This window comes from Serratia sp. D1N4 (assembly GCF_054552755.1).
The window spans coordinates 3908242-3965912 of record NZ_CM137274.1 but is presented as its reverse complement, the minus strand read 5'-3'; the positions used below and the strand labels follow the sequence as shown (position 1 = coordinate 3965912).

Sequence of the window (57671 nt, the reverse complement as noted above, 5' to 3'; positions counted from 1 at the left end):
CAGAATCTTGAAGGCAAAGTCGATACCTCGCGCGGCGGATGGCGCTTCAACCCTGGGGTCGACGGTAAAACGCTGTCCGGCGGCGGTAACATGCTGCGCTCCTTCCAGCAGGCTCGCGACATCCGCGACACCTGGTTCAGCGGGCAGAATCAGAAACCCTCTTACCACCTGACGATCAAACCCGTCAGCATGGATTCCGACATTCTCAGCATGACGCTGGACATCGACGGGCAAATTTTCCATTACAGCCATGGCCCGCTGGTGCCGCTGGTGGTGAGTTGGCCCGGCACCGGCAACACCAATCAGGTCAGCCTGCAACTGGCGCTGGTCAACGGGCAAATGGCCACCCTGGTGACCACCGGGGATTGGGCGCTGAACCGGCTGATCGACAAGGCAGCGCTGAAATCCAGCGCGGCGTCGTTGACCCAGACGGCGACCTTTAACCTGGAAGGGCATCGGGTGGTGTTGGAGCTAACGCCCGACAGCATACGCAATCCCTTCCAGCCCACCGCCTTCAATTGTCCTTAGGAGGCGGATCATGACGCAACAGGCAACCTATGCACCACCACAGGACAACGGCATCGGTTGGTACGGCAAGATCCCCAGCTGTGGCGACTTTGTGCAACGTCGCCTGCCTGCCACGCTGATTAATCAGTGGGCGCACTGGTTCCAGTCAGGGCTGGCAGCCCGGCAGCTTTCTGCCCCGCGCGATGGCCGTTATTCGCTGCTCGGCGCGCCGATGTGGAATTTTGTGCTGCCCGCCACGCTGGGCACGCCGTTCGCGCAGTTGGGTTACTTGCTGCCGTCGCAGGATCGCGTCGGGCGTCATTACCCGCTGTTCGCCATGTGGCTGGTTTCTCCTGCGCACTGGCGGAACGAACATCTGCTGTTGGCGGCAGAGCGCTATTACAGCATCGGGCAGATCCTGCAACGCGGGGTTCATCAGTGCCACTCCGTTGAGCGTATCGACCGCGCTTTGCAGGCGTTACCGCCGCTGCCGACGGCTCTGGCACTGCAAGGTGACGCCGAAGTGACGCCGGGTTGGCCGCTGGCGATTTCGCACTTTGATCCGCGCCAATACGGCAGTTTCTGGTGGAGCGCACCGGGCGGCGGCAAGCCCTTTGATACCTATATCCACAGCGGCAATCTCACGGTGCAGCTTTTTCACCATCTGTTTGAGTACAGCGGCGACGTAAAGCATGCGCGCCAGGGGCTTTACGGCCCCATGTTTGACTAGGGAGAGAAGTCATGACGATTGAACATTTGCTGACCCCGGTAACGCCGGAAGTCAGTTGCGGTGAAAACCTAGAGTATGACGCCGATTTTATGCGCATGACGCAGACCGCCGCAGGCAAGCCGGAACAGCAGTTTGGCGACACCATTATCCCGGCGGAAGCGCCCGATTGGGGCGCGGTAGAGCGCTTGGCCACCGGCCTGTTGCGCCGCACCAAAGATCTGCGGGTGATGTTTTTCCTCACGCTGGCCTGGACGCAGCTGCGCGGGTTGCAGGGCTACGCGGACGGCTTACAGCTGATCTATCTGGCGATCGAGCGTTATTGGCATCAGCTCCATCCGCTGCTGGAGAGCGACGGCGTGCGCGATCCGATGTTTCGTATCAATGCGCTGGCCGAACTGGGGGATAACACCCAACTGACCCATGCGGTGCGGGCGACAACCCTGATTAAAAACGGCGGCAGCGAGCTTGCGGTGCGCGACGCCGTGGCGCTGCTGGACGGCAGCAAGCAGGAACTCCCTAACTTCCCCAATGGGCTGAGCTTCCTGCGCAGTGAACTGAGCAATCCACAGCAGGCCAACATCCAGACCGTGCAGGCCATCACCCGCACGTTGCCCAAATTGCGCCATGCCATTCAGCTCCATCTTGGTGAGAGCGCGTTACCGGAGATGACGCTGCTGCAAAAAACCTTTGATAGCGTCGCCCAGGCGATTCAGCAGCCTGAAAGCCACGGCAGCCGTGAGGCGGAGCCGGACCTGATCCTGACGGCGGAAGCGCTAAGCCTGCCCGGAGATCCGTTGCCGCTGCCGTTGGGTGAGTTCGGTTACGGGCAGGTGCAATCCCGCGCCGATGCTCTGCATCTGCTGGAGAAAGTGAAGGGCTACTTCGAACTCTATGAACCCAGCCATCCGGCACCGCTGATGATCGAGCGGCTACAGAAGCTAATCAATCTGAATTTTCTGCAAATCGTCAGCGATCTGGCCCCGGACGGTTTACGCCAGTTGGAGGTCATTCTCGGCACCAGGGAAAAACAGGACGGAGAGAACTAGTCAGGCAAAGTGGTTACCGCACAATGCGGCGTGGATGTTATCAAAAACCTCTAATAACAGTGATTTATGGAGAAAATAATGGCAAATGTCAAAACTCGCAGCGGGCAGAAATTTATCGCCCGCAATCGGGCACCCCGCGTACAGATCGAGTACGACGTCGAGATCTACGGTGCGGAACGCAAGATCCAGTTGCCTTTCGTGATGGGCGTGATGGCCGATCTGGTGGGAACGCCCCTTGAGCCGCAGCCCAATCTGGAAGAGCGCAAGTTTCTCGAGATCGACATCGACAACTTCGACGATCGCATGAAATCACTCAAGCCCAGAGTCGCCTTCCAGGTAGAGAACACTCTGAATGATGACGGCCACCTGAACGTCGAACTGGTATTTGAAAACATGAACGATTTCTCCCCGGCAGAGATCGCACGCAAGGTTGAACCGCTGAGCCACCTGCTGGAAGCCCGTACCCAACTGTCGAACCTGCTCTCCTACATGGACGGCAAAAACGGCGCCGAGGAGCTGATTACCAACGTACTGAGCAACCCGGCGTTATTGCAGTCACTGACCCGGGCACCCAAACCGGAAACCGATAGCCCTGCCAGCGTAGCCCCGGTGGCGGAGGAGTAAATCATGAGCCAACAACTTGAGCAATACACCGCGCCCGCGGCCAAAGCCTATACCAGCGATGAGTTCAACTCACTGCTGCAAAAAGAGTTTCGCCCCAGAACCGATCAGGCGAAAGAAGCGGTGGAAAATGCGGTAAAAACCCTGGCACAGCAGGCGTTGGAAAACACCGTCACCGTGTCTGCCGATGCCTATCGCACCATTCAGGCGCTGATCGCGGAGATCGACAATAAGCTGTCGCGGCAGATCAACAAAATCATCCACCACGAGAAATTCCAGAAGCTGGAAGGTGCCTGGCAGGGTTTGCACTATCTGGTCAATAACACCGAAACCGACGAGATGCTGAAAATCCGCTTTATGAGCATCTCCAAACGCGAACTGGGCCGGGCCCTGAAGCGCTATAAAGGCGTGGGTTGGGATCAGAGCCCGCTGTTCAAAAGTATCTACGAACAGGAATATGGCCAGTTCGGTGGCGAGCCGTTTGGTTGCCTGGTGGGGGATTACTATTTCGATCACAGCCCACCGGACGTGGAGCTGCTCGGTGAAATGGCCAAAATCAGTGCGGCTTCGCACTGCCCGTTTATCTCCGGGGCATCACCCAGCGTGATGCAGATGGAGTCCTGGCAGGAACTGGGTAACCCGCGCGATCTGACCAAGATCTTCCAGAATACCGAATACGCCCCGTGGCGCAGCCTGCGTGAATCGGAAGATGCACGCTATATCGGCCTGACCATGCCGCGTTTTCTCTCGCGCCTGCCTTACGGTATCAAAACCAACCCGGTCGATGAGTTTGATTTTGAAGAAGATACCGACAGCGCCAACCACGAAAACTATACCTGGACCAATGCGGCTTACGCGATGGCCACCAACATCAACCACTCGTTTAAGGAGTACGGCTGGTGTACCGCCATTCGCGGCGTTGAATCCGGTGGCGCAGTGGCCGATCTGCCGTGCCATACCTTCCCCAGCGACGATGGCGGCGTGGACATGAAGTGCCCGACCGAAATTGCCATCAGCGATCGGCGCGAAGCCGAACTGGCGAAAAACGGTTTTATGCCGCTGATCCACCGCAAAAACTCCGACTTCGCGGCGTTTATCGGTGCTCAATCGCTGCAAAAACCGGCGGAATATTACGATCCCGATGCCACGGCCAACGCCCAACTGGCGGCGCGCCTGCCTTATCTGTTCGCCTGCTGCCGCTTTGCGCATTACCTGAAGTGCATCGTGCGCGACAAGATCGGCTCGTTCCGTGAGCGCAGCGATATGGAGGTGTGGCTGAACAACTGGATCATGAATTACGTCGACGGCGATCCGGCCAACTCGTCGCAAGAGACCAAAGCCAGAAAACCGCTGGCGGCGGCAGAAGTACAGGTGCAGGAAATTGAAGATGCGCCGGGATATTACTCGGCGAAGTTTTTCCTGCGTCCCCATTATCAGTTGGAAGGATTAACCGTTTCGTTACGCTTGGTTTCGAAACTGCCTTCATTAAAACAAAGTTAATTAAACAAGAACGAGCCCTGATATTTCGATGGCGGGTCATTAATACCGAAATTTTAACTTCAGGGCATAAAGAACAGCATGGAGATCGCAATTTTCGTTTCCCGGAAGGTTGGGGTTTCTAATGCCGTGAACCACCGTTGCTTCATAAAACGGAATTTACTTAACTCTAGACCCAAGAGGCTTTAGCTATGGCAATTGATATGTTCATGAAAGTTGATGGCGCTAATGGTGAATCCAAAGACGCTAATCACAAAGGTTGGACCGACATTATTTCCTTTACCTGGGGAGCCTCCCAGCCGGGAAATATGGGCGTTGGCGGTGGCGGTGGTACCGGGAAAGTCTGCTTTAACGATCTGCATATTAAGGCATTGATCGATAAATCCACTCCGGCCCTGCTGAAGCATTGCGCCAGCGGTAAACACCTGGGCAAAGTCGAATTATCCGTCTGCAAAGCCGGTGGCGGGCAGATGGAATACGCCAGAATCACGCTGGATGATGTTTTGGTCACCAATATTCAATACACCGGTGCCGATGATGAAGACACCGTGGGTATCCTTTATTCCTTCCAGGCTGCCAAAGTTCAGCAGCAATACTGGGAGCAAACCGAGCAAGGAGGCAAAGGCGCAGAGAGCAGTGCTGGCTGGGATATTAAGCAGAACTGCGAAGCGTAATTGATACGGACGATTTCCTTGGTTTCCTGGGAAATCGTCCCTTCTATCCGCTGTATTTCAAGATGCAGGGGGGCGCTGCCTGCATCTTGAAATCCATTGGGTATAAAAAATAAAGCGGCGACTCTGGCAAGAAAATATAAAAGGGAAAGTGTCTATGCGGCTAACGATGATCAGGAACCGGGACAATGAGCGGTTACCCCAGAATTACTGTGACTTCACGGCACCGGGTGGAACCATTGGGCGCGATACCAACAATACGCTGATCCTGCCTGACCAAAACCGGGCGATTTCCCGTTTGCAGGCCGTTGTGCACATTTCTCCCAACGGGGAGGCCCACATTACGCAGCGGGGCAGCACCACTGCGCTGCTGCTGAACGGCGGCGAACTGCCTCATAACGTTCAGCAACTGCTGGCTGAAGGCGACATTCTCGACATCGCGGGCTACCAGTTCAGAGTGAGCCTGATGAACCACCCGGTTTCCCTGGCTCCGCTCTTACAGTCTCAAGGTGCGGCGTCATCGGTTAATGATATCGATGAAGCGGTGTGGGACAACCTGGAAGCCGAATTTCTGTTGCACCAGCCGCAGCATAAAAGGCCGTTACCCCACGATCCGAACCACCCCCTGTTTGCCAACGAACCGGACAACCGTTCTGGCAAAGATCCGTTGGCGATGGCGCAGGAAACCGATCTGGCCTCTTTACATGAAAAAACGATCGATCCAGACCGCCTGTTTGCGCAGGATGACCCTTTCTCCCTGCCGCCGATTATGAAGGACACCACGCCCAGCGTGCTGTCGGTGAATCGCAAATGGTCCGCAGAAGATCAAGCCGCACCTGAAACCGCGCAACCACCGGCAACGGATCATGCGCCACCGATCTTGCATCTGCCTGATGAACTGGCGGCAGAGTGGGCGCTGAATGCCGACATTGGCAGCGAAGACGACGTGCTGCTTGGCCTGTTTGCCGATAATGCGGTGCCACTCGCTTCAACCATGGACGACGGTGCCGCCTTTGATCCGACGCTGTCGATCTGGCCTGCGGCACCTGGCCCAGTTTCGCCGGTGGATGCGCCTGCGCCGCCGCAGGCAGAAACCAAGCCGGAAGCGCTCACCCAGCATGAAGATCTCGCCTGGGCGGAGCAGATCCGCGCTGCCGATCACTTTTCCTTGAATGACTTTTCCGACCAAGAGATTGCCATCTCCGCTAGCGAACCTGCGGAGTATGCCGAAGAACCGATCGGTGGCTCATCGGCCCCGCTGACGCGACTGGGCGTTGATCCGGTCCGGCATCAGCCGTTCAAACCGACCAAATCCGCCTCGCAGGAACAACTGCACGGTGAGCTGTTCAGCGCGTTCGTGGCCGGGCTGGGGCTGGATGATGCGGTGCTGCAACCGGACTTCTCACCAGAACAGCTCTACCTTGCCGGCAAGCTGCTCAGCCTGTTTTCACAGGGCACCGTGGCGCTGCTGTCGTCGCGCAGCATTCTCAAACGCGGTCTGAAAGCCGAAATGACCATGATCCTGGAAGAGGAGAACAACCCGTTCAAGATGCTGCCCTCGGGCAAAACCGTGCTGTTGCAGATGTTCAGCACCCCGATGCCGGGCTTTATTCCGCCGGAACACGCGGTGCGCGACGCGATGATCGATCTACAGGCCCATCAGTTGGGCATGATTGCCGGGGTGCGCGCGATCATTGCCGCCATGCTGCAAACCTTCCACCCCGATAACCTGGAGAAAATGGCGGCGGAGCAGGGCATGTTGCCAAGCAAAGGGGTGTTCTCGGGTAACCGTAAGGCGGCGCTGTGGGACGCGTTGAAAAACCATTATCAGCGGGTGGCCAATGAGGTGGAGGATGATTTCCACACCCTGTTCGGCGAGGCATTTCTCCACGCTTATGACCTTGAGATCCGCCAATACAAAGCGTCTCAAAATCAGAAGGCACCCTAATGAAAATTGAAGCCGTCTGGTGCTCGAACCAGGGTAAGCGCGCGCAGAACCAGGATAAAACCGGCGAATACCTGGGCGAACAGGCGGCCTGTTTTGTGCTGTGCGACGGCGTGGCCGGTGATGCGGGTGGGGGAGAAGCCGCCGCGCTGGCCTGCCAGTTTCTGCTGGATCACGCCGGGCAGGGCAAGCCTTGCCAACCCGATGAGGTGCCTGCGCTGATCGCCGAGCTCCAGCAGATGATCCATCAGGCGCAGCAGCAGGATCAGTTCTACAGCCGTATGCGCACCACGCTGGTGGCGCTGTTTATCGATCGTACCGCCCAGCAGGCCCATTGGGTGCATGCTGGCGACAGTCGGCTCTACCTGTTCCGCAACGGCTACCTGTGCCAGTCCACCACGGATCATAGCCTGGTGCAAAAAATGAAAGATGCCGGTTTTCAAACCGGCGGACTGCCCGACAACCTGCTGTACGCCGCGCTTGGCACAGGGAAGCATCAGGATGCCACTTACAGCCCGACGCTCTCTCTGGCCGATGGCGATGTGTTTTTGCTGTGCAGCGACGGCTTCTGGAAACGCTATAACCTGGCGCAGCTGGAATATACGCTGCGCATGGCCCATACCCCCACCGAGTGGCTGACGCTGATCGAACACTTGGCTCCGCCGCTCTCATCGCAGGATAACTACAGCGCGATCGCCGTCTGGATCGGTTCCCCGCAGGAATCCACGCTGTTGCAGATACTTCCCCTGGAAGAAAAGGTCGTCTTCCAGACACCGAATTGCCAAAGAAGCAGGAGATAAACCGTGAAATCATTGCTCTCTGTTCTGAAAGGTCAACCGTTAGCCACCGCCTTGGAGCAAAGCGAGTCGGCGGTCAAAGCGGTTCCCGCAGACGCGGACAAACGCGCCGAATGGGTCCAGCTGTTGTTGCTGTACGGCGATTGGCGCCGCGCCAGCACCCAGTTGCAAGCCTGGCAGGCGCTGACGCCGCAGGCTGCCCCTACCACGCAGCAACTGGCTGACTGCGTAGCGGCAGAAATGCAGCGCGAGCAGGTGTTCAGCGGAGAAATCGCCCCGGCGTTCTTTACGCCGCCGCAGGAATGGCAGTTGCTGTTGGCGGAAGCGCTGCGTGCCGCGCCACAGCAGGCCAGCCAGCTGCGCGATCGCGCTTTCGAATTGGCGGCGGCGAATGCCGGGCAGTTCTCGCTCAATAGCGAAGAGGAATCAGCCCCCGCCAACCACTTCGATTGGCTGGCAGACGCCGACAGCCGCCTGGGGCCGGTCTGCGAACTGTTTGTGGACAACCGTTACTACTGGGTGCCGTTTCATGAGCTTGAGTCGATCAGGTTCCAGCCACCGCAAAATGTGGTTCATCTGATCTGGGCGCATGCCATGGTGAAGTGGCGCTCCGGCAAGCAGCAGGTGTGCCAGATCCCGGCGCGTTATCCGCTGACCGAAGGCAGTGACGATGCCTACCGCCTTGGGCGCAAAACCGACTGGCTGACCCTGAGTGATAACGGCCACTATGCGGGTCAGGGGCAAAAATCCTGGATCACCGATGACGATGAGTGCGCGCTGCTGACGCTGCGGCAGGTTCAGTTCACCACGGATGAGCCGTAATGACCGATACCACCAACGAGCGCACAGCAGCCCCGGTGGGTTCGCCCGCCGTCGCGGCACGGATTGGCCGGAGAAACAGCGACGGGGTGTCCTCCCGCGATCGGATGCTGCCCGCGCTGTTTGATCGGCTGACGGATTTTGAACCGCAGAATAAGCGGGAAGCGGACAGAAACAAGACCATTTCGCACAGCACGCTGCGGAAAATGATCCTGCGTGACTTGCAGTGGCTGTTTAACTGCAACAACAACGAGCCGATGATCGATCTGCAAGCCTTTCCCGAGGTCCGGCGTTCTACCCTTAACTACGGCATTACGCCGTTGGCGGGGAAAAGGATGTCGGAAATCGAGTGGCCAGATATCCAGAAAAACCTCACTCAGGCCATCCTCAACTTTGAACCGCGCATTATTCCGGAGCAGTTGAAGCTGCTGTGTATTTCCGGCAGTGATGATTTGGATACGCACAACGTCCTGTCGATCGAGATCCGTGGGCTGCTGTGGTGTAGCCCCCATCCGCTGGAGTTCTGCTTTCGTTCTGACGTCGATTTGGAAAACGGTTATTTCAATCTCAAAGACATAGGGTGAGTACATGGACAGTAAACTGCTTGAGTACTATAACCGTGAGCTGCTCTATCTGCGCGAAATGGGCGCAGAGTTCGCCGAAAGCTACCCGAAAGTGGCGGGCCGCCTGGGGATGCAGGGGATTGATGTGGGCGACCCCTACGTTGAGCGCCTGATGGAAGGCTTTGCCTTTCTCACTTCGCGCATTCAACTGAAAATGGACGCCGAGTTCCCACGTTTCTCGCAGCGGATGCTGGAGGTGATTTACCCCAATTACCTTTCGCCAACCCCGTCGATGGCGGTGGCCGAACTGCACCCGGATGGCCGCAAGGGCAACATTAACGCCGGTTTTCTGGTGCCGCGTGGCACGGTGATGACCTGCGACACCTTCAGGAAGAACGGGGTGGTCTGCAAGTACCGCACCGCCCATGACGTGATGCTTTATCCGCTCAGCATCAGCCAGGTTTCGTTGGGGGCGTTGCCCGCCGATATCGTCAGCACCGCCAAGTTCAACCGCAATGCCAGCCGCCATGCGCTGCACATCCGCCTGCGGCTGGACGATAACGTCACCTTTGACAGCCTGAACCTGGATAAGCTGATGTTCTACCTCAGCGGCCAGGATCTGGAAGCCATGGAACTGCTGGAACTGCTGATGCAGCACACCACTGGGATTATCTGCCAGCCGGTGGGTGCTGTTCCCCAACAGCGCCACTATCTGCCGAAAGAGCGGCTGAATCATGAAGGGTTCGACGCCGATCAGGCACTGTTACCCGACGATCTGCGCAACTTCGACGGTTATCGCCTGCTGCAAGAGTATTTTGCCTTTCCCGCTCGTTTCCGTTTTTTCAGCATTTCTGGGTTGGCCGCGCTGTTTGGTGCGGGCAAAACGCAGAATGCCAGCGTGCGGGAGTTTGAGATCGTTCTGCTGTTGGATAAAGAAGTTCCGTCGTTGGCCAAGCGCGTTGACGCCAGCCATCTTTCGCTGCACTGCACGCCGGTGATCAACCTGTTCCCCAAGGTGGCGGAGCGCATCACGCTGAATGACAAAACCAACGAATACCATCTGGTGGTGGATAATATTCAGCCGCTGGATTTCGAAGTTTTCTCCGTACAGCGGCTGTGGGGCACTCCGGCCAACAGCCAGCATGAGCAGGAGTTCCGGCCATTTTATTGCACCCAGGGGCGCGACGGGCAGAACTACGGTGCCTATTTCTCCCTGCGCCGTTCGCCGCGCCCGCCTTCGGTACAAAGCCAGCGCCAGGGGACACGCAGCAGCTATCCCGGATCGGAGGTGTTTCTGTCGCTGGTCGATGCCTATCACACCCCTTGGCGCAACGATCTGGAGTACATCACGGCCGAAGTGCTGGTCACCAATCGCGATCTGCCGCTGTTGCTGCAACGGCAGGAAGCGCTCTCTTTTGTGGTTGCCGACTCGATCCCGCTGCGTCAGGTGACGTTGAAAACGCCGCTGTCACCGCCGCGAGAAGCCCTGGCGGAAGGCCGCATCTCCTGGGGGTTGATCAGCCAGTTGCAGTTGGATTATCTCAACCTGATGGAAGGGGATGATGAGCAAGGGGCACGGGCGCTCAGGGAGTTGCTGACGCTGTACGCCAAGCTGGATGAACCACAGATTACCAAGGAGATCAAAGGGGTACAGCACTGCCGCCTGTCGCCTGCTTATCACCGTGCGCCAGCGCCTGGGCCGATCGTGTTTTCACGCGGTGTGGCCATTGAACTGACCATCGATGAACAGGCGTTTTCCGGCAGCACGCCTTACCTGCTCGGCTGCGTGCTGGAACGCTTGTTCAGCCGCATGGTGACGATGAACACCTTTGTCACCACCTCACTGAGCACCCCGCAGCGCGGTAAGATCGCCCAGTGGACGCCGCGGATTGGCAGGAGAACCCTGATTTGAAAACTCGCAGCAATCAGCGCCTGCCGGAGGATTTCTGGACCTCTCTCACCGAGCACCCTTATGAGCACGATCTGTTTCAGATCCTGCGGCGTCTTGACGCGCAGGGCGGGCTGGACTGGCCTCTCGGGCGCGCACCGCATCCGCGCCAGGAGCCGATCCGCCTGGGGCAACAGCCTTCGCTGTCGTTCGCGCCCTCCACGCTGGCCAGCGCCGGGCCGGTCAGCAATTCGCCGTCGTACCAGCTGTTGATCTATAGCTTCGGGCTGTTTGGCCCCAACGGCCCGCTGCCGCTGCATTTTACCGAATATGTGCGCGAACGTTATCTGCACAATCAGGATCGGACGCTGCTCGACTTTATCAATCTGTTCCACCATCGCCTGATCCTGCTGTTTTATCGCGCCTGGGCCAACAGCCAGCCTACTGTTTCGCTCGATCGCGAAGACGACCAGTCCTTTACCCGCTACCTCTCCTCGTTGGTGGGGCTGGGCGTGGATACGCTACGCCCACGGGACAGCCTACCCACCCACGCCAAATATTATATGGCGGGGCATTTGGTGCGGCAGGGGCGCGATGCGGAAGGGCTGGCCAAGATCCTGCGTTACTACTTCCAGGTGCCGGTGCGCATCATCGAGAACATTCCCGTTTGGTTGGCCATCGCCCCGGAACAGCAGACGCAGCTGGTGGCGGGCCAGGCGCTGCAACTGGGGCGCGATGCGTTTCTTGGCCGCGCCGTGCGCGATGTTCAACACAAGTTCCGTATTGAGCTGGGGCCGATGTCGCTGGTGGAGTATCACAGCTTTATGCCCGGCGGCCCGCAGGCGATCGCGCTGCGCGACTGGGTGCGGCACTACGTCGGCATCGAATATATCTGGGATGTGCGCCTGATCCTGCGCAAGGAGGAAGTCAGCAGAGCAGCGCTGAGCGGCGGGCAGCGCCTTGGGTTGAGTAGCTGGTTATGTGATGCGGAAGGTGACAACGATGCGGGCGACCTGATTTTTTCACCCGAGCCGCTCGAAGGTCAGTATTGCCATTGATATTCATTAAAACAAATCACTAAGGTGTAAGCATGAGAGAGATCAGCCGCGCAGTTCTGTTTGGCAAATTAAACGGCCTGTTACTCAGCAGCCTGGAAAATGCCACCTCATTTTGCAAACTCAGGGGCAACCCCTATGTGGAACTGACCCACTGGATCCATCAGTTGTTACAGCATCCAGACGGCGACTGGCAGCAGATTATCCGCCACTTCGGCATCAATGCGGGCAAGCTGGGTGAGGATGTGGTTGCTGCCATTGACCGGCTACCGCGCGGTGCCAGTTCGGTGTCGGATCTGTCGGAACATATCGACAGCGCCGTTGAACGTTCGTGGATCTTCAGTTCGCTGAAGTTCGGTGCCCAGCAGATCCGCGGCGGCCATCTGCTGTTGGGGATGCTGAATACCACCAATCTGCATAATCAGCTGTTGGCGATTTCGCCCTGCTTCAAGCAGATTAACAGCGAAAATTTGCAGCAGCAGTTTGAGGCGATCCTGGTCTCTTCTTCTGAAACGGCGATGGCCGCCGCGCAGAGCAGCAGTGCTTCGGCATCACCCCGCAGCGGTGAAAGCATGCTCGAGCAATACGGCAGCAACCTGACGGAAAAAGCGCGCCGTGGTGAGCTGGATCCGGTGACCGGGCGTGACGAAGAGATCCGGCAGATCATCGATATCCTGATGCGCCGCCGGCAGAACAACCCGTTGCTGACCGGCGAGGCAGGCGTGGGGAAAACTGCGGTGGTGGAAGGGCTGGCGGCCTATATCGCCGCAGGCGATGTACCGCCCAAACTGCGTGACGTTACGCTTTATCAGTTGGATATGGGGATGTTGCAGGCAGGTGCAGGTGCCAAAGGCGAGTTTGAACAGCGCCTGCGTGCGGTGATTGACGAGGTGCAGTCTAGCCCGTCGCCGATCATCCTGTTCGTTGATGAAATTCACACCCTGATCGGCGCAGGCGGTGCGCAGGGCACCGGTGATGCGGCCAACCTGTTGAAACCCGCTCTGGCCCGTGGGCAGTTGCGCACTATCGGGGCGACCACCTGGTCGGAATATAAAAAGTACATCGAAAAAGATCCGGCTTTGACCCGCCGCTTTCAGGTGGTGCAAGTGCTTGAGCCTGATGAGAATAAGGCCGTGCTGATGCTGCGCCACTTGCGTCATACGCTGGAGAAACACCACCAGATCATCCTGCTGGATGAAGCGGTGGAAGCGGCGGTGCGCTTGTCCCACCGCTATATTCCTGACCGCCAGTTGCCAGATAAAGCCATCAGCCTGCTGGATACCGCCTGCGCCAGGGTGGCGGTCAGCCAGCATGCCGAACCGGGCCGGGTGGAAAGCTGCCGCCGCCATATCGAAGCGCTGGAAACCGAGCTGGAGGTCGCGGTGCGCGATGTGCGCATCGGAGCCGGTGACGCGCAGCGCCCAGAGCAGATCAAACAGCAGTTGGCGCAGACGCAGCAGCAGTTGGCCGTCCTGAACGCCCGCTGGAACGACGAGCGGGTGCTGGTGAACGAGATTATTGAACTGCGCGCCAAGATCTATCGCCCTGGCGAGGTGGCCGATCAAGAAGCCGAGGATGCGTTGCGTTCCGATCTCAATGAACTACAGCAACAGCTGACCGTTTTGCAGGGGGACGATCCGCTGCTGTTTTCCTCGGTGGATGCCAATACCATCGCCTCGGTGGTGGCCGACTGGACCGGCATTCCGCTGGGCCGCATGATGAAAAATGAAGTGGAAGCGGTGCTCAAGCTGGCGGACAGCTTAAACGAGCGAGTGATCGGTCAGAAGCACGGCCTGGAACTGATCGCCCGCCGCCTGATTACCTCGCGCGCCAGCCTGGATGATCCGAACAAGCCCATTGGGGTCTTTATGCTGTGTGGCCCTTCCGGCGTGGGCAAAACCGAAACCGCCCACGCGCTGGCAGAAAATTTCTACGGCGGCGAGCGCAACGTGATCACCATCAATATGAGTGAGTTTCAGGAACCCCATACCGTGTCTACCCTGAAAGGCGCGCCTCCGGGCTATGTGGGCTACGGCGAAGGGGGCGTGTTGACCGAGGCGGTGCGCCGCCGCCCGTACAGCGTGATCCTGCTCGACGAGATCGAGAAAGCGCACTCCGACGTGCATGAAATCTTCTATCAGGTGTTCGATAAAGGCTGGATGGAAGATGGTGAAGGGCAGCGTATCGATTTCCGTAACACCATCATCATTCTCACTTCCAACGTAGGCAGCGAGGTGGTGAACGCGCTGTGTGCCGATCCGGCCCTGTTGCCGGACTGCGAGCAACTGACCGCCGCGCTGCGCGATACCCTGCTGCGGGCGTTCCCCGCCGCGCTGCTCGGCCGGTTGAACGTGATCCCTTACTACCCGCTGAGCGATGCGGTGTTGGGGGATATTGTGAAGCTACAGTTGGAGCGGATCCGCAAGCGCCTGCTGGAAAGCCACCATATGACCTGCTCGTTTGATGATGAGGTGATCCAGCAGATCGTCAACCGCTGTACCGAAGTGGAATCCGGCGGGCGGATGGTGGATACCATTCTGACCAATACCCTGCTGCCACAGATCAGCCATCGTTTGCTGACCGCCAGTACCGAGTTGCAGCAGTTCCGCCACCTGCATATCAGCTATGCCGAGAAGGCCTTTGCCTATGACTTCCGTGCGTAGCCGAGCGGAGAACGGGCCGTGCTGACAGCCTATACAGGGGCAGCCAAGGAGGTGTTCGGGTGCGGCGCTCAGGCGCTGCCTCCGGGCTATCGTTTTGCGCAGTTGGAAATTCAGCAGGTGATCGGCGAAGGTGGCTTCAGCATTGTTTATCGGGCCTTTGATCATCGGCAACAGCGTGTTGTCGCCGTTAAGGAATATATCCCCACTGCGATCGCGATGCGCAACGATGATGGCTTGGTGATGCCGCGTAACCCTTTCCTGCTGCCGACGTTTAACGCCGGGCGGGATTACTTTCGCCAAGAGGCAAAAATACTCGGCAGCCTTGCTCACCCCTGTATACCGCCGCTGTTGGACTTCTGGCAGGAGAATGGCACCGCCTACATCAGCACGCCGCTGTACGGCGGCACCACCCTAAAAAAACGCTACGCGCAGAACCCTGCAATGGTGACCGAGGTTTGGCTCAGAACGTTACTCGCTTCACTGCTGCATACCGTGGCGGCGGTGCATCAGCAGGGCTGCCTGCATCGGGATATTTCATGGGACAACATTCAGGTTGAGGATCACCATCAGCCGATTTTGCTGGATTTCGGCTCCGCCTGCTTCCTGGCAGCGGATGGCGCGAAAAAGACCAACATCGTGTTAAAACCCGGCTTCTCCCCGGCGGAACTCTATTGCAACACCGGAGGATATGCCCACGGCCCCTGGTCTGATATCTATTCCATTGGCGCGCTGGTGTCTACGCTTATCACCGGCCGCCTGCCGCCGGTCAGCCTGACGCGCTGTATTGAAGACATCTATCAACCCTTGGCACAGCGTCAACTGCCCGGCTATTCCCAGCAGTTTTTACAGGCCATCGACGGTGCGCTGGCGGTTAATCCGGTCGATCGGCCACCAGATATCGCTGCCTTTGCCCGATTATTGGCTATTGATCTGCGCACAGAGGCTATTTAACCACCGCGTCGAAAGAACTGATGGACCCGTAATCATTTACAAAGCTGCCACTAACCTTGTTGCCAGCCTGGGCTGGCAGAGCTAATACCTGCGTGGAATAGGGGGCCATTAGGGTCCCTTCGAGCTTTTTACCATTGACCGACATGTTTACGAAAGAGACGTAATATGGCGTAGGGTTGTTGGCCTGCACGCGGCGGCCTTGAGTACTCCAGATGAACGCTTTGACAGCATTGCTGGCATCGCCTGGTAAACCTGCCGGGCGATAGAACAGTTTGATACGGTTACGGAAGGCTATCTGCGGGCGTTTAGCATCGGCTTCTACCTGGCCCTTGGGCGGAACCTCCAGCACGTTCAGCCAGAACAGCGACTCTTTGTTCATTGGCAGGTTGTTACCGATGTAGTTGATACGCAACATCTGGCTTTTACCCGGTTCGAGCTGGCTCATGGGCGGGCTTAAAAAGAAGGGCGCTTTGCTGACGGCCGGGCTGGCGTCAGCATCGCCGTCATCGATCCAGTTTTGTAGCAGTACGGACGATGAGCCAACGTTTTGGACGCGGAGATTGACGTCTTTGGCATCCGACAGATAAATCACACGGGTACCGTTAAGCAAGATATCGGCCGTGGCAGCGGTACTGAACAGGGCAACCATGGCAAAAGTACAAGCCTGACGAATATTGGGCGAAAAAAGTGGCATAGAACACTCCTGACTCAGATGCAGGGAGAGACAGACTGGCTACTGAATAGCATAGACGATGTTGAATGTGGCAAAGCTACGGTGAAGGGGTATTTGCCCCCGTAAAGGGGGCGATTGAAGAGGCTGAATAGGTGGGGGATTACTCGCCTTTCAGGGGAACCATTAACCCAGTTTTTGCTGCGCCCAGGCCAAACCACTTTGGTATTCGGCTGGCAGCAAGGGTGCCAAGGCTTGCAATGCCTGCTGTAGCGATGCGGCATGAGGGTCGTTAAGGTTCAGGTGCCCAACCTTGCGGCCTGCGCGTACCTCTTTCTCATACCAGTGCAGATGCACCAGCGGCAGAGCCAGCCATTGCAGATTCACCGCCGTGCCAATCAGGTTGACCATCACCGACGGCGTATTCACCACCGGCGTTGGCAGCGGCAGATCAAGAATGGAGCGTAAATGCAGTTCAAACTGGCTGATCGATGCGCCGTTTTGCGTCCAGTGCCCGCTGTTGTGTACCCGGGGTGCCAGTTCGTTAATCAGCAAGCGATCGCCGACAATAAAGCACTCCATCGCCATCACGCCAACGTAGTTCAGCTCATTCAAAATAGCCGACAGCATCTGCTCGGCCTGCTGCTGCAACGCCGGGTTTGGCTGCGGCAGCACCACGCTGGTGCGCAGAATACCCTCTTCATGCAGATTGTGGGTTAACGGGTAGAACACCGACTGGCCATCATGGCCGCGCGCGCCCACTAAAGACACTTCGCCAGAGAAATTGATCCCTTGCTCAACAATACATTCGCCGTAGGCATCGGCCGGTAATTCGCTTTCCTGGCCCGGGCGCAAACGCCACTGCCCACGGCCGTCGTAACCGCCGACGCGGCGTTTGACGATCGCCAATTCACCCAAATTCGTAAACACCTGTGGCCATTGCTCGTGGCTGGCCAGCAGTTGCCACGGGGCGGTGGCCAGATTAAGTTGATCGAGCAGCTGTTTTTGCGTCAGGCGATCGGCCAAGCGCGGGAAAATATCGCGGTTGACGAAGTTGCTGTGGGTGGCGAGTTCACGCGTTAGCGCAGTTTCCGGCCAGCGTTCGATCTCGGCGGTGATCACGCTGTTCTGATAGGGCACCGCTTCCGGTTCGGCGTCGATTCCCACCGGATAAACCGCAATCCCCAGAGGTTCGCCAGCCTGGCGCAGCATGCGCCCCAATTGGCCGTTACCCAGTACGCAAACCGGCTTCATGCTTCCTCCCGCGGGTCTGGGTTATTCAGCACATCGTCAGTTTGCGCCTGACGCCAGTCGGCCAAGCGCTGTGCCAGCGCCGTGTCGTGCAGCGCCAGGATTTGCGCCGCCAACAAGCCAGCATTGGCCGCACCGGCTTTACCAATCGCCAGCGTGCCGACGGGAATACCGCGCGGCATCTGCACAATCGAATACAGGCTATCGACACCGCTCAAGGCGGCGCTTTGCACCGGAACACCCAGCACCGGAACCAGCGTTTTCGCTGCCAGCATGCCCGGCAGGTGCGCTGCACCACCGGCACCGGCGATGATCACGTCAAAACCGATCGCGCTTGCCTGTTCGGCAAAGCTGAACAGTTTATCTGGCGTGCGATGGGCGGAGACGACTTCGACATGGAACGGGACTTCGAGAATAGTCAGGACTTCGGCCGCAAACTGCATGGTGGCCCAGTCACTTTTTGATCCCATTACAATTGCGATTTTAACCTCAGCATTGCTGGCTGAAGCAGCGTTGGATCCCATGTGGGTATGGCTCCTGTCGTTGTACAGATGTCGGCCCGGCAGGCCGGATGAGGGCGTAGAGCATATCATGAGTGTATGGCGAGGAAAACGGTTGCGTCGCCAGTTTTCACCGGCAAAAGTGCGAATATTGTAGCAGAAACTCAGAGAGGGAATGGGATCAGTTCAACGGCTTCTGGCGTGACTTTAATCATGGAACCTTCTACGTGCCAGGCTCCTAATACCGCACGCTGGGCTTTGCCGGTGCTAAGCATAAGCGGGTGGATCGCCGGGCGATGGGTGTGCCCGTGGATCAGCCAGTGCACGTTGCTGTGCAGCATCGCTTGCTCAACGGCCTGCGGGTTAACGTCCATGATCGCTTCAGATTTGTACTGATTGGTCTGTTGGCTGCGCGCACGCATTTTGGCGGCGATCTTCAGGCGCCAGCGCAACGGCAGAGCCAAGAACAGTTTCTGGATCCAGGTGTTATGCACTTTACGGCGGAATTCTTGATAGGCCTGATCGTCGGTACACAAAGTATCGCCGTGCATGATCAGGATTCTGCGGCCATACAGATCGATCACCTGCTGTTCCGGCAGCAGGGTCATGCCGCTGGCCTGGGCAAAACGCTCGCCGAGCAGAAAATCACGGTTGCCATGGATAAAGTAGCAGGGGATACCCGCCTGTTGCAGCGCTTTTAACGCCGCGGCGATTTCGGCGTGCAACGGCTCAGGATCGTCGTCACCAATCCAGGCTTCGAACAGATCGCCCAGAATGTATAACGCATCGGCGTGAACGGCTTCACGCTGTAAAAAACGCAGAAAACCGGCAGTGATTGCCGGTTCCTGTGCGCATAAATGCAAGTCTGCGATAAACAGCGTGCTCATGCGGCGGCGATTACTCGCTGATGGTGACGCTGGTGATCACTACATCTTCCACTGGCACGTCCTGGTGCATGCCGCTGCGGCCGGTTTTTACGCCTTTGATTTTGTCGACCACGTCTAGGCCTTCAGCGACTTCGGCAAACACGCAATAGCCCCAACCCTGGGCGTTTTCGCCACGGAAGTTCAGGAAGTCGTTATCAACCACGTTGATAAAGAACTGTGCGGTAGCAGAGTGCGGATCGTTGGTGCGCGCCATCGCCAAGGTGCCACGGGTGTTTTTCAGGCCGTTGTTGGCTTCGTTTTTGATGGTTGCTTTGGTGTCTTTCTGACGCATGCCAGCTTCAAAACCACCGCCCTGTACCATGAAACCATTAATCACACGGTGGAAGATGGTGTTGTCGTAGAAACCTTCACGGCAGTAGCTCAGGAAGTTTTCAACGGTGACCGGCGCTTGCTCAGCGAAAGTTTTGATAACGATGTCGCCGTGATTGGTGTGGAAAGTAACCATAGTTTAGTCCTAGCAATGAAGTGATGTGTCATATAGAGACGTGAGCGATCAGACCGGCTTTATAACATATCTCAATTAATCAGTCAGCAGCTTGCCGCTTGCCCCGTGGGCGGAACTCTGATTTTCTGCCGCTGAAATCAGCAATCCTTGGCCTTAACCTTGCATTAGCGCAGCCTTTCGGGTTTCAATACGTTGATTAACCCGATCAACATTGCACACCACGGAATGCCCTGATGCTAAAGATCTTCAATACCCTGAGTCGTCAAAAAGAGGAATTCAAGCCTATTCATGCCGGTAAAGTGGGCATGTACGTGTGCGGGGTAACCATTTATGACCTGTGTCACATCGGCCACGGGCGTACCTTTGTGGCTTTTGACGTGGTGGCGCGCTACCTGCGTTATCTCGGTTATTCGCTCAACTACGTGCGTAACGTCACCGACGTAGACGATAAAATTATCCGCCGCGCCGCAGAGAACGGCGAAACCTGCGATCAACTGACCACGCGGATGCTGGCAGAGATGCATGCGGATTTTGACGCATTGCTGATCGAGCGCCCAGACCTAGAGCCGCGTGCCACGCACCACATCCATGAAATTATCGAGATCACCCAGCGTTTGATCGCGCGCGATCACGCTTATGTTGCCAGCAACGGCGATGTGATGTTCTCTATCGACAGCGATCCAGACTACGGCTTGCTGTCGCGCCAGGATCTGGAGCAGTTGCAGGCCGGTGCGCGTGTGGAAGTGGACGACGTAAAACGCAACCCGATGGACTTTGTGCTGTGGAAAATGTCCAAACCGGGCGAACCAAGCTGGGAATCCCCGTGGGGCGCTGGCCGCCCAGGCTGGCACATTGAGTGCTCGGCGATGAACGGCAAACAGCTCGGCACCCATTTCGATATCCACGGTGGCGGTTCCGATCTGATGTTCCCGCACCATGAGAACGAGATTGCGCAGTCCAGCTGTGCGCATGACGGCCCGTACGTCAATTACTGGATGCACTCCGGTATGGTGATGATCGATAAAGAGAAGATGTCCAAATCATTGAACAACTTCTTCACCATTCGCGACGTGCTGGCGTATTACGATGCGGAAACCGTGCGTTACTTCCTGATGTCTGGCCACTATCGCAGCCAGCTGAACTACAGCGAAGATAACCTGAAGCAGGCGCGTGCTTCGCTCGAACGTTTATACACCGCGCTGCGCGGCACCGATGTTAATGCGCAGCCAGCCGGTGGTGAAGCCTTTGAAGCCCGCTTCTGCGAAGCGATGGACGATGACTTCAATACGCCAGAAGCTTATTCAGCGCTGTTTGATCTGGCGCGTGAAGTGAACCGCCTGAAGAGCGAAGATTTGGCGGCGGCGAACGGGTTGGCGGCGGAACTGCGTAAGTTGGCGAAGGTGTTGGGCCTGCTGCAACAGGATCCTGAGCAGTTCCTGCAAAGCGGTGCGCAAACCGATGACGCAGAAGTGGCTGAAATTGAAGCGCTTATCAAGCAGCGTAAAGATGCACGTCTTGCCAAAGATTGGGCAATGGCCGATGCGGCGCGCGATCGTTTGAATGAGATGAACATCGTGCTGGAGGATGGCCCGCAGGGGACAACCTGGCGCCGTAAGTAGCATTAGCAGCAAGAAATTAAAAAGCCGGGGAGCGTGAGCCACCCGGCTTTCTTTTGCAGCTTGAACGATCAGGCTTTGACCGTGACGTTCATGCCTTTGTAGCTGACTTTCTGACCATCAACGATCTTGCAGCGCTTACGCGTTTCCACTTGGCCGTTAACTTTAACGTGCCCTTCGGCGATCGCCTCTTTGGCGGCACCACCGCTCTCACACCAGCCTTGAAACTTCAGCAGATCGCACAGCTCGACGTGAGGGTGATTTTCCAGATTAAAAATTTCCATACTGCCTTAACTTATTTAGGTTGAACGTCGTGATATTCCTCGCAGGCTTGCAAGGTATTTTGGATCAATGTAGCCACGGTCATGGGGCCAACGCCACCCGGAACCGGGGTAATGTAGGATGCGCGCTGGCTTGCGGCTTCAAAATCCACGTCGCCGACCACTTTACCACTTTCCAGGCGGTTGATGCCGACATCAATCACGATCGCACCGGGTTTGATCCACTCACCGGGAATAAAGCCCGGTTTACCGACGGCGACGATCAGCAGATCGGCATGCTCGATATGATGGCGCAGGTTTTTGGTGAAACGATGGGTGACGGTGGTAGTGCAACCAGCCAGTAACAGCTCCATGCTCATCGGGCGGCCAACGATGTTGGAAGCGCCGACTACTACGGCGTTCAGGCCGTAAGCATCGATGTTATAGCGTTCCAGCAGCGTGACAATGCCGCGTGGGGTGCAAGGGCGCAGCTTTGGCGCGCGCTGGCACAGGCGGCCAACGTTGTAAGGGTGGAAACCGTCCACGTCCTTATCGGGATGGATGCGTTCCAGCACTTTGACATTATCGATCCCGGCGGGCAGGGGGAGCTGCACCAGGATGCCGTCAATCTCGCCGTCGGCATTCAGTTTATCGATCAACGCCAGCAGTTCAGGTTCGGTGGTGGTGGCGGGCAGATCGTAAGAGCGGGAGATAAAGCCCACTTCTTCACAGGCTTTGCGTTTGCTGGCGACATAAATCTGCGAGGCCGGATTCTCACCGACCAGTACCACCGCCAGGCCCGGAGCACGTTTGCCTGCTGCCAGACGTTGTTTAACTTGCTCAGCCACTTCGTTTCTAACCTGCTGCGCAATCGTTTTACCATCAATAATCTTTGCTGCCATCAGTGAGGAAATCCATCATTTAAGAAAAGCGGGGAATATGGCTATTTTGTCAGAAGAGAGGCGCGCTGTCAGGCGTTGAATCAGCGTTATGCCGAGAATAGGCCGCCGATTGTGTTGCGATTTATACTTTTTTTATATCAACAGAGTGATCCTCTACGCTTTTTTTATCTTCCCTGCCTTACCCTTTTCTCTAGCACCTAGTGTATTTCGTTGTGCCGCTGCGTTACGGAGCCTGAATCATGATGACCATTACTCGGCTTTATCCATTGCATCGGCCCATTGACCATCAGCCGGATGAACAACGGCATATTGGTGAAACGGTATTTGATTCGTCACTGCATCCGGCACAGGTGACGTTGTTGCAGATGCTGCATCAGCTAAGCAAAGCGAAGCCGGAGCGCCCTTCCTGGAGCCAGCGCATGGCGCAATGGTACAGAAAGAACCGATTTTGACTCTTGTACGGCGTTCCAGGTGATAACTGGGATTAGCGCAGGCAGATCATTGCGTTAGGCGGGATCTTTCTATTTTGTGTGCGAAAAATCACCATAAAGCACGCCAGCCACTGCCACATCATGAAAAGGCATTGACTCGCTAACCTCTGACCGTATAATCCAACTCCGCAACCTCGGTTGCCGCATCCGCATCTCAATGCGCCCTTAGCTCAGTTGGATAGAGCAACGGCCTTCTAAGCCGTAGGTCACAGGTTCGAGCCCTGTAGGGCGTACCATTTTGAAGTAAACCAGCCTCTACTGAATTCTCCTTTTATCCTTTATACTCCCTGAAATTACTGGATTTTTCTGTCACGAGCTCTATCGAGGTCAACTCAGTTATACCCAAATCAAGTGGTGACTGGGGGCCTTTGAGGGGGCTCATCTCGTTCAATGGAAATTAGGGGCCCCCTATGCCACTAAATGCACGACAGATAGAGACCGCAAAACCCAAAGAGAAAGAGTACAAGCTTACCGATGGTGGAGGGCTGTACTTGTTAGTAAAACCCAACGGCGCGAAATACTGGCGTTTGAAGTACCGTGTTTTGGGTAAAGAGAAAAAGCTTTCTATTGGTGTCTACCCTGATATCTCTCTGGCTGATGCTCGCTTGAAGCGAGAAGAAGCTCGTAAAGTGATCGCTTTAGGCGGAGATCCGGGGGAAGAGAAGAAAGCTGAAAAATTGGCTCAAAAGGCTAATGTCGAAAATACCTTTAAAGCTATTGCTCTGGAATGGCATGAATACAAACGCCCTAACTGGTCGAAAGGCTATGCCGAAGATCTGATGGAAGCGTTCGAGAATGATATTTTCCCTGATATAGGTAAGCGCCCGATTGCTGAGATCAAACCGCTCGAAGTGCTCAGTTCGCTGCGTAAACTCGAAAAGCGGGGGGTACTCGATAAACTGCGTAAAATTCGCCAAGCCTGCAATCAGGTATTTCGCTATGCCATTGTCACCGGTAGAGCTGAGACTAACCCAGCCTCTGAACTGGCAAGCGCTTTGACTACGCCTAAGTCTATCCACTATCCCCACCTGCTGGCCGATGAACTTCCCAATTTCTTGCAAGCCCTTGCCGCGTATTCTGGTAGCCCCATAACCCGACTGGCAACGCGTATTTTGATGCTGACTGGGGTGCGCACTATCGAACTGCACCGGGCCGAATGGAGAGAGTTTGATTTTGACAAGCGAGTTTGGGAAGTGCCGGTAGAAAGGATGAAGATGCGCCGTCCGCATCTGGTCCCCTTATCCGACCAAGTTGTGGTGGCACTCCGTGAGATTCAGGCAATAACAGGCCGTTATAACCTGATATTTTCTGGGCGTAACGACATCACCAAGCCAATGAGCGAAGCGAGTATCAACCAGGTTCTGAAACGGATTGGTTATCATGGGAAGGCTACGGGGCACGGCTTTAGGCACACGATGAGTACTATCCTGCACGAACAAGGCTATAACACGGCTTGGATCGAGTTACAGCTTGCTCATGTGGATAAGAACACCATTCGTGGCACGTATAATCATGCACAGTATCTGGAGCAACGCCGAGACATGTTGCAGTGGTATGGGGATTATGTGGATGGTTTGGAGAAGCAGGGGATTGGGGACGTTGTTGAGCTTCGTAAGAAGGGGGAATTTGTGGGGCTGGTTTGACTAGGCCTTCCCAATACTATGTAAATGGATTTAAATTTTAAAGATCAATAAATTATGATGAATTTATCAACGGCAGTTACAACCGATAAAATTTATGTAATGACTAGTGTAAGTTAATTTGGTCAATGCAAATCAACCATCGCCGGCGAGGGCGCCTGCCCCTGATTTTGTATGCTGGAGATGATCCGTCGTCTGCCGGGATGAAGTTCATCCAACCAGCGATTCAGCTTTACAATCAGACTGCCTCATTGCGTTAAATATGTTTTTTCACTGCAGAATAAAATTTATATTTATTTATATAAGAACGATATTTATTTTAACTGACTGTATTAATTTGATTTTTTATTTCCATGCTAATTACTTCAAGGCAGCACATTGAAAGTACAGTTCATATGTAATATTTTTAACTTACAAAGTAATTGTGAGTCTGATTTTATATCACTCTGATTTTTGAAATTGAAAAGAGGTATACAATGTCTGTTTGTTGTGGGACATCAAAAAACACATTAAACATAGAGTCTTCTGCTTTAATGATCCCTGGTCAGGTTAGTTCCAGTCATTTTCGTTTACTGACAGATATCTATGTTATCCACAGTAAGCGAATGCTTCATGCACTGGAGGCTCATCTTGTACATGGAAAAAAACGTCGTGAAGCCTGTGAAATATCTGGTGCTACACAAAGCTATTTCTCAGTTAAGGTTAGAGAGTTACAGCGTATCCATCAGAAAATCTTTAAAATGTGTGTGCAATGTTACCCTACGGTGCCTGATAATGACGAGTGCCGGAGTGGTAATTAGAAAATTGATTGTTAGTATACGCCTTTTATTGGTAAGAATTCGGTGATTTTTATTATTCATCACCCTAGTATTATGCATTTATAAATGTAGGGGTGATAAGGGCTTTTGACATTTCTTCATAAGTATTAATAGGTCGTAAATTTAGCGGTTTTTTGTGAAATAGCGAAGAGAAAAACGACTAGAAACCCCAATAGAATACGAATTATCCACATTAAAATCTATCAGTAACATATGTAATACACTGTGTAAGGCGGCGCGCTGACTATTTTTCTTGACCGTCATATAACAATAAAATTGGACATCATTGATAATGAAGAACACATTTCATATTCTTGTGACTTTTTTTCTGGCATCTGTACTCTCTGGATGCGCAGGAAAATATACAGAACCAGATCGATACTCTGGTTTTCTAAAAGATTACAGTCAAATGCAGCCCGAAAAATCAGCATCAGGTGTTCCCGTTCTTCGCTGGATGTCATCTGATTTTAAAAAAAGCGATTATGATTCTGTTTATATTCTCCCGATTAGTTTCTGGCCGGATATTCCTGTTTTAGAACAGGCACAAAAAGATAAACTTCAGGCAATCCTGGATTATACCAATACCAAGCTTCGTCAAACGCTGGAAGTCAGTGTCTCCGTTGCTGATAAACCGGGTCCACGAACCTTAACGCTTCGCTCTGTCATTACGGCGGTTGATTTGCAAAAGCAGGGACTGAAAGTGTGGGAAGTCATGCCGGTTTCAGTGCTGATGGCTGGTACGCAGTATGTTACCGGTTACCGGACATTGGATGTCATATTCTATTTCGAAGTTGAGGTGAGTGATTCACTGACTCATAAGCCTCTCATTACGGCTATACGACGGAGTCAGTCTGCGACTATCAGCAATTCGCATAAACAATTGAGCGTCGAAGAGGTGAAAGAGACGATAGATGAACTGGTAAATGATTTATCTCTTTACGGCAGGAGTCAACCGTAAGTATCACCTCAGCGCTGTTATCAACAGACCAAGTGTCATGTTCTTTGGGCGGTGGTTTGTACTCTGTAAATACAAAACCCTTTGGCTGCGGCTGATGTAATCACTTGACGAGCGAGTAAGAAATGAAAAATGTTGTCCTTCTGTGTGAGTGTAATTTTACCCGCACAGCGCTAGAAACACTGCTGAAACCGGAAGCCCGAATTTTCAGCACTGCAGATGTTGAGCAGTGTCGGCTACATCTGTCGCGTTCAGTGGACGGTGAGATTGACTTGATTATCCTGTCAATAGACAGCCTCAAGGTCGATACTCTGATGAGCCTGACCACCTTGATACGGAACAGTCACCCCTCTTGCCGGGTGCTGATAAACCCCGGTTCAACCACTATTTCACTGCTGCGTTTTTACCTCAATTGCTTGAATACCCATGTTGGGATGATTGATTTCACCCAGTCAGTACAGGCGCTGCAAGAGGACATTGGGCAGGTAATGCAGGGTAAGAAGGTATTATCAACCAGAGCGCTTTTCTGCGGGGAATTACTGAGTTGGCGTGAACGCACCGTTCTGCAGAGGCTGATAAAAGAACTTAAGGCGTATGACATTGCCAAGAGTTTGTCGCTGAACGTCAAGACCATCAGTCATTACAAGCGTGCTGGATTGCGCAAGTTGGGTGCCCGTAACATTCAGGATCTGCTAATACCTGCGACTTGTCGCTCCCCAAGCATCAGTGGCTCGGTGAAGTTACACAACATTACCGACGCCCAGATGTATCAAAATCATACGATAAGGTGCCACCGGTGCGGCACTGACTGTGTTGCAGCACCAGTGGCTGTTAACTTTTAGCAGTACATGCGCATACACCCACTATATGTCTGTTAGATACATGTCAACGCCAGCACCAGGTAGTCGCATGGGGAGATGTTAATGTTGACAAGGAGAATACTTGTCCTATTTACAGGAAGGGACACTATTATTAAGAAAGAGTCTGAATTTTGTAAATCCTCTGCACAACTTCACCTTTTTAAGGTGAGTGGAAAATCCAATGTGGTTGATATTATTTTTCTTTCGAATGCTTTTTGTTGTGTTTTTTCTCTATGCAATAACTATATGTATTTATTGTGTTTTACAATTAAATTTCAATACAATTTAATTGTAATTAGTAGCTTTAAATATATGAGTTTCTAAGAATTTATAATTACATTATAAATTAGAGAATCATGCTAATTATCTGAAGCAAAATTAATCTTTTCGCTTGTGTTTTTTTTCGTGCATAAGTAAAGTGAATCGATAGGATTAAAAAATATTGTTTTTTGGATTATTTATAGGGTACTACTATTGCCCGCAATCAAAGCAGGGGAATCCATCCAGTGTCAGTACATATGGAAAATCTGCATTATGGGTAGAGAGGGAAAATTTAAAAACATTATCATATACGCGGAAAATACAGTTATTGGCACTGCGCTTGAATATTTATGTCAACCACAATCAGGTTGTAATGTGCATGTCACTCAGACTTGTAGCGCCTCGACATTATTCGAGGCTCTATCTATGAGAAGAATGGATTTAATTATTATTGATGGCGCGCCGAGATGTCATTTTAGTCTTATTTTACAGCTGCGCGCCAAATGGCCAGTATTACCGTTAATGGTGACGCAGCATTATTTTTTATTTTCAGACAGAATGATGCAGGAGTATTTTGGACATCTAATTCTTAAGGAGTATAACGCCTTGTTGGCTGGCTTTCCCAATATATCAGCCGCGGAACACGCCGGTGGTGCATTTGCGGGATCGGAATGGGCTGGATGTCAAAGAACCTCATTAGTAGAAATATCACCAGAGGTGGTTCTGATTGAGCTTAATCAGTGGCTGCGCCAGCGACTTGCTGCTGTAGTAACCTCCCCAAAGGCGAGGGCTGTTGCTATAGACTTGTTATCCCGAGGCTATACGCCAGCAGAGGCAGGAAAGTTAATAGGACGAAGCCACAAGGTCATCTATCACCATCGCCAAGTGATAAAAAAAGTTCTGGGATTGGATAACCTTGCAATGGAACTAATACCTTCGCTGACCTTCAGTGACGTCTATAACGTTACAAGCAGCATGGTTGGTAGTGAATTAACATAGACAGGTTTCGTTATTATTAAGGGCAGATAAATGTGTGCAGTACACAATAACAGTCAATTACCCAGAGCGCTGATTCCGGGAAAAGTAGCGCAGAGATACTTCCTGCTTCTAGCTGCCGTCTGTACCCTGCGTGGTAAGAATATGCGGAACGCTCTTGAGGATGTTTTTGTTAATGGTCTTTCGCGTCAGGAGGCTTGTGAAAAACATGGCGTATCACAGAGTTATTTTTCGGTGAAATACCACCATATGCAGACGGTAAGTCGAACTATCGCAATGATGTATTCATCTGAGTTGCTGAATGATACTGCAAATCAGGAAGAAAGTGATACCGTCTGAAGGGTAAAAAAGCTGAATTTCATCAAGGGGTCTCAACAAATGGAATCTAATTCTAATGGGTGGTTTATTGATTGTTTCATACGCTAAAAATAAAACTGGAATAAAAATAAAGCAGAGGCTGCTACAAAGGTGGGAAATAAAAACTGATCATCAGGTTATTGCTGCTCAGTGGATTTTATTGTTTTCTGAATGAGGTATATGCTGCCATCAGGTAGTGGGTATGGGTTGTTTTGGTATTTAACCTGCCTTTTAAATCTCAAGTAAATTAACTAATTTAAGCAATCCACATTAAAAGAAAAGATGTGCGGTTGTATATCAGTACCCCGTAAATAAATGTAGTGCCGCAATATCTTTTAATCGTCATTTATTAACTAGTAAGGGAACAAAATGAATAAATTATTGGCCGTTTCTGCTTTTGCTCTAGCTGTTACGTCTTATGCTGCTGTGGCAGCTAATGGAGATGTGCAGTTTCTGGGTGTAGTCACCGACACCACCTGTGACATTTTGCCAATTGTTGGTGGCGGTACCGTGAATAATTTGGTGCAACTGGGAACTGTGGGCACCAACGCCACGGGTATCGACGTGCCATTTGCTCTGAAGGCTGATATGAACCAGAGCGGTTGCCAGAATCTGACGGCCGCCAGCACGGCGACTATCGGCTGGAATGGTGCGTTTGATATCAATGGGCTTAAGGCCCAGTCCGGTGTTGCTGCGGATGCCTGGGCGTCAATTGATACGGTCAACGCCAGTATCACGCCAGTTCAAGGGATCAATAGTACCAATCTGTCTGCTGATTTTACTGGTGATGTGCTGACGACGACGGGCGCGATGTTCAAGGCCACCTTGCACGGCGGTGCCACTGCGGGTGACTACAGATCTGTTGCCGCTTTCGTTGTGGCTTATAACTAAGAAGCCTGTTGGCCAGCCGGTACTGATGGCTGGCCATTTCGGTGATTCAGGTTCCTGAGTGGCAACCGGTCTCTCTTTTCTCTGAAGGCTGATTAGTGTGAACATCAGACTACAACATTCTGCACCGTCATTGCTTACGCTGAGCATCTTCTCTTCCTTGGGATATGCCACCGAAATCAACACTGAATTCATGCAAGGCATGACAGAAATCCCTTCTATCCTGAGGGATGGGGTCAGATATCCTGCAGGACAGTATTATGTTGACGTGATATTGAATGGCTCCCGCACGGCCCGCATGGCTTTGACAGTGAGCACAGATGATGAAAATACCAATCATCTGTGTCTTACTCCCGAGTGGCTGCAAAGCGCCAGCATCTTCTTCCGGCCCGAAGCCTATGCAAAGACTTTTGATAAGGTCCGCGGCTGCTACGTACTTAGCCGTAAGGAAAACACCCGAATTAATTTTGACCTTGGTGCCCAGACGCTGGAATTTGGTATTCCCCAGGCTTGGCTGCTGGAGAAGAACGATGCTGCCCGCTGGGACTACGGTATTAATGGCCTGCGTTTCACCTACAATGGCAACTTTAACAAGAATATCCAAAACGACAATACCGATTACAGTGGTAATCGAAGCCTTAATGCCTTTGGCAGTCTGAAAACCAGCCTGAACGTAGGGGGGTGGATATTGTCCAGCGATATTAACGCTACGCGAAGTACTTGGGGCACCCAAGTCAATTCTAACAACCTAACCCTGTCAACGGCCATTAGTCAGATTAAGGGGGATCTGCTGTTGGGGCGTTCACAAACCCGCACAGAGCTGTTCTCTGACTTTGGCTTTTACGGCGCAGCCATTCGCTCCAACAGTAGCATGCGCGCCTGGCAAACCCGTGGATATGCTCCGCTCATTACCGGAGTGGCAGCGAGTACTGAGCGTATTACGGTTAAGCAGGGTGGATACACCATTTATTCCCGCGTCGTACCGCCGGGGCCATGGAAGTTGGATGACATCACCTCCATCAGTAACGGCAATCTGGTGGTGACCGTTGAGAATAATAGCGGGCACAAAACCATCACCGAATACCCGGTTGCGACTCTACCGTCCCTACTGCGTTCAGGGGATTACAATTATAACGTGGCTGTAGGACAGCGTAATGACAGCAACCGGATTGAGAATGCGTTCTCCTCCGGTAACGGCACCTTTGTGCTGACCAGTCTCGACCGGGGGCTGCCATCGGGAACGCTCAACATGGCGACTCTTTTGCACAACCATTACCAGGCTGTAGGTCTCGGTTTCACCAAACCTCTGGGTGAATGGGGGGCTCTGTCAGCCAACCTGAACACCTCGCGGGCGAAGTACGATGATGGCTCAATGCGGCAAGGGGTGAGTACCACCCTGAAGTACGCGAAAAGCTTCAGCAACAATACGGATATTCAACTGCTCACCTATCGCTACCAGAGCTCTGGTTACACCGAGTTTGCAAACTGGGGGCCGAAGGCGCCATACCGACGCAAAATCGATCTTACGGATAATCAGAATGCCGCATACCGTTATGTCTATTTCGACGGGCAAGAGAAAGCACGCTATGAGGCACGAATTAACCAGCGCTTCGACAACGTCTGGTTAAGCGGATCTCTCTGGCAGCAGACCTACTGGAACCGCGATCGGGATGCATTTGGTACAGGCCTGTCGGCAAGTACCACAGTACTGGAGGGGATCTCGCTTTTCCTGAACGCCAACTGGTCACGTAATGTCTGGTCCACACAGGACGACTACTCGACTTCGCTGGGGGTAAGTATCCCGTTCTCCTTCAGGGGGACCCGCTATTACGCCAGTAATACAGTGAGTTACAACCGCTACAACGGTAACTCGTTCAACACCAGCGCTTCGGCGACGGTGAATAATCGTCTTAACTACAGCGTGAGCGCTGGGATGGATGGGAAGCATCACAACACGGCAAGTGCCTCTGCGAGCTACGCCTTTGAACGTATGCAGACCAACCTGGCCGTGTCGCAGAACCCTAGTATCACGACTTTGTCTGGCAACTTATCGGGAGCGGCTATCGTTACCGCCGAGAGCGGTTTGCTGTTGACGAAAGAATCAACGGAGACCGTGGCCATACTGAAAATTAAGGATATCCCAGGGGTGACCTTCGGCGGCACATCCCTGCCAACCAATAGCAGCGGTAGTACGGTGATGTATCTGTCTGCCTATAACCCGACCACTATCAGTATTAACCCAGAGAATATACCGGACAGTACTGAGTTGCTAAACACCTCGTACGACGTGGTGCCTACAGAGCGCGCCATTATCTATCGTGAGTTTGATTACCAAAAAGTACAGCGATACATCCTGCGTGTACGTGATGCACAGGGAAACATTATGACTGGTGGTAGCGCCACCACGGAGCAGGGACTGGATGCCGGTTTCATCACTAACAATGGCGTGTTGCTGATGAACCTGCTATCTGCGCCGAAAACTATCTCTGTCAGTCGGACTGACGGAAAAACATGCAGCTTTGACGCTTCCGGTCTGAAAGGCGGGGCAATTACAGTTCAGGAAATTCGTTGTGAATAGAAAAAAGATATTACTGAATGCCACACTGCTGGCGATACTGACCACCGCTGCTGTGCCCCCTGTGATAGCGGCCTTTGTCCTTAACGGGACCCGATTCATTTATGAAGAAGGCAAGAAAAACATCTCGCTGGAGGTGACCAACAACGCAAAGGGTACCTGGGGCGGTCAGGTATGGGTAGATAATACCAACCAGAACCAAGCAGATGTTTTCATAGTGCCCTCTCCACCGGTGTTTAAGGTGGATGCAGGGAGAAAGCAGGTAGTGCGCTTGATGAATGTCAACCCGGCCCTTCCTACTGACCGGGAATCACTGTTCTGGCTGAACGTTCAGGAATTACCGCCGAAACCGAAACAGGTTGATGGCAGCACCATTGCGATAGCCATGAACACGCGAGTGAAGTTGATTTACCGGCCTAATGCCCTGACCGAAGGGCGTAAAGATGCCGAGAAGAAGCTGATCAAGCTGCGCCGGGATGGTGGGGTTTGGTTGAAGAACCCGACACCCTACTGGTTTGCGGTGACGGGACTGAAACTGAACGGTAAAGAGGTGACGATACCGAAAGCGAAGCATCAGGGGCTTGCCCAGTTGCCGCCGTTCAGTGAGGCAGACACTGGCCTACGCGGCGATGGGCAACTGACCGTGCAGGCAATCAACGACTGGGGTGGAGCGCAAGACTATGACATCCAGTAACACTGCGTTGAGAAAAATATCATGAAAAGCAGATGGTTATATACCGCGCTGCTGGCAGTGACGACATTGAGCACCGCCATGATAGAGAGTGCTGATGCATCAAGTGACACCACTACGGTCACAGTGACTGCAACCTTCGCAGCCCCGCCGTGCACGGTAGATATCGATGGTACAGACAGCAAAATGATCCCCCTCGGCGTACTGCATCTGGGAACTCAGGCCATTACTCCATTTAACCTGAACATCACCTGTAGCTACACCCGCACATCATCTGTCTATGCGGAAGTCGTTACCGGGGGGGTGAACACGACCACGCCCACTGCCGTGAACATGGTTAATGACGGCGACCCAGGTAATATGGGGAGCCCGGTGCTTCTAACCCTTTCTACAGCGGACAAACCTGCCGGAATACTTTACGGCATCGGTGGTGCAACCGATAGTGCGCAGCAGTTCTGCTCAGGAGAAGACTCGCGTATCTGCACGGTGACACCGACTACCATCGTCAATATTGGCACTAAGCCCGGTAACGTTGCGGCCGCGATCCGCTTCACCATGGTTAACCCATAAGCAATAGTCGCCTTTAGCCCAGCAGCAAAAAAACAGCTTTATGCTGATGAGGTGCAGCGGTGGCTCAGCACAAGGCATCACATGTGCTTAACGGAGCAACGGTTAACCACATTGCAAGATATCTGGGAGTGAAATTAAAAGAGGGTTCCCGTGCACATCCGGGGAAAGGTGATGAGAGATTTAATAATTCATATTTCATTGACAAGAAATAGAAAAACAAGGCAAATAATATGTTCGGATTTATAATCATAACAGGCAGTGTCATAAATGATTTTATGTTCTGCATTTCGCGTGGCCTAAGAGGGACGTTATTGAGTAATAGGCAGAACACCAAAAGCAAAAAAATAATCACCACAAATAGTTACTGGTGTTTTAGCATTATTCTCTTGTTGTTGGGTATAACCCCAGCGGGAATTGCATCAACGCCCTGGACGTATCAATGTTCAATTGAGAGCAATACATCAACATATACATCTGCAATATATAACGCGGCAGATCCAACACACTTTGATTTCCGGCTATTGGGTAACACTAGGGAAATGACCGCAACGGACGATCAACAGCTCGGTAGCGATGCTCTGCTCAAAAATATTAAAGCACTGAAGAGCAACCTTTATGATCTGACTCTAGTTCAATTCCGCAATACCGCCGCAACAGCAACTGTCTATGGGGCTGCACTTTATGAGGATAAACATACTTTCACTGGGGACGGGGTTCAGCCTCCTGAATTAACCGATCCTAATTTGATTAATTATATTCTGAACTGTAACGGAAACGCCCAATGCATCACTATTTTGACACCGGTGAACGGCACGATGAGTTTTCAGATAAATAATCAGCTCTCTTTCAATTCAACATTTTCATCGCCGCAGTTTTCCCGATCTCTCAATCTGCCTGAAGGCCCGAAAAACGAATACCTACCACATGCCATTACCTTCACGGAGACGCTGCTGACGATTGGATACGGTATCTCCAGCCCCGTCGGAATCAATCTTGGCGCGGGAAGCTATTACCCTGCTCCCTCCCAAGTATTCCCCTTCAGGATTACCTGCACTAGAGAGGCTACGCCACTCATCATCACACTCAATGACGGCAACCCTGTCATAAATTTTGGCACCGTATTTCTTCGACAGGATCCCGTGGTCCGCCCGCTGACCTGGAGAGCATCGGGAAGCGGGCAGGCTGATATCTGGACCTTAACCTACGACAGCCCAACAAAAACAGGCGGTACCCTGCTACTGGGGGACGTCATGATCACTATCCAAGATGAATCCGGAAACATCATCCCTTTAGGGTCACCAATCACCATAAAGGGAACAAGCGGTGAACACTCTTTGAGTCTGGATCCAAAGACTGAAGTGACGGGTCTGAAGAGCACAAATCTTACTGTAACCCTGACAGCCAACTGACAGACACCATAAATCAACATGCTGTGCGAGATGCTACCCGTGTTTGGCAATTCTGCCGAACGGTTACGCAGCATGAATCTGTTGCCTGCCTTTAAGGCGTGATGACCAGTAAAGTCCTCCCCCTTGATCAGAGTAACAAGTGATGTATAGCCACTGACAAGCGAGCAAGAAATGAAAAATGTTGTCATTCTGTGCGAGTGTAGTTTTACCCGCACAGCGCTGGAGACGCTGCTGAAACCGGAAGCCCAGGTTGTCAGCACAGCTGATATTGAGCAGTGCCGGTTGCATCTTTCGCGTTCTCTGGACGGTGAAGTTGGCTTGATTATTTTGTCAGTAAGCCATGATAGGATCGATGCCCTACTGCGGCTGGCCACCTTGATACGTTGCTCTCACCCCTCTTGCCAGGTGCTGATGGAAGTCGGTTCGGCCAGTATCCCACTGCTGCGTTTTTACCTCAACTGCTTGAATGCCCATGTTGGGCTGTTAAATTTTACCCAGTCTGTACTGATGTTACAGGGGATTCTTGGGCAGGTGATCCGCAGGGAGAAGGTGTTATCAACCAGAGAGATTATCTCTGGGGAACTGCTGAGCCTGCGTGAGCGCAGTGTTCTTCAGGGTTTGATCAAAGAGCTCAAGGCGCATGACATTGCCAAGAGTTTATCGCTGAACGTCAAGACCATCAGTCATTACAAGCGTGCTGGATTGCGCAAATTGGGTGCCCGTAACATTCAGGATCTGCTAATACCGGCGATTTGCCACTCCCCATGCATCGCTGGCGTAGTGAAGCTAGACGATATTACCGACGCCCTGTCGTTTCAGAATACCACCGCAGGATGCTCGGAAAATAATATTAATGAGTGGAGCTATCAGGACTAAGTGTTTCAACGGGTAGATGAGATAGGTATCGACGAAATATCGGGCATGTTCAGCTACAGGGCGAATATGCCCACTATGGTGTCGTCAAGGATTGCAGGGAAATGAGCCCCTGGTCATATACATCATGGAGGTAATGTTATCTCTGTACTCATTCAGCGGTGTATCTGCCCCCCAGAACTCACGTCCATTTTTAGCCGCATGGGCTAATTACACCCGGTTTACATCTTGCTCAATATGCCGCCGAAGGCTTTCGAGCACCCCATCAAGTACATACTGAACACGCCATGGTTGGTACTCACGTTTACGAAAGATGGCTATCAAATCCAACCTCCATTCATGCGTGTGGTTAAAACAAGGTAATAAAACTCCCTGCTGAACATACTTTTGAATATTCCCTCTTGGTGCTAAAACGATTCCCAGATTATTTCGTGCAAGTTCAAGTGCATTTTGCGAGTTATCGCAGACATAATTTCCCGTAACTCTGAACTCATGAATTTCATCTGAGTCATGGGGATAGAATTTCCAGATATTGGCATCATCAATCATCATTGAGTCGATAAGAATACAGGAGTGATTCACCAGTTCTTCTGGGCTATTGATTGGATGTTTTTTTAAGTATTCCTGTGTTGCAAATGCGGTGACAGCATATTTAGTTAAATAACTCGCAACCAAACTCTCATCTTTTGGTAGAGTATTTGTGATTAAAATATCGCAGTCATCTGGAAACTCACTACCTTCAAAAAACTCATGGCGACTTAGATTGTATGTTTTTAGATGAATGTGAATGTCACCGATATCCTTTATTTCATGAATAACACTTTTGGAAAGGTAAGAAATAACCCCGGTTGGCCCATAGATAGTCACGCGCCCACGTTTTTCATGCTTATAATCGGAAATAAAATTAGCGAGTTCCCCATTCTTTTCCAAGGTTGCATTAACGTAAGGAACAAGAGCTTCGCCAAACTGAGTAAGAGCCAGATATCGAGTGGTGCGTTCAAAGACTTTTAAACCTATGCGAGCTTCGAAGTCAGAGAGGTGCTTGCTGACATTTGCCTGAGCGATTCCCATCAATGTAGCCGTGCCTCCAATACTGCGAGTTTCCGCGATGACAGAAATAATTTTTAAATCTCTAAGTTTAAGCTGTAGTTTGTTCATTATTTCTGGTTACTCTATAAGGTTGAGTTTAATATTGCATGACTATAGTGTTTCATTAGCGAGTGTTGAATTATTTTCTAGCGTAAACTCTCTAGGTAAAACAATGGAAAATTACTTATTGCTGATTATTAGCCTGTTATGAGAGCGTATTTAATTATAGTAAAATAAAATGAAAGTGCAAAATTCAATCAAGATTTCTACTTAATTTTTAAAAATAGCATTATGAGTAATGATTTTATAAATAATGTAAAATCCTAATGGCACTTACGGAAATACTGGAGAAAATCATCAAGGGTAACTCGTCTACTGTGAAGGGAAACTGGATTCAGCTAACACCAAAGATACTATTTGTATAGTTTGCTAGCACGTTTAGATGGCAGAGGTGAATCTCGCTGATAATGTCAGCCGTCTTTTTTGCTGCCGAACTGCATCATGGCTCCAGCAATGGAGAGGAGATACTCCCTAAACAATCCGCGTCCTTGGTAATGTGTAAAAAGAAAAGGTGAGGTAAAGCTCAGCCCTCGACGGGTCGAGTATTTATGTCATTGTGATAACAGCTTCCCGGCTGTCGATGTAATCGGCATACCACTGCATCATTTCCCGCTGTTGATGGGTAAGATCATATCACGCCACTATTGTAATGCCATTATTTTTCAAATGGTTATGTGATTATAAAACCTGCCTGATTTTCTCCTCGTGTCATATCTGTGTCGCCACTAACTAAAAGTGCATCAGTTTTCCGCGCATGCTCAATTAGATGATTAGGAGCTATACCTGAATTGCCATCCCATTCCACAATAGCTACTGGTGAGCCTAAAACCCCCACTAGCGTTTGCAATATGCCGGGGAATCTCCAGTTCATCCTCATGCCCCACAGATTTTTGTACAGAACCTAAAGACTGAAAAACTGATCTTTGCCCCGGGCTTTAGCTACGTAAAGAGCTTTATCGGCATGTGTCAGTAGTACGTTAGACGGGGGTAGTCGGCCAAATGTATGAACTGAAAAACCGATGCTTATAGTCAGGTATCCTGTGCTGGAGGCGGAGTGCGGTAACCGCCTGTTTAAGAATTTCAATCTTCATACAAAGTCCGTTAGTGGGATCGAAGGGAGAACGCTGTTCGTAAGCAACGCAACATCAAGAGATCAGACGCGATCAAATTAATTTTACAAGTGTAGTCGCTGAAAAAGAACCATGTCCGTTTTTTGACATTGTTACAAATTGGAGCCAGAACGGGGTCGTTCCTGTCAAAAAGTGAGAGCCTGGATCCCCAGCGAGGGTTGCCGCGCCAGTCCTTTATGCAATGCTAAAGCCCGGCGTAGGTTGTAATGCCGTTCACTTACCTTCTGGGGAAAAGTTAAGGCTCTGTCTGAGACAGTGACAGTCAGCCCTGACAGTTGCCTGGGCAATCAAATTTCAATATAAACAATGGATTATTTTCGTGGCGTGTTTTTTACATCACTGGTTTTCACCTCCTCCCTTTACCGAATAAATGATTAATAATCCCATTGAATTTTAATTTATCAGATAATAATGCCATGCTAATTTATTTTTTTAATATAAAAAATTAATATGTAATAAAAAATCAGAACTTAACTGGGGGTAATAAATCTTAAAAATAGTAAGAATAGCCTTATGTGATTTAAAAGAAAAAAATGCATCCCGTTGAATAATAATGTAATTATATTAAATTAGTAAGAATTTGACAACATTGACACTAAGAAGTCATCGCAGGTAATATTTGTTCCAAGTTAACAAGCAATGACTACCTAGACATTAACAATAAGATTAAGCTCATCGTATGTTATTATTGCCTGATAAATATGCCGTAATAAATGGTACGGTTTAACCTAATATGGATATAAATATTTAACAATAATGTCACTTCTACGGTAACAGTGTTATCCAATCCTGTTAAACCAAGCCGTGGCCGAGCAGAAGACTATTTATGATGTTGTATGTTAATACTTTCATGTAAAAAATATTCAGTGGCCTGCATTGGGCTGCCGACATTGTTGCGCACTGATTTTATTGTTATTTAATAAATGTGCTATTTACCCTTTAGTGAGGCTAAGAAAACGTTTAAACCTATTACTGCCAGATCGTGAAAAATACACTGTCGAACAGACCGATGCGATAACGCAGCGGAGCACCATCTATATCTGTCATATTTCAAGTTGCCTGCGTTAGTTCGCCCAGTGACATAGTTATGCTAATGGGTACTCAAATTTGCCGCCTTAATGCAACTAAAATTATTAAACGTGTAGATTAAGTCAGCGTGTTTGCTGTGTTTAGATTTTTTTTAGTATTTATAAATAATCATTCAAGGATGAATGGTTGTTACCGGCTTATATGGTTTTTCCTGAGGGTAAATCTATATAAGACTTAAAGGATTTGATAGTTCCGGTCAGGGATCGACTGGTTAATTATCTTAACTGTCGTTAATTTAAGGATGTTTTAATGAAACTCAATACAATCGCTTCTTCTCTGGTTGCTACCCTCGTTCTGGCAAGCAGTGCCGCTTTCGCTGCTCCAGTTACCGTACCTGGTGGCGTAGTTCACTTCCAGGGTTCACTGGTAAACGCAGCTTGCGCAGTCAGCACCGAATCTGCTGACCAGATCGTTAAACTGGGCCAGTACCGTACCGCCGCTTTCACTGCTGTTGGTGACGTTTCTGCTAACACCCCGTTTAACATCGTTCTGAACGACTGTGATACCAAAGTTTCAACTAACGCTTCCGTTGCATTCTCTGGTGCTGCTACTGCTGGCAACCCAAATCTGTTGGCGGTGGCTTCTTCAACCAACACCACCACGGCAACTGGCGTAGGTATTGAAATTCTGGACCGCACTTCTACTGCTCTGACGCCAAACGGTACAAGCTTCTCTGCGGCACAGACGCTGATCAACGGTACCAACACCCTGCCATTCGTTGCGCGTTATAAAGCAACGGCAGCTGCAACTACCGCGGGTCAGGCGAATGCTGACGCGACCTTCATCATGCAGTACAACTAATCACTGACTGCTAGCTATTCACGGATGATTATAGCCTCATGGATGAGGCTGTTTCTTTAATACTGACAAGACAATGACGAAATAAGGACGTATTACGCATTGTTGTTCATTCTCAGAGAATTAACGATGACGGGGGGCGTAATTATACACCCGCAGAGATGACTGTTTTAATAGATTGCATAAGCAGTCGTGAACAATTTTAAACGCCTCTGGTCTTCTCACTTTCCATTGTTTTTTCGGAATGGTCAAACTTGTAAATACCCTCTCTGACGGTGGATGTACGTCGATTTATTTCTTTATTGTTTTAATGGAAAATACAAGGGTAACCATCGTTATGAATAAGATTTTTAAATGTACGATAGCTATCGCCATGTCTTTAGCTATGGTGCTGCCGATGACAGCCTTCAGTGCCAAAGGGACCGGTGGTATCGCCTTGGGCGCAACGCGCGTCATTTACCCCGCCTTGGCCAAGCAGACCTCGATAGCACTGAATAACTCGGATGCAAAAAACCGTTATTTGGTTAACGCCTGGGTTGAAAACATCAACGGTCAGAAGGAAAAGACCTTTGTCGTCACTCCTCCACTGTTTGTCAGTGAACCGAAGAGTGAAAACACGTTACGTATTATTTACGCCGGGCCGCCGTTGCCGAATGACCGCGAGACGGTTTTCTGGTTGAACGTAAAATCTATCCCATCGGTGGATAAACAAAGTATCGAAGGGAAGAACGTCCTTCAGTTGGCGATCCTGTCGCGTATCAAGCTGTTTGTTCGCCCGGAAAGCCTGCCTATTCAGCCGGAAGAAGCGCTTAAACACGTGCGGTTTAAGCTGTCTGGTGGAACGCTGAATATCACTAACCCATCACCGTATTACATCTCTATGGTCAACCTGACTGTCGGTGGCAAGAAGCTGGCTAACACCATGGTCCCGCCAATGGACAGTGCGCAGGCGGTGGTTCCAGCCGGTGCTTCAGGCAGCATTTCGTTCCAGGCCGTCAATGATTACGGCTCACTGACACCGCTGCAGAATGGTGTCACGCAATAAAGAAGAGCTCTTTGTCAGCGGAAGATTATAGAGGCAATGATGAAAAGGTCAGTTAGATGTGACATTTTTGAAGCAAAGGGCAAGATGCCCCATTTTAGCTCGTTGGCCGCAGCGCTTATGGCCATTCTTTATTCCGGCATGAGTTCAGCTGAGAGCTATTTCAACACGGGATTTTTATCTGATGACGTGGCTAAAGTCTCAGACCTTTCGCGTTTTGAAAAAGGCACCGACCAGGTCCCTGGCACCTACCGCGTTGATATTATTGTCAACGAGGAACTGGTGGCTACTCAGGATATGAATTTCATTGCCGCCCCCCGTGGAGCGAGTGTCAAGCCTTCGGCAGGCGGGCTCGAACCTTGTATGGATCAGCGTTGGTTGAAACGCATCGGTGTGAATATTGCCGCCCATCCTGACTTGAGCAAACTCAAGCCTGAAGCCTGTGTGGATCTGCTGAAAGAGGTCACCGGTTCAGAAGTCACGTTTGATTTTGCGCGCCAACGCCTGAGCATCAACATACCCCAGGCTGCACTGCTTAACACGGTGCGTGGCTATATTCCACCGGAAGAGTGGGACGAAGGGATCCCGGCCGTCTTGCTGAACTATAACGCTTCCGGCAACCGTGGCTCGAGCGGAGACAGCTATTACCTGAACCTGCAGAGTGGTGCCAATGTGGGCGCCTGGCGTCTGCGTAACAACAGTTCGTGGAGCCACAGCACGGGGGCCGATGGCAATACTTACAACCGCTGGACATCTATCGGTACCTCTGTTCAGCGTGCCATTATTCCGCTGAAAAGCACCTTGGTGATGGGGGACAGTAACACCGACAATAACCTGTTTGACAGCACGGGGTTCCGGGGGGCGCGGCTGTATTCTACCGACAGCATGTACCCGGATGCCTTGCAGGGGTTTGCCCCCACGGTGCGTGGGATTGCCAGAAGTAATGCCAAAATCACCATCCGCCAGAATGGGTTTGTCATCTATCAAAACTTCGTGCCGCCGGGGCCGTTTGTGATTGACGACATGAACGCGCGTATCTCCAGTGGTGACCTTGAAGTGACCGTTGCAGAAAGAGACGGCAACAATCAGGTGTTTACGGTGCCTTACTCTACCGTGCCGATGCTGCTGCGCGAAGGCCGCTTCAAATATGACGTGGTGGTAGGGAAGTTCCGTAGCGGTAATAGCCAACAGTCCGAGCCGGCGTTCTCCCAGGTGACCCTGATTGGCGGGTTGCCGAACGGCTATACCCTGTACGGCGGCGGGCAGATTGCGGAACGCTACGCCTCTGCGGCCATCGGGATCGGCAAAAACCTGGGCAGTTGGGGAGCTATCTCGTTTGATGCCACCCATGCGCACAGCAAGCTGGCGGATGACAGCAACTATGACGGGCAGTCGATACGTTTCCTGTATGCCAAATCTCTCAATGAATACGGTACCAACTTCCGCGTTCTGGGGTATCGCTATTCCACCCAGGGTTTCCACACGCTGAGTGATGTCGCCTATAAGCAACTGGAAGGGTACGATAATCAGCTGGAGATTGACGGTAACTACGGCAAAATTCCGATCGTTGCCACCTATTACAACCTGCGTTACAACAAGAAGCAGAATTTCCAGGCCAACATCACCCAGTCGTTGGGCGAGTATGGTTCTCTGTATATGTCTGGCACCCAGCAGACTTACTGGGGGACCAACCGGACCAACATCCTGTATCAACTCGGGTATTCCAGCGGTTGGCGTGGGATCAATTATGCCCTCGGCTTATCCTGGAACAAAACGCTGGATACCAACGCGAACAACCGCATCATGTCGCTCAACGTGTCGATACCGTTCAGTGTGCTGTTTGGCCGCAGTTATTCGACAGACTCCCTGCTGGACCGGGCCTATGCCACCGTCGCAACCAGCCATGATTCCGATGGGAAAAATACCTGGCGGACCGGTCTGAGCGGTACCTTACTGGAAGGGCGTAACCTGGCTTACAGCGTGACCCAGAACAGCGGCAGCGCGACCGGGGGCAATGCCAACCTCAACTGGCAGGGCACCTACAATACCATTGGCCTCGGTTATAGCTACGGCAGCGGCCAGCACGATCTGAACTGGCAGGTTGCCGGTGGGGTAGTAGGGCATGCCGATGGCGTGACCTTCAGCCAGCCGCTGGGCGATACCAACGTGTTGATCAAAGCCCCTGGCGCTGCTGGCGTGAGAGTGGAAAACCAGACCGGCGTGAAGACCGACTGGCGGGGTTACGCGGTAGTCCCTTATGCCTCCAACTATCGCTATAACCGCATCGCGCTGGACACCAACTCGATGGACGAACACACCGATATGACGGACAACGTTGCCAGCGTGGTGCCTACCGAAGGTGCGCTGGTCCGGGCAACGTTCGACCCGCGTATTGGCGTTCGTGCACTCTTCACCGTGAAACGCGGCAATAACCTGGTGCCTTTTGGCGCGGTGGTGCGTGAGGAAACCAGCGGAACGACCAGTATGGTGGGCGAAGATGGGCAACTCTATATGAGTGGATTGCCGCTGCAAGGCAAGTTGCTGATCTCATGGGGCAAGGATGCAGGCTCGCAATGTAACGCGTCTTACTCGCTGCCTAAAGAAAACCTGAAGCAGGCTGTCATGGCCGTAACCGTTGCCTGTCATTAACCGACAAGCCAGGAAAAGCAGAATGAATATCAACATGTATTTCGCCGGGGCGGTGCTGCTATTAGCAGGCGCCCCGGCCTATGCCAAAGTGTGCGCCCCAGTCGGTGGCGTTAAAGATCTCCCTTATGATTTATCGAATGCTTTTAGCGCATCCAATAATCGGGTCGGTCAGGTTGTCAATTTAACCGGATATAGCGGTCTGGTCGGTGTCAAGGCTATCTGTCCACCGGGCACCACGGGCGAAACCACCATGCGCAGCTATGTCACTGATTTACCCGTAGTGGCAACTATCGATAATTATAAGTACTTGCAGCTTAATGATTACCTGCAAGGCGCAATGCAAATCACCGATCATGGTAACAACGGTGATCAAATGTTCTATCCCCCGACGAATTACTTCCAAATGGGGGAGGACATCCGTGTTCCGGTCAATCAGGTTTTCGATGTTTTGGACGGTGGACTGGTTTTCAGACTGAGGGTCACCAAGCCGTTTATCAATATGGTGGCAATCCCCAGAAAGACGTTATTTACCGTCTATGTGACGACCACCAATGCGGATCCACTGATCACCCCGGTTTATACCATCAGTTACAGCGGCAAGATTAATGTGCCACAAACCTGCGAGCTTAACGTTGGGCAAATAGTGCAGTTTGATTTTGGTGATATCGCCTCGACACTGTTCAGCCAGGCGGGCGCGGGTAATAGCCCGGCAAGGGTCACGCCGCAGACAAAATCTGTGGCGATCAAGTGCACCAACGTTGACGCCCAGGCCTATCTCACCCTGCGGTTGGAAGCCGAAAAAAACGCTGGCGATATCATGGTGTCGGATAACCCCGATCTTGGCTTCAAGGTGTCAGGCGGTACCGGCAGTGGCCCGGTGTTTATCCCCAATGACGCGACCAGCAAGCTCGGTTTCCAACTGGATGATGCAGCCAAAGCCAACGTGACTATCACCGCCGTACCGGTGAGCGTAACGGGCGTCAAGCCTGAGACTGGGCCTTTTACTGCGCGCGGCTACCTGCGTGTGGACTATGACTAAGGATAACGCTATGCAAAGTATGCAAAAACTCGGCCTGCTGGCGCTGGCCGCATACCTGCTGGTGGGGGGCGCACGTGCCGATACCGCGTTGGGTGAGATCAACATACAACTGACCGGTAATATTGTGGACAGAACCTGTATTGCAGCACCGGGTGATGTAGACAAAACCGTCAATATGGGTACCTGGGCGACCAAGCAGATCCGCAATGCGGGGGACACGTCGCGTGAGATCCCGTTTTCCCTGTCACTGATGGGCTGCCCGGGGAGTGGTAAAGCGTCGATCACCTTTTCAGGCACCGCTTCCACCAGTAACCGTGAGCTGCTGGCGCTGAATGGCAGCAGCAGCGCAACCCATATTGCTTTGGAACTGCGTGACAGCAACCGCATCCGGCTGCCGCTCGATCAGGCAAGCCTGGAAATGGCGACCGATGCAAATGGCGATGCCACAATGGTCTTTTATGCCAACTATATCGCTACTGCCAACGATCCACAGCCGGGCATTGCGAATGCGGATGCGACATTTGTTATTAATTATGAGTGACGGAAAACAGCAATAAAGCAGCCTAAGTCTTATGGGTTGTGTCGCATTGATGATGGCAGAACGCGGTATTGTCGTTGACCATTCTACGCTTCACCGTTGGGTTATCCGCCGGATGCCATTGCTGGATAAGGTATTTCACTGACGTAAGCGCACGGTGGTTCGTCGGTGGAGAATGGACGGAACTTATATAAAAATCAAAGGCCAGCAGGAGAAACATCTTGCCGGTGTTTTTTGTAAGGCGTTATCTCTAACAACAATGGCAAAAATAAGTCGTAGAAACCAACAGCGCCAGTATCGTCACTGGCGTTGTTGGCGTTGTTGGCGTTGTTGGCGTTGTTGGCGTTGTTGGCGTTGTGTGATCAGTAACTATATTGCTGGCAGTTTCGGTATATCCAACCTCATTTCAAAGCTATCCACCGCATCATGTCCCGCCTGCCGTCTGGATCTTATTGCCCCATACTGGGAGCCAATACCTATTTTCTCGTGGCAACCCCTGCGACAAAAACACCTAATAAGGCGATAAGTGCGATCCCAAGTGAGACATAACGTGCAGAATCAGCCACCGAGTCTGCTCCTGCCGCCATAAGTGTGCCAGCCAGCGCGGACGTGATCGAAAAGGCGATAAGCTGCGTAGTGGTTATTGCCGCCGCCGCCTTACCGCCTTCGGCTGGATCGAGAGTACTGCTCATTGCAGCCACCCCAAGCAGCGGCCACGCCAGCCCGATCCCTACACCGGCGACTGACAGCGCTGCGACCCAGGCGATAACCATCAGTGGTCCAGCATTTTCTGCCTGTAGTGGGGCTGCGGTAGTGCCCAGAAACGATGGACGATCAGAATCGTCAACACTAAAAATAGAGACAGGGCACCTGCGCCCAGCCACAAGGCTCGATCCAACAGCAGTAACACTGAACCCACCAGCAAGATCAGGATAGTGGCAATGTTGAACAGCCACTCAGGTTGCAGACCTGCGGCACGCATCTCGTTCAAGCCCGTGTCGAAGTCGATGAGTTTGGCCAGTCCGGAGGACAGAAAAACGACTGACAGAAGAAGCCGGGCGACCAGCCACAGCCAGCGGCTGTAAAGTGTATTGTCGATGAAATTACGCATGCACGGTTACTCCTGATGAATGGGGCCAGGCAAATGCTACCTGGCCTCTAGTGCTGTAGGGGAAAGTGCAACAAGGCATTGCAAGCGTTCACTCATTGCAGTATAAAACCCCAAGTTAACTTGAGGTAAAGGGTTATGATTGCCAAACAAACAATTGATTTTTCTCGTGCATTGACGGTTGGCGAAGTCGCACACCGCAGTGGTGTACCGGTCTCCACGATCCATTTTTATGAGTCCAAGGGACTGATCGCCAGCACGCGCAGCGAAGGCAACCAGCGGCGTTTCTCTTCAGTGGTGTTGCGCTACATTGCGATCATCAAGGTGGCGCAGCGTACCGGTATTCCGTTGGAAGAGATCAAAGAAGCATTGGGTCGCTATGCGCCAGGCAACAAACTGACGGCGGCACAGTGGCGGAAACTGTCCTCGTATTGGCGCGAAAGCCTGGATGAGCGCATTAAAAAACTGACACGCTTGCGCGATGAGTTAGACAGTTGTATCGGTTGTGGTTGTCTTTCCCTGGATGATTGTCCACTGCGCAATCCCGGTGATGTCCTGGGCGAGCAGGGGGCGGGGCCGCAAATCCTAGAGCGACCATAGCAAAAGGCGCCGGTGCCGCGCCGTGTCCGCAGTCAGGTGGCCTTAGGCTGTAAGGGCAAAACAGTGAAGTGAAGAAGCGTACAGGTATCCACGACATCAATTTCCTTTCGGCCGCTCGACGAGGCTACGGTAGCTGTCGGTTATTTTCTTAATATCCGCTTGTTTTTCTGCTGCTTTCTTCGAGGCAGTAACCCACTCCTGCTGCTCGCGTTCACGGTTAGCCAGGATGATCTCATTGGCTACCGGCCTGCGTTTATCCTCGTACTGGCATAAGGCAATGGGAATTAGGTGATTATGAATATCACTTTTAATTGAGGGACACAGCCTAGGCCGATTGGAACAACGGTTTCAGATTCGTGCTCTTTTCTTTAAAAGCCTTCAGTCGTTTAACGTCAGGGTCATTTAATGGCTATAGGTGTTCATTAATTATCGATTACAATAAGACTTTATGAAATTATAGTAAAATATACTCTTCCTTACTTAAGTTGACATTAAGCGCTAAAGTATTAGGAATAACCTTGTGTTTTTATTGATGTGCACTGCTTGTAAAAATATACCTTAATATTCAAATGGTTAATTTTATTAATTACCCAATGATAGAGTGATTTTTTATTGCTAAAGAATAATTACTTGATTGTTTTTATACTCTGACTAATTAATGCGCTTAGATGCTAATGAATTGATGTTAATTGGTGATATAATCTAAAATTTATAATTTTCATGGTTTTTTATTCTGTTTTGTGGGTTGGAATAGTGATCTAACACCAGTAAAATAATTAGGAATAACCTTGAAATAAACCCAACAATTCAATCTATATTATTGAATGGTATGACAATTAATGAGTGCGTCCAGTAAAATAGATAGTGATATTGACTCAGCAAAGTCATCGCAGTTACCATTGCCGCAAGTTAACCAGAAATGGCTGCCTAGAGATAATAAGATTTAAATTTACTAAGTCTCTATTGGTTTGAATGAAACAGTCACGGGACAAATTGAATTACCTTGATGTGATGTCATGTTTTTAAAAGGATTTAGATTTGAATAACCGCTTTATTGTGACTGCTGCATTATCACCCAGCGTTGTTGCAACAAGACGTAGTCAGATAGCAGGCTATTTATGATGTCATTTGACAACGTTTCTAATCCAAAAAATTTCAGTTGCCTGCATTAGCCTGGCATGCTGGGACACGCTTTGTCTCTGGCATAAATGTGACTCTGCGGCATTAGATCGGGCGCAGCTAAATGCTAAGGCAATATTGAACATCACTAGCTATAATAATTAATGTGATTTGATATCTGGCTTTTAAGCGTTTATATGGAACATAACAAGAGAGTAGCCAAAGCTTTCATCGAGGGGTTAATAAAGAGTGCGAGTTAATGCTAACAACTGGATGACAGAGATTTCCCAGTGTTTAAATTAACTCATTGCGCTTTAAGTCAGAATAAAATGGCCCTCGATGAGAGAGCAGTAGATGGCATCTAAAAACAACATTAAAGCTAACCCTGTAAAATAAGGTTTGAATAAAATTCACAAATGAATTACTGAAGAAGAGTCAATATCATAGCATTTAAAATGATATAAGCACCCGATAAACATGGCGAATGTACATAGATTACTCAACTTAACCCAGTTGGTTTTAATCGACCGGTACGCGTATGTCGGGGGGTTATAGTTGGATGTTATGGTGCCGGTATCTTAATAAATTCATTTGTGGTGGTTATTTTCCGATCTGGTGTTCATAGAATACGAGGTTGGTGAAATAAACGCCCTTTGGGCCAAAAAGCATTACCAAGGAATATCGAGTTTCATAGGGAAACTCACCGGGAATGCGTTATTTTTTATATTGAAAAGGAAGGACGAAAATAGATGTTGAGTAAAATGCAGAAAAACGTTTTTGCGCTGGCTGTGCTGGCTACCACTTCATTGCCAGTCATGGCAGCAGAAAGTGTTGATATTAAAGTTATCGGTACTATCAGCCCGGTAGCCTGTTCTCCTAGCCTGAGCGGTGGTGGCGTAGTGGATTACGGCACGATTAAAACCAACACCCTGAGTGCTGATTCATATACCGCACTGGAAGAAAAGCAAATCGATTTTGCTATTACCTGTGATGGTCCGGCAAAAGTTGCCATCAAAGCGATTAATGGCCGCCCAGGTACATTGCCAACAGCATTAACCGAAAACGCAGGCATTGGAAATGCATCACCAACCGGCATTATGTTCTTTAACGCGGGCAGTGCTAACTTAGGTATTGTAGGCTTGGGTCTGGATGGTGGAGCCGCAGCTGATAAAAACCGCATCGGTGGTTATTCTACCAGAATCGATCCAACTACTGCGTTAGTTGATGGCGAAGCCGTAGATGGGATTTCTGCACAGGAGAGCACCATGGCTTGGGGTAAGGCATCGACTGGCGCTATGTATAATAGCACCTCCCAACGTGTTATTAGCTGGGCTGAGCCGGGTTCATTGACACCAAAAGCCTTTACTACTATGAGCGCTAAGCTGGGCGTTCAGGCGTTTATTAATAAAACCTCTGAGCTTGATCTCACCCACGAAATTACGCTCGATGGTTTGACTACCCTTGAATTAGTCTATTTGTAATTTAATTTTTTTTCGGGCCTTAATGGCCCGACTTTTGAATTGGAAAATCAAATCGAGTTTATATTTAACAAGACGTTCTGCCATATTTAACTAAAGAAAACTTACACATGAAATTCTCTTCTCTCTTTCAGGTGGGAGCTTTGGCATTATCGCTGGTTGCTACCTGTTCGTCCGCGACTGGCGTATTACCTGATACCACCGTGGTTATTGTTGAACAAGATAATGGCGAAGTGGCAGTTAACGTCAAGAACACGGATGCTTTTCCCGTTCTGCTTCTGACCACTATCGAAAATATTAAAGATGATACTGACGCTTTGCTGACTGTCACACCGCCAGCGGTTCGCGTTGAGCCGGGTAAGTCTCAGCGGGTCCGGTTTATTCTGAGCAATCCTGAGCCATTAAAAACTGAACGGCTGAAGCGCGTTATTTTTGAAGGTGTGCCACCACAGCAAAAAGGTAAAAATGTGGTGCGTACCACTATACGCCAGAATCTGCCAGTGATTATCCGTCCTGCTGGGCTGGCAAAAGATTACGCTCCATGGAAGCACCTGATCTGGAAGCAAAACGGTCACTCAATGGTGGTGAGTAACCCCTCACCTTATATCGTTCGTTTGAGCCAGGCGATACAAACTTTGCCAGACAATACTCCGTGGACATTACCTAATTCGTATATTTTACCGGGCCAAACGCTAACGTTGACACCGGATAACAATAAAAAGGTTGGAGCAGCCAAACAAGTGCGTATTTCCCCAGCAACTACTTGGGGATTCACCGTTGATACCTATGACGCCACACTAAATAATTAAGAGAAATGCCGTGCTTTTTACCACGCAACTGAATCCCAAAGGGGCTGTAAAATTATTATCTATGCTGACTGCGTCATTCATGGCGTTACCTGCGTTGGCTGATAACGAACAAGAATATGGTGGTGATACTGAATTTGATATTCAAGCCATGCAGGCGCGTGGCGTTGACACCAAACTGGCCGACTGGTTTAGCCAGGCTCCTCGTTTTATGCCCGGTGAGACCTCTGTGGTTTTGACTGTCAATGGCAGTGCGCGTGGTAAAGTTAAAGCGCGTTTTGATGAGAGTGGTAAGATTTGCGCCGACGCCGACTTTCAAAAAAAGGCCGGTTTAATATCACCTCCGGGTTTCTCTGAAAAAACCGCCTGTTTTGACCTGAAGTCTGCCTGGCCACAAACCGAGCTTAATCTTGATCCGGGAGAAGGTCGGGTTGACTTGGTCGTACCCGGGCAGGCCGTTTCAGCCTCGGGCACAGAAAGTGGTAACTGGCAGCATGGCGGCTTTGCCGGCATGTTTAACTACGACGGGCAATATATGGATTCATCGGGTCCATCGGGCGGCGTAAACTTTACACAACTTGGCACCGAGGCGGGGTTTAATTTCAGCGATTGGATTGTGCGCAGCCGCCAGACTTTTTCACGCTTTAACGACGAGAATTTGCTAAGGCATCAAGCTGCCTATGCCCAGCGCAGCTTTGCAGGCATAAAAAAAGTGCTTCAAGCCGGTCAGATAAGCCTGTCTAACTCGCTGTTTGGTACCGGTCAGGTGCTCGGTTTTCAGATGTTTCCGGAAGCGGCTCTGGTCGGCGATCGCGGTGGTGCAGGATTAGTAGAAGGCACGGCAGATACTCAGTCAGTGGTCGAAATCCGCCAATCTGGCGTGCTGATGTATAGCACCATCGTCCCTGCGGGCCCCTTTCGCCTTCAAGGTTTTTCACTGTTGAATACCCGAAGCGACCTGGAAGTGGTGATGACGGGAAGCAACGGTGAAACCCGGCAGTTCACTGTGCCAGCGGCGTCATTATTACTGAACGGAAATGCGGTTGCTCCAGGGTTGTCATTGGGTGCAGGTAAGCTTGATCAACAGAGCAGCAGTGAGTCGCCGATATTAGGCACGCTTGCCAACGGTTGGTTACTTACCCCCAGAACGACACTCAATGCCGGTATTCTAGGCTCTGAACCTTACCGGGCCGGAGCACTGGGAGTTGATAACCAGCCCTTTGATGCAACATTGCTCACCGTGCAGGCAACGGTGGCTCAAAATCAGAAGCACGGTAACAACGGTGTTTCAACTACGGCCAGCGTTAACCAGAGTCTGAGTGAGCGTCTGGCGGTGAATATCAATGCCAGCTATCAAACATCGGGCTATAGCGAACTGAGTGATGCTTTACAGGACGATGAATTGGATTATCAGTATCGTACTCGCAGCCAGTACGGCACCGGTGTCAGTTGGGCGGTAGAAAACGTGGGTAACCTCTCGCTATCTTGGGCGCGCACATCTTCATTTAATGGCAACAACACGGACTATCTGCGTAGTAGCTGGAGCCGGCAGTTTGGCCGCACGTTTGTCAGTGCCAGCGCAGAACGCAATACCAATAACCGGAATAACGAGGCTGAAAATCGGCTGTATCTGACGATGAATATCCCCTTCGATGGCAGAAGCGTTAGCAGCTACGTTAATAGCACCGATCGTGGTACTCGTGCCGGTGTACGTTACAGCGATCGAACCAGCCAGGATCGTGGGTGGAGTATCGCCAGTGAACGTGATTTCCGCAATGAGCGTTTCTCGAATACCGGTAGCATTGACAGATTGACATCCATCAGCCAACTCAGTGGTAGCGTCAGCCACGACTCTGACAATTCCACCACCTGGTCAGCCCGGGCTTCTGGGGGCGTGGTGGTACATAATGGGGGTATTACACTTTCGCCATATCCTATCCAAGATACCTTTGGTATTGCCAAGGTTGGTGAGGAAGCTGGTGTTCAATTAGATACACCAGCCGGCCCGACGTGGACAGACAGAAAGGGTTATGCGGTACTGCCATCACTCAGCAGCTATAAGCGTTCAACGATTCAGGTGAAAACCACTAGCTTAAGGAAAGACGTGGATATCGATAATGCCTTGCAAGAAACTGAAGCTGCACGTGGCTCGGTCAGCCATGTCAATTTTGATGTGGTACGTACACGTCGAGTATTAGTTGATGCGGCTGATGCGCAAGGAAAAGCGTTATCACAAGGTTCCAGTGTTTTCGATAGTAAAGGTAAATTCGTTACCGTGGTCGGAAACCATGGCCGTGTGTTTGTGCCTGATGCCGCAACCAATATGGTCCTTGAGGTCCAGTCTTCCGGTAAAACTATCTGTAGCCTGACGCTTATTCTGCCAGAGAAGGCCGATGCAGGTGAACTGTATGAGACAGCGTCAGCCGTCTGTAAATAACAGGATATTACGATGAGAATATTACCGACTACCGTGTTATTCGCTTTGGCTTTCAGCCCTTTAGCCGGGGCGAATACGCCTTTCAGCAGTGGTTTTGCCGACAGCCCATCGGATATGATGCCAGATTCCCGCTGCAATCTGTCGCTGGGAGCGCCCGTGATTGACTATGGTAATCAAACTCGCTGGCAGCTAAATGAGTCATCCAGTGGCAGAAATCATGTGACACCGGGGAAACGCACGATAATGGTTAACGTCGTTTGCCCGTACACCCAGGCCATACGCTTGACGCTGCGTGGTGCTCAAGCAGCCAATGGTGACTTACGTTACGGCGAGCAGGGCAGCGTGCGTATTCATCTGTCAGATGCACAATTAGATGGCCAGAGTGTGTCTGTCGCCCATATTACACCGAGCGGGGTTCTCTCAGGCTCACAGTCCAGCCTGCAATTAAAGCCAGATCAAAGTTTTGCCGCCACTGTAAACGGGCAACTGACTAAAGGTAAAACCTTGACTGTGCGGTTAGATATTGAACCTGAGCTGCAAACAAAAGATGCGCAAGTCTCCTCTCTTCAGGTCAATGAATCTAATCTGAGGTTGGAATTGATGCGCTGATAGTAAGGCCGAAGGCTCTGTCGCATTAGTGACATGGCCTAAATAGCTGTTTAGCCGGGGGGCTGTCGTTGGTGATGATTACGTGGTGGCGGCAGGCAACGGCAGCGGCCCGTTGCTTTCCGCAACCGGAGTTCGCGTGCCGCTATGTGCCCTTAAAGGTTACAGTTTGACGCTTCCCTATCCCAAACAACCCGGAATTGCGCCTGACGTTAGCGTCACTGACTATGGTCATAAGGTGGTTTACGCCCGGCTCGGCGACCAGCTACGCATCGCGGCGATGGTCGATATCGGCTATGACGGCGATGAGTTGCGCCCTGAACGCATTCTGGCATTGAAAAAGATCGTCGCCAGCAGCTTCCCTGAATTACAAGGGGTCGATGATGAAGAAGCCTGGGCTGGCATGCGGCCTTCCACCCCTGCGGGGCCCCCGCAACTGGGGCGAACGGGTTATCAAAATCTGTGGATGAACCTTGGCCAGGGGAGCTTGGGTTTTACGCTGGCCGCCGGTAGCGCTGTGGTGATGGGGGCTTTGCTCGCGGGTGAAAATCCCGCAATTTCTTTAGAAGGCCTTACGTGGACACAATCAGTATGAAGATCATACGCGATGGCCTGCCGCCTCGCGTTTCTGACCGCGTTGGGCAGTAACGTGTCAAAAATTTATTCATCAGAATTTTAGGTGTAAATAATCCCGCCTGGAGTGGCGGGATTTTGATTTTTTACTTTTGGGATATAACGAGTAGAGAATTACGTTTTTTTGAAAAAAACGTGTTGTCATAATGTTGTGATTATAATTATATTATTTCGGATTTTGATTGCTGTGTCTTTGACTAACAAATTATTTCCCTAGTGTCAGCCAATTCCCGATTCTACTTGAGAAATTATGTTTGTATATACGTATTTATTACGTATAGGCATCCAATCATTCCAGCTTGAAAGTTTAAAAAAGCTAATATATGATGCCAAAGAAGTCACAAGGAGGGATGGCCTGTGTTCTATCATATTAAAAAAAGCCTGGAAGAGCTAATACCCTATCTAGAGATGTCGAGCATCCCGTGGGGGATTAAAGACGTAGACTCTGTCAACGTTTACATGAATGACGCCGCGATCAAGTATGCAAACATCCCCAAAGGGTACGACATCATAGGCAGGCTCGACGAAGAGGTTCCCGTTGATTGGAGCGAGTTGGCCGATGCGTACACAACGCAGGACATCATGGTCATTCAAAAGAAAATGCATGTGCCTGTCATAGAAACCAGTTACTGGTATGGTCATTCTTATCTTTCCCCCTATATCGGTGACAAATATCCCATCTTTCTTGGGGACAAAGTGGTAGGGACGCTCTGGTCTTCGCGGCCATTCAAATTACTGACCCCGATGAATTATTTCAAAAATGAAAAATCCCGGTTTGTAAGTTCATTAGCGCCCACGGACTCCTTTTCCCCCACTGAACTTAAAGTTATCTTCTTTTTGATTCAACGATACTCAGCCAAAGAAATATCCAGAACGTTAAATATTAATGTGAGAACGGTTGAGCGGCATATTTATACTATATATCGCAAAGCAAAAGTATCAAGTCTGCATCAATTCATTGAGTACGCCTTGGTCATTGGGCTGGATTGCTATATACCCGAAGATTTTATTGTGAAAGGCATTAAGTTCATTTAAGGATAAAATTGTGTCTGAAGGTAGAGACGAATTCGCTTTAAAACGTGTTCCACACAATAAGCGGTTGCCTTTCATTGGTGTCGCTCTGGTCCATGCGGGCATGTTGACCGCGCTGGATCAGTTCATGCTCGGTGCGGCATTAGGGCATGGCATGTCAATTCTGGATGCTTATACCGCGATTCTGATCGCCAGTATAGTATGCGGCGTTTTGACCTATGGAATGGGCGTGGCAGGTATGCAAGAGGGTATGTCATGCAGCTTGCTGGCGAGATGGTGCGGTTTTGGCCGTATTGGTTCCGCGCTGATCGGTATCGTCATTGCCGTCAGTTTAATGGGTTGGTTTGGCATTCAAACGGCAATATTTGGCAAATCACTGGATTTTGCTCTGGGAGGGCATTTGGGGTTTAAGGCTTCCGCCGCCATCGCAGGCATTATATTGACTATTCTGGTGGCCATCGGGTTCAAAGCCCTGCGGTTTATCGCCAAGTTTGCCATCCCTCTCTTTATCGCAGCCATTTGTTATATTTCATTTCTCACTATTTCAGGCCATGATTTTTCGGCGTTAATACTAACCAAGCCAAGCGGTGAGGTTATCAGCATCAGTACAGCCATCACGATTATTATTGGCTCCTATACTCTGGCGGCTTTGACAACACCGGATATCACGCGCTATCTCAGTAATAAAAAGCAAGTGTTGGGCGTGTCGCTCATCACCATCATTGCTGGTGAGTTTATCGTTAACGGATTAGCAATTGCGCTTGCCAGGGCCATCGGTTCTTCTGATGTGGTCACCATCATGTCTACCGCAGCAGGCGGGGTCGGCTTATTGATTGTGATTTTCTCAACGCTGCGTGTTAACGATCTCAACCTTTATTCTTCCTCCCTTGGCTTGGCAAATGCGGTTGAATGCCTTTTTGGCATTAGGCTCAACTATATTGTCACCACATTGGCTATTGGTGTTATTGGCACCACATTGTCAATTCTGGGTATTCTAGACCAATTCATCGGCTTCCTAGAGTTGATGGGGATCTTGTTCCCACCGATTGTGGGTATTATGCTCGTTGAATTCTATTTCATACGCACGCACAAAAAAGCGTTGGACGATTCTCGTGCCACGGGAGAATTACCTAGCCTTGAAAACATGCCTAATATCGTCTGGCCAGGTATTATCGGGTGCGTATTCGGGGGCTTTATCGGGTTTGTTATCGAAGCGGGCGTTCCGGCTATCAACTCTTTAGTGGCTGCCAGTCTTTTTTATTATGTGGTCACCGTGCTTTCATACCGGTATCGGCCAATGGTGAGGCAATCCGACTGATAGGCTGGCAACGCAAATAGTCAGCTATTACAAAAAATTACAGGCCAGTTTTTAACTGGCCTGTAATTAGGGGATTTCCAAACGAAGTGTGGTTGAACCAGAGATGTTATTGCCTGGAGTGCTGTAGTTATTCAGTATTGATAACGTGCTGCGGAGCTCAAATGTTGTCGAACCGGCGGCCACGTTGATTTGGGCTGAACCTAAAGTATTGTTGATCGTCAGCATAGTACGCAGTGTGCCCCCCGCATCGGTAGCAAGAGTCATCCAGCCACTATTGAGCAGCGTCAATTTCACCGTACCACTTCCGCTCCCCGTGCAGGTGATGTTGCCGTCGATCGCTTTTACTGCATTACCGGTGATATTCTTGGCGTCGGCAATAGGCACATCGCCGTGGCGAATAATAAAGTCAGAGGCCGAGCCGAAGCTACAGCTCAATGGTTGAACGAGCGGGGGCAGGGTACAGGTCAACGGATATTCATCTGAGATCCCGTAATCCCGATAGATCACCGTAGGGCAGACCCCTTCCCTGATCAACCCAAGCGGCACTTGCAGCGTAACCACGTCAGCCAACCATTGGCTGCTATATTGATAGCCATTCCAGGTACATTGCGCATATGCGGCAGGCCCAGGGTAACCATAGCCTGGATAACCAATATCCCAGGATCCGCCGGGATTCGTTGGGGAACCCACGCCAGTGCACATTACTGGCAGCATGGTACTGACTGAGTAGGTAAAAGTCATAAAACCATTAGCAGCCTTCGCACTAACAAACTTCAATGCCCATGGCGTGGCTTGTGAGCCAGAAGAAAATATCAGCGCAAAGGTGATGAGTAAGCGCAGTATTATTGTATTTCTTGCGGATAAAAATCTGTTCATCGTGACATCCGTCAATCATAAAAATTGTTAATGGCCAGAAAATAGAATGTGTTAGACATCCTCCAAATTATTGGCGCTAAAAGATGATGGTCATTTTCTGTAATAGCCTGTTAGAAATATTCCAGGGTAAACGTCGCTATGGCGCTGAAGGCACTGCGTACAATGGTCTTATTGATGAGGGCATTCGGTTCACCCTGTATGTAGGCCTTCAGCTTGAGCGTGTTATCACCCGCCAGCAACGGATAATCCTCCGTGTTGCCCAGCGGCACTGCCTGGCCGGAGGGGGTCTCCAGCCCGATGGCGATGCCGCGGTTAGCTCCGCCGTTGACCGCCAACAATGTCGGTAATGCCGTATTGTGTAACCCTTCAAACGTGACTTTCACCCTATTAGTATGAGTAAGATCGCAATTCTTCAGGCGCAGCTCAAACAACGTGCCGGGCGTCCGTTGGTTGGCATAAATGTATTGTTCAAATACGGTGCCCATATCGACCAGGA

The 57671-nt window shown here is 51.1% G+C and carries 52 protein-coding genes, 1 tRNA gene and 2 pseudogenes (2 of these 55 only partly in view); 43 read left to right on the top strand and 12 right to left on the bottom strand.

Annotated features, from left to right (window positions below; all coding sequences use genetic code 11):
- From tssM to ACX1CU_RS17745, 14 genes are all read left to right on the top strand, one after another.
- Positions 1-528, top strand: the 3' portion of a protein-coding gene (gene tssM / locus ACX1CU_RS17810; protein WP_459399579.1) for a type VI secretion system membrane subunit TssM. 3102 nt of this gene lie to the left of the window's left edge; 528 of the gene's 3630 nt are visible here — the last part of the coding sequence; the start codon falls outside the window, past its left edge; the stop codon is at positions 526-528.
- Between the two features lie 10 nt (positions 529-538).
- A complete protein-coding gene (gene tagF, locus ACX1CU_RS17805) occupies positions 539-1237 on the top strand; it encodes a type VI secretion system-associated protein TagF (protein ID WP_459399578.1) in 699 nt (232 codons plus the stop codon).
- An 11-nt stretch (positions 1238-1248) separates the two neighbouring features.
- Entirely contained in the window at positions 1249-2283 is a 1035-nt protein-coding gene (gene tssA / locus ACX1CU_RS17800) for a type VI secretion system protein TssA (protein ID WP_459399577.1), read from the top strand.
- 78 nt (positions 2284-2361) lie between these two features.
- Positions 2362-2907: a type VI secretion system contractile sheath small subunit gene (gene tssB, locus ACX1CU_RS17795; protein ID WP_459399576.1), complete on the top strand. Its 546-nt coding sequence runs from the start codon at positions 2362-2364 to the stop codon at positions 2905-2907.
- Between the two features lie 3 nt (positions 2908-2910).
- Complete coding sequence (gene tssC, locus ACX1CU_RS17790; RefSeq protein WP_459399575.1) at positions 2911-4404, top strand: type VI secretion system contractile sheath large subunit; 1494 nt, start codon at positions 2911-2913, stop codon at positions 4402-4404.
- Positions 4405-4592: 188 nt separating this feature from the next.
- Positions 4593-5075 (top strand): Hcp family type VI secretion system effector, encoded by a 483-nt coding sequence (locus ACX1CU_RS17785; RefSeq protein ID WP_459399574.1) that lies wholly within the window; start codon positions 4593-4595, stop codon positions 5073-5075.
- Positions 5076-5229: 154 nt separating this feature from the next.
- On the top strand, positions 5230-7020 hold the full coding sequence (gene tagH / locus ACX1CU_RS17780) for a type VI secretion system-associated FHA domain protein TagH (RefSeq protein WP_459399573.1): 1791 nt from the start codon (positions 5230-5232) through the stop codon (positions 7018-7020).
- Positions 7020-7817 (top strand): PP2C family protein-serine/threonine phosphatase, encoded by a 798-nt coding sequence (locus tag ACX1CU_RS17775; RefSeq protein ID WP_459399572.1) that lies wholly within the window; start codon positions 7020-7022, stop codon positions 7815-7817. The genes tagH and ACX1CU_RS17775 overlap by 1 nt, the downstream gene beginning before the upstream one ends.
- 3 nt (positions 7818-7820) lie before the next feature.
- Positions 7821-8636, top strand: a complete 816-nt coding sequence (locus ACX1CU_RS17770) for a type VI secretion system accessory protein TagJ (protein ID WP_459399571.1) — start codon at positions 7821-7823, stop codon at positions 8634-8636.
- The gene (tssE, locus tag ACX1CU_RS17765; protein WP_459399570.1) at positions 8636-9217 is read left to right on the top strand and encodes a type VI secretion system baseplate subunit TssE; all 582 of its coding nucleotides are present in this window, start codon (positions 8636-8638) and stop codon (positions 9215-9217) included. The genes ACX1CU_RS17770 and tssE overlap by 1 nt, the downstream gene beginning before the upstream one ends.
- 4 nt (positions 9218-9221) lie before the next feature.
- Complete coding sequence (tssF, locus tag ACX1CU_RS17760) at positions 9222-11108, top strand: type VI secretion system baseplate subunit TssF (protein ID WP_459399569.1); 1887 nt, start codon at positions 9222-9224, stop codon at positions 11106-11108.
- Positions 11105-12142, top strand: a complete 1038-nt coding sequence (gene tssG / locus ACX1CU_RS17755; protein WP_459399568.1) for a type VI secretion system baseplate subunit TssG — start codon at positions 11105-11107, stop codon at positions 12140-12142. Before tssF ends, tssG begins: the two co-directional genes overlap by 4 nt.
- 32 nt (positions 12143-12174) lie before the next feature.
- Positions 12175-14802, top strand: coding sequence for a type VI secretion system ATPase TssH (gene tssH / locus ACX1CU_RS17750; RefSeq protein ID WP_459399567.1), 2628 nt, complete (start codon positions 12175-12177; stop codon positions 14800-14802).
- A gap of 18 nt (positions 14803-14820) precedes the next feature.
- Positions 14821-15753, top strand: coding sequence for a serine/threonine protein kinase (locus ACX1CU_RS17745; protein ID WP_459399566.1), 933 nt, complete (start codon positions 14821-14823; stop codon positions 15751-15753).
- Here the strand turns inward: ACX1CU_RS17745 and ACX1CU_RS17740 are convergent.
- From ACX1CU_RS17740 to ppiB, 5 genes are all read right to left on the bottom strand, one after another.
- Entirely contained in the window at positions 15746-16447 is a 702-nt protein-coding gene (locus ACX1CU_RS17740; RefSeq protein ID WP_459399565.1) for a fimbrial biogenesis chaperone, read from the bottom strand. The two genes, ACX1CU_RS17745 and ACX1CU_RS17740, sit on opposite strands and share 8 nt — an antisense overlap.
- A 162-nt stretch (positions 16448-16609) precedes the next feature.
- On the bottom strand, positions 16610-17677 hold the full coding sequence (gene purK / locus ACX1CU_RS17735; protein ID WP_459399564.1) for a 5-(carboxyamino)imidazole ribonucleotide synthase: 1068 nt from the start codon (positions 17675-17677) through the stop codon (positions 16610-16612).
- On the bottom strand, positions 17674-18198 hold the full coding sequence (purE, locus tag ACX1CU_RS17730; protein ID WP_459399563.1) for a 5-(carboxyamino)imidazole ribonucleotide mutase: 525 nt from the start codon (positions 18196-18198) through the stop codon (positions 17674-17676). The genes purK and purE overlap by 4 nt, the downstream gene beginning before the upstream one ends.
- Positions 18199-18338: 140 nt before the next feature.
- Positions 18339-19061 carry a UDP-2,3-diacylglucosamine diphosphatase gene (locus ACX1CU_RS17725; protein WP_459399562.1) on the bottom strand — a complete coding sequence of 241 codons (723 nt, stop codon included), beginning with the start codon at positions 19059-19061 and terminating at the stop codon, positions 18339-18341.
- Between the two features lie 10 nt (positions 19062-19071).
- Complete coding sequence (ppiB, locus tag ACX1CU_RS17720) at positions 19072-19566, bottom strand: peptidylprolyl isomerase B (RefSeq protein WP_459399561.1); 495 nt, start codon at positions 19564-19566, stop codon at positions 19072-19074.
- Positions 19567-19799: 233 nt separating this feature from the next.
- Here ppiB and cysS point away from each other — a divergent pair, with 233 nt between their 5' ends.
- Positions 19800-21185, top strand: a complete 1386-nt coding sequence (gene cysS / locus ACX1CU_RS17715) for a cysteine--tRNA ligase (protein ID WP_459399560.1) — start codon at positions 19800-19802, stop codon at positions 21183-21185.
- Positions 21186-21253: 68 nt separating this feature from the next.
- Here the strand turns inward: cysS and ybcJ are convergent, their stop codons facing one another.
- Complete coding sequence (ybcJ, locus tag ACX1CU_RS17710) at positions 21254-21466, bottom strand: ribosome-associated protein YbcJ (RefSeq protein WP_024913949.1); 213 nt, start codon at positions 21464-21466, stop codon at positions 21254-21256.
- 11 nt (positions 21467-21477) lie between these two features.
- Positions 21478-22344: a bifunctional methylenetetrahydrofolate dehydrogenase/methenyltetrahydrofolate cyclohydrolase FolD gene (gene folD / locus ACX1CU_RS17705; RefSeq protein WP_459399559.1), complete on the bottom strand. Its 867-nt coding sequence runs from the start codon at positions 22342-22344 to the stop codon at positions 21478-21480.
- A gap of 239 nt (positions 22345-22583) precedes the next feature.
- Between folD and ACX1CU_RS17700 the strand changes: the two genes are divergently transcribed.
- From ACX1CU_RS17700 to ACX1CU_RS17635, 14 genes are all read left to right on the top strand, one after another.
- Positions 22584-22796, top strand: a complete 213-nt coding sequence (locus tag ACX1CU_RS17700; protein WP_459399558.1) for a hypothetical protein — start codon at positions 22584-22586, stop codon at positions 22794-22796.
- Positions 22797-22994: 198 nt separating this feature from the next.
- Positions 22995-23071 (top strand) — tRNA-Arg (locus ACX1CU_RS17695).
- A 174-nt stretch (positions 23072-23245) separates the two neighbouring features.
- The gene (locus ACX1CU_RS17690; protein WP_459399557.1) at positions 23246-24478 is read left to right on the top strand and encodes a tyrosine-type recombinase/integrase; all 1233 of its coding nucleotides are present in this window, start codon (positions 23246-23248) and stop codon (positions 24476-24478) included.
- 473 nt (positions 24479-24951) lie between these two features.
- Positions 24952-25275 (top strand): PapB/FocB family fimbrial expression transcriptional regulator, encoded by a 324-nt coding sequence (locus tag ACX1CU_RS17685; RefSeq protein ID WP_459399556.1) that lies wholly within the window; start codon positions 24952-24954, stop codon positions 25273-25275.
- 310 nt (positions 25276-25585) lie between these two features.
- Positions 25586-26251 (top strand): DUF3313 domain-containing protein, encoded by a 666-nt coding sequence (locus ACX1CU_RS17680; protein WP_459399555.1) that lies wholly within the window; start codon positions 25586-25588, stop codon positions 26249-26251.
- Between the two features lie 122 nt (positions 26252-26373).
- Positions 26374-27090 (top strand): helix-turn-helix transcriptional regulator, encoded by a 717-nt coding sequence (locus ACX1CU_RS17675; protein ID WP_459399554.1) that lies wholly within the window; start codon positions 26374-26376, stop codon positions 27088-27090.
- Positions 27091-27642: 552 nt separating this feature from the next.
- The gene (locus ACX1CU_RS17670) at positions 27643-28368 is read left to right on the top strand and encodes a hypothetical protein (protein ID WP_459399553.1); all 726 of its coding nucleotides are present in this window, start codon (positions 27643-27645) and stop codon (positions 28366-28368) included.
- A gap of 30 nt (positions 28369-28398) precedes the next feature.
- On the top strand, positions 28399-28704 hold the full coding sequence (locus ACX1CU_RS17665; protein ID WP_459399552.1) for a PapB/FocB family fimbrial expression transcriptional regulator: 306 nt from the start codon (positions 28399-28401) through the stop codon (positions 28702-28704).
- Between the two features lie 387 nt (positions 28705-29091).
- A complete protein-coding gene (locus ACX1CU_RS17660; protein ID WP_459399551.1) occupies positions 29092-29613 on the top strand; it encodes a fimbrial protein in 522 nt (173 codons plus the stop codon).
- 97 nt (positions 29614-29710) lie between these two features.
- Positions 29711-32188 carry a PefC/AfrB family outer membrane usher protein gene (gene pefC, locus ACX1CU_RS17655; protein ID WP_459399550.1) on the top strand — a complete coding sequence of 826 codons (2478 nt, stop codon included), beginning with the start codon at positions 29711-29713 and terminating at the stop codon, positions 32186-32188.
- Positions 32181-32879, top strand: a complete 699-nt coding sequence (locus ACX1CU_RS17650) for a fimbrial chaperone (protein ID WP_459399549.1) — start codon at positions 32181-32183, stop codon at positions 32877-32879. The genes pefC and ACX1CU_RS17650 overlap by 8 nt, the downstream gene beginning before the upstream one ends.
- Positions 32880-32900: 21 nt before the next feature.
- The gene (locus ACX1CU_RS17645; protein ID WP_459399548.1) at positions 32901-33446 is read left to right on the top strand and encodes a hypothetical protein; all 546 of its coding nucleotides are present in this window, start codon (positions 32901-32903) and stop codon (positions 33444-33446) included.
- A gap of 230 nt (positions 33447-33676) precedes the next feature.
- On the top strand, positions 33677-34855 hold the full coding sequence (locus ACX1CU_RS17640) for a hypothetical protein (RefSeq protein ID WP_459399547.1): 1179 nt from the start codon (positions 33677-33679) through the stop codon (positions 34853-34855).
- Between the two features lie 171 nt (positions 34856-35026).
- The gene (locus ACX1CU_RS17635; RefSeq protein ID WP_459399546.1) at positions 35027-35731 is read left to right on the top strand and encodes a helix-turn-helix transcriptional regulator; all 705 of its coding nucleotides are present in this window, start codon (positions 35027-35029) and stop codon (positions 35729-35731) included.
- A gap of 207 nt (positions 35732-35938) precedes the next feature.
- On the opposite strand, the gene ACX1CU_RS17630 is transcribed toward ACX1CU_RS17635, so the two are convergent.
- The gene (locus tag ACX1CU_RS17630) at positions 35939-36886 is read right to left on the bottom strand and encodes a LysR family transcriptional regulator (RefSeq protein WP_459399545.1); all 948 of its coding nucleotides are present in this window, start codon (positions 36884-36886) and stop codon (positions 35939-35941) included.
- 2459 nt (positions 36887-39345) lie between these two features.
- Between ACX1CU_RS17630 and fimA the strand changes: the two genes are divergently transcribed.
- The 6 genes and pseudogenes from fimA to ACX1CU_RS17600 all read left to right on the top strand — a co-directional run.
- Complete coding sequence (gene fimA, locus ACX1CU_RS17625; protein WP_459399544.1) at positions 39346-39897, top strand: type 1 fimbrial major subunit FimA; 552 nt, start codon at positions 39346-39348, stop codon at positions 39895-39897.
- Between the two features lie 334 nt (positions 39898-40231).
- Entirely contained in the window at positions 40232-40939 is a 708-nt protein-coding gene (fimC, locus tag ACX1CU_RS17620; protein ID WP_459399543.1) for a type 1 fimbria chaperone FimC, read from the top strand.
- A gap of 39 nt (positions 40940-40978) precedes the next feature.
- Positions 40979-43585, top strand: a complete 2607-nt coding sequence (locus tag ACX1CU_RS17615) for a fimbrial biogenesis usher protein (protein ID WP_459402851.1) — start codon at positions 40979-40981, stop codon at positions 43583-43585.
- 22 nt (positions 43586-43607) lie between these two features.
- Entirely contained in the window at positions 43608-44624 is a 1017-nt protein-coding gene (gene fimH, locus ACX1CU_RS17610; RefSeq protein WP_459399542.1) for a type 1 fimbria D-mannose specific adhesin FimH, read from the top strand.
- Between the two features lie 19 nt (positions 44625-44643).
- The gene (sfmF, locus tag ACX1CU_RS17605) at positions 44644-45165 is read left to right on the top strand and encodes a fimbria assembly protein (RefSeq protein ID WP_459402850.1); all 522 of its coding nucleotides are present in this window, start codon (positions 44644-44646) and stop codon (positions 45163-45165) included.
- A 49-nt stretch (positions 45166-45214) separates the two neighbouring features.
- Positions 45215-45370, top strand: a pseudogene (locus tag ACX1CU_RS17600) (IS6 family transposase); the annotation flags it as partial.
- A gap of 268 nt (positions 45371-45638) precedes the next feature.
- Here the strand turns inward: ACX1CU_RS17600 and ACX1CU_RS17595 are convergent.
- Together ACX1CU_RS17595 and ACX1CU_RS17590 are read right to left on the bottom strand one after the other, a co-directional pair.
- Positions 45639-45935 (bottom strand): hypothetical protein, encoded by a 297-nt coding sequence (locus ACX1CU_RS17595; RefSeq protein WP_459399541.1) that lies wholly within the window; start codon positions 45933-45935, stop codon positions 45639-45641.
- Entirely contained in the window at positions 45935-46273 is a 339-nt protein-coding gene (locus ACX1CU_RS17590; RefSeq protein WP_459399540.1) for a DoxX family protein, read from the bottom strand. Before ACX1CU_RS17590 ends, ACX1CU_RS17595 begins: the two co-directional genes overlap by 1 nt.
- 135 nt (positions 46274-46408) lie before the next feature.
- On the opposite strand from ACX1CU_RS17590, the gene soxR reads away from it, so the two are divergent.
- The 8 genes and pseudogenes from soxR to ACX1CU_RS17550 all read left to right on the top strand — a co-directional run bounded on the left by soxR (position 46409) and on the right by ACX1CU_RS17550 (position 56299).
- The gene (gene soxR / locus ACX1CU_RS17585; protein ID WP_459399539.1) at positions 46409-46870 is read left to right on the top strand and encodes a redox-sensitive transcriptional activator SoxR; all 462 of its coding nucleotides are present in this window, start codon (positions 46409-46411) and stop codon (positions 46868-46870) included.
- 1868 nt (positions 46871-48738) lie between these two features.
- Positions 48739-49470 carry a DUF1120 domain-containing protein gene (locus ACX1CU_RS17580; RefSeq protein WP_459399538.1) on the top strand — a complete coding sequence of 244 codons (732 nt, stop codon included), beginning with the start codon at positions 48739-48741 and terminating at the stop codon, positions 49468-49470.
- A gap of 107 nt (positions 49471-49577) precedes the next feature.
- Positions 49578-50276 carry a fimbria/pilus chaperone family protein gene (locus ACX1CU_RS17575; RefSeq protein WP_459399537.1) on the top strand — a complete coding sequence of 233 codons (699 nt, stop codon included), beginning with the start codon at positions 49578-49580 and terminating at the stop codon, positions 50274-50276.
- A gap of 79 nt (positions 50277-50355) precedes the next feature.
- A complete protein-coding gene (locus ACX1CU_RS17570) occupies positions 50356-52710 on the top strand; it encodes a fimbria/pilus outer membrane usher protein (RefSeq protein WP_459402849.1) in 2355 nt (784 codons plus the stop codon).
- 12 nt (positions 52711-52722) lie between these two features.
- On the top strand, positions 52723-53319 hold the full coding sequence (locus ACX1CU_RS17565; protein ID WP_459399536.1) for a DUF1120 domain-containing protein: 597 nt from the start codon (positions 52723-52725) through the stop codon (positions 53317-53319).
- Positions 53320-53371: 52 nt separating this feature from the next.
- Positions 53372-53911 (top strand): annotated as a pseudogene (locus tag ACX1CU_RS17560) (FAD-dependent oxidoreductase); the annotation flags it as partial.
- A 395-nt stretch (positions 53912-54306) separates the two neighbouring features.
- Entirely contained in the window at positions 54307-54984 is a 678-nt protein-coding gene (locus ACX1CU_RS17555; RefSeq protein ID WP_459399535.1) for a helix-turn-helix transcriptional regulator, read from the top strand.
- Between the two features lie 10 nt (positions 54985-54994).
- Entirely contained in the window at positions 54995-56299 is a 1305-nt protein-coding gene (locus ACX1CU_RS17550; protein WP_459399534.1) for a purine-cytosine permease family protein, read from the top strand.
- 66 nt (positions 56300-56365) lie between these two features.
- Here the strand turns inward: ACX1CU_RS17550 and ACX1CU_RS17545 are convergent, their stop codons facing one another.
- Complete coding sequence (locus tag ACX1CU_RS17545) at positions 56366-57175, bottom strand: hypothetical protein (RefSeq protein WP_459399533.1); 810 nt, start codon at positions 57173-57175, stop codon at positions 56366-56368.
- 110 nt (positions 57176-57285) lie between these two features.
- Positions 57286-57671: the 3' portion of a fimbrial protein gene (locus tag ACX1CU_RS17540; RefSeq protein ID WP_459399532.1), read on the bottom strand. Its footprint extends 136 nt past the window's final position; only the last 386 of its 522 coding nucleotides appear in the window; the start codon falls outside the window, past its right edge; the stop codon is at positions 57286-57288.

What these genes read in the sequence shown, in the direction of transcription:
- ACX1CU_RS17680 (WP_459399555.1), top strand. Translation starts at nt 25,586, where the DNA reads ATGAAGAACACATTTCATATTCTTGTGACTTTTTTTCTGGCATCTGTA.
- fimC (WP_459399543.1), top strand. Translation starts at nt 40,232, where the DNA reads ATGAATAAGATTTTTAAATGTACGATAGCTATCGCCATGTCTTTAGCT.
- tssE (WP_459399570.1), top strand. Translation starts at nt 8,636, where the DNA reads ATGACCGATACCACCAACGAGCGCACAGCAGCCCCGGTGGGTTCGCCC.
- folD (WP_459399559.1), bottom strand. Translation starts at nt 22,344, where the DNA reads ATGGCAGCAAAGATTATTGATGGTAAAACGATTGCGCAGCAGGTTAGA.
- fimA (WP_459399544.1), top strand. Translation starts at nt 39,346, where the DNA reads ATGAAACTCAATACAATCGCTTCTTCTCTGGTTGCTACCCTCGTTCTG.
- ACX1CU_RS17640 (WP_459399547.1), top strand. Translation starts at nt 33,677, where the DNA reads ATGTTCGGATTTATAATCATAACAGGCAGTGTCATAAATGATTTTATG.
- ACX1CU_RS17700 (WP_459399558.1), top strand. Translation starts at nt 22,584, where the DNA reads ATGATGACCATTACTCGGCTTTATCCATTGCATCGGCCCATTGACCAT.
- tssA (WP_459399577.1), top strand. Translation starts at nt 1,249, where the DNA reads ATGACGATTGAACATTTGCTGACCCCGGTAACGCCGGAAGTCAGTTGC.
- ACX1CU_RS17785 (WP_459399574.1), top strand. Translation starts at nt 4,593, where the DNA reads ATGGCAATTGATATGTTCATGAAAGTTGATGGCGCTAATGGTGAATCC.
- ACX1CU_RS17545 (WP_459399533.1), bottom strand. Translation starts at nt 57,175, where the DNA reads ATGAACAGATTTTTATCCGCAAGAAATACAATAATACTGCGCTTACTC.
- purK (WP_459399564.1), bottom strand. Translation starts at nt 17,677, where the DNA reads ATGAAGCCGGTTTGCGTACTGGGTAACGGCCAATTGGGGCGCATGCTG.
- ppiB (WP_459399561.1), bottom strand. Translation starts at nt 19,566, where the DNA reads ATGGTTACTTTCCACACCAATCACGGCGACATCGTTATCAAAACTTTC.
- ACX1CU_RS17665 (WP_459399552.1), top strand. Translation starts at nt 28,399, where the DNA reads ATGTGTGCAGTACACAATAACAGTCAATTACCCAGAGCGCTGATTCCG.
- sfmF (WP_459402850.1), top strand. Translation starts at nt 44,644, where the DNA reads ATGCAAAAACTCGGCCTGCTGGCGCTGGCCGCATACCTGCTGGTGGGG.
- ACX1CU_RS17685 (WP_459399556.1), top strand. Translation starts at nt 24,952, where the DNA reads ATGTCTGTTTGTTGTGGGACATCAAAAAACACATTAAACATAGAGTCT.
- tssB (WP_459399576.1), top strand. Translation starts at nt 2,362, where the DNA reads ATGGCAAATGTCAAAACTCGCAGCGGGCAGAAATTTATCGCCCGCAAT.
- ACX1CU_RS17645 (WP_459399548.1), top strand. Translation starts at nt 32,901, where the DNA reads ATGAAAAGCAGATGGTTATATACCGCGCTGCTGGCAGTGACGACATTG.
- tagH (WP_459399573.1), top strand. Translation starts at nt 5,230, where the DNA reads ATGCGGCTAACGATGATCAGGAACCGGGACAATGAGCGGTTACCCCAG.
- ACX1CU_RS17635 (WP_459399546.1), top strand. Translation starts at nt 35,027, where the DNA reads ATGAAAAATGTTGTCATTCTGTGCGAGTGTAGTTTTACCCGCACAGCG.
- ACX1CU_RS17575 (WP_459399537.1), top strand. Translation starts at nt 49,578, where the DNA reads ATGAAATTCTCTTCTCTCTTTCAGGTGGGAGCTTTGGCATTATCGCTG.
- ACX1CU_RS17725 (WP_459399562.1), bottom strand. Translation starts at nt 19,061, where the DNA reads ATGAGCACGCTGTTTATCGCAGACTTGCATTTATGCGCACAGGAACCG.
- ACX1CU_RS17675 (WP_459399554.1), top strand. Translation starts at nt 26,374, where the DNA reads ATGAAAAATGTTGTCCTTCTGTGTGAGTGTAATTTTACCCGCACAGCG.
- ACX1CU_RS17775 (WP_459399572.1), top strand. Translation starts at nt 7,020, where the DNA reads ATGAAAATTGAAGCCGTCTGGTGCTCGAACCAGGGTAAGCGCGCGCAG.
- ACX1CU_RS17590 (WP_459399540.1), bottom strand. Translation starts at nt 46,273, where the DNA reads ATGCGTAATTTCATCGACAATACACTTTACAGCCGCTGGCTGTGGCTG.
- ACX1CU_RS17630 (WP_459399545.1), bottom strand. Translation starts at nt 36,886, where the DNA reads ATGAACAAACTACAGCTTAAACTTAGAGATTTAAAAATTATTTCTGTC.
- ybcJ (WP_024913949.1), bottom strand. Translation starts at nt 21,466, where the DNA reads ATGGAAATTTTTAATCTGGAAAATCACCCTCACGTCGAGCTGTGCGAT.
- fimH (WP_459399542.1), top strand. Translation starts at nt 43,608, where the DNA reads ATGAATATCAACATGTATTTCGCCGGGGCGGTGCTGCTATTAGCAGGC.
- ACX1CU_RS17595 (WP_459399541.1), bottom strand. Translation starts at nt 45,935, where the DNA reads ATGGTTATCGCCTGGGTCGCAGCGCTGTCAGTCGCCGGTGTAGGGATC.
- cysS (WP_459399560.1), top strand. Translation starts at nt 19,800, where the DNA reads ATGCTAAAGATCTTCAATACCCTGAGTCGTCAAAAAGAGGAATTCAAG.
- ACX1CU_RS17660 (WP_459399551.1), top strand. Translation starts at nt 29,092, where the DNA reads ATGAATAAATTATTGGCCGTTTCTGCTTTTGCTCTAGCTGTTACGTCT.
- ACX1CU_RS17580 (WP_459399538.1), top strand. Translation starts at nt 48,739, where the DNA reads ATGTTGAGTAAAATGCAGAAAAACGTTTTTGCGCTGGCTGTGCTGGCT.
- soxR (WP_459399539.1), top strand. Translation starts at nt 46,409, where the DNA reads ATGATTGCCAAACAAACAATTGATTTTTCTCGTGCATTGACGGTTGGC.
- ACX1CU_RS17570 (WP_459402849.1), top strand. Translation starts at nt 50,356, where the DNA reads ATGGCGTTACCTGCGTTGGCTGATAACGAACAAGAATATGGTGGTGAT.
- ACX1CU_RS17615 (WP_459402851.1), top strand. Translation starts at nt 40,979, where the DNA reads ATGAAAAGGTCAGTTAGATGTGACATTTTTGAAGCAAAGGGCAAGATG.
- ACX1CU_RS17670 (WP_459399553.1), top strand. Translation starts at nt 27,643, where the DNA reads ATGGGTAGAGAGGGAAAATTTAAAAACATTATCATATACGCGGAAAAT.
- ACX1CU_RS17690 (WP_459399557.1), top strand. Translation starts at nt 23,246, where the DNA reads ATGCCACTAAATGCACGACAGATAGAGACCGCAAAACCCAAAGAGAAA.
- ACX1CU_RS17740 (WP_459399565.1), bottom strand. Translation starts at nt 16,447, where the DNA reads ATGCCACTTTTTTCGCCCAATATTCGTCAGGCTTGTACTTTTGCCATG.
- tssH (WP_459399567.1), top strand. Translation starts at nt 12,175, where the DNA reads ATGAGAGAGATCAGCCGCGCAGTTCTGTTTGGCAAATTAAACGGCCTG.
- ACX1CU_RS17565 (WP_459399536.1), top strand. Translation starts at nt 52,723, where the DNA reads ATGAGAATATTACCGACTACCGTGTTATTCGCTTTGGCTTTCAGCCCT.
- purE (WP_459399563.1), bottom strand. Translation starts at nt 18,198, where the DNA reads ATGGGATCCAACGCTGCTTCAGCCAGCAATGCTGAGGTTAAAATCGCA.
- tssC (WP_459399575.1), top strand. Translation starts at nt 2,911, where the DNA reads ATGAGCCAACAACTTGAGCAATACACCGCGCCCGCGGCCAAAGCCTAT.
- tssF (WP_459399569.1), top strand. Translation starts at nt 9,222, where the DNA reads ATGGACAGTAAACTGCTTGAGTACTATAACCGTGAGCTGCTCTATCTG.
- tagF (WP_459399578.1), top strand. Translation starts at nt 539, where the DNA reads ATGACGCAACAGGCAACCTATGCACCACCACAGGACAACGGCATCGGT.